This window comes from Actinoplanes sp. M2I2, assembly GCF_023544445.1.
Classification (GTDB): domain Bacteria; phylum Actinomycetota; class Actinomycetes; order Mycobacteriales; family Micromonosporaceae; genus Actinoplanes.
This window is the reverse complement of sequence record NZ_JALPVJ010000035.1, coordinates 1-57,671: the sequence shown is the minus strand read 5'-3', so window position 1 is coordinate 57,671 and position 57,671 is coordinate 1. Positions and strand designations below refer to the sequence as shown.

Here is a 57,671-nt window from a genome sequence, read left to right as displayed (position 1 = left end):
CATTCCCGCCTGGCCGCAGCTGCGCTCGAACGGGAATCTGCTGTCACTGCAGCCCGGCGGCGACAGCGAAGCTGTCTCGACCTCCGCACTGACCGCCATCCACAACTGCGCGTTCTGGAACGGAATCTGAACGCGCTGACCCGGCATTCCCCCCAGGCATACCTAGGAGCAGTCATGCGAATCTTCATCACCGGCGGAACCGGCTTCATCGGCACCGCCGTCGTGCACGACCTCATCGCAGCGGGCCATGACGTCGCCGGCCTTGCGCGCTCGGATCGATCCGCCGGTGCACTCACCGAGGCGGGTGCGAAGGTGATCCGCGGATCGCTGGACGACCTCGAAGTGCTTCAGGACGCTGCGCGTGCGTCCGACGGGGTCATTCATGTGGCATTCCCGCCGGACTGGGATGACTTCAACGCTACTGTGGCAGCCGACCGGCGCGTCATCGCCGCACTCGGCGAGGCCGTCGCCGGATCCGATCGCTCTCTCGTCATCGCCTCCGGCACGGCACTCATGCGTCCCGGCCAGGTGCTTGACGAGAACGACCTGGGCGATCCCGCTTCCGCCGGGCCCCGCCGCGAAACGGAGCAGGACCTGCTCAAGATGTCCGGCGAGGGCGTGCGCGGCGTCGTGGTCCGACTCGGCACCTCAGTGCACGGACAGGCCGATCGGTCCGGATTCATCCCCGGATTCATCGCTGCGGCCCGTGAGCATCACGCATCCGCCTACATCGGCACCGGCGACAACCGCTGGCCTGCCGTACATCAACTGGACGCGGCCCGCGTCTTCCGGCTCGCCGCTGAATCCGCCCCCGCGGGGTCGATCCTGCACGCGGTCGGCGACGAGGGCATTCCCTTCCGTGACATCGCCGAGCGTATCGGGAAGCATTTGAATCTCCCGACGATCAGCCTCGAGGAGGCTGACGCGCCCCGTCATTTCAGCGAGTTCGGTGAGCTCGCCTTCATCACCGGACAGGACATTCCCGCCTCCAGCGCACTCACCCAATCCGTCATCGACTGGCAACCGCAGCACCCCGGGCTGCTGGAGGACCTCGACCAGGGCTTCTATTTCACCCGATGAACCACCCGTTGATCTCCCACCGTCATCCGGGTTGACGCTGAGGATGCGGCAGTACCCGACACGACCCGTGCTGGGTGCTACCGCCGGCGGCAGCTGGGCAAGTCATACCCGCCCTCGACTTCGCCATCGTCTACGTCGGGCTCTCCACGACCCCGCGCGGCTCAGACGATCGGTGGGGCGCCGGCAGTCCTACAGGGACAGGTCGCGGTCGCCATAGGTGCCGGTGGTCGGTGCTCGGCGGTGGCGAGCTCGAAAGCGATGACGGCGCCGGTGCCGTCGAGTGACCGCAGCCGCTACCGAGGTCGGTGATCTGAGGGTGGAAAGGTCTTTCGCATACATGGGTCATGCGCACGCAGCCGACCACATCGATGGCCAGGACGTCGGTGGCATTGTCTGCTGGGCAGAGCGTCCTTGTGTTCGTCGTGGGCGCCGACGTGTATGCGGTGGATTGCTTGTCCGAGCTGCCGTACCATTTCCAGGCCGATGCCTTCATCGGCACGGGTTACCAGGGCACGGCAATGACCGGTCTGTTCGTCATGGTTTCAGGTTCCGTGGTGAGTGGTTTCGGAATGGGTGGTCATTGTCTGCAGGCCGATGACGTTCAGAACGGCGAGTTTGTCGGCGTCGGGTGAGCTGGGTGCGGCGGTGAACATGACGACTCGTAGTTCGGCGTCGTGGACGGTGAGGACGTCGCAGTCGAGGGTGAGTTCACCGACCACGGTGTTCGGGATCATCTTCCGGATCCCGCCGTGGCGCGCCACCGTCGGCTGTTCCCACAGGTCGGCGAACCGGGAGCTGTACTCGCGTAGGGCGGTGACCATGGAGGCGAGTTCCGGGTCGTGCGGGTACCGGTGGGCGGCGTCGCGCAGATCCGCGGTGAGCGACCGTTCGTGGCGGTCGAGGTCGTCGTGTCGCACGGGGGTGTCGGCGCCGGTGAAGTGCTGCCACACCAGGTTCCGGCGGCGTCCGCTGTCCTTGGCCGGATCGCCGAACAGCGCCGCCCAGGACGGGTTCGCGGTCAGCAGGGTCCAGGTCACGTCGTAGATGGCCAGCGGCACGTCGGCGAGGCGGTCGGCCATGCGCTGCACCCCGGGGGTGACGTGTTGCGGCACGCTTGCGCCCGGGGGCGAGGCGTGTCCGGCCAGGCCGGCCAGCATCTGGTGTTCCTCGCGGGTGACGCGCAGGGCCCGGGCCAGTGCCCGCACCACCTCGCCGCTGGGTTGGGCGCGGTCCTGTTCGATGCGTTTGATGTAGTCCGCTGACACCCCGGCCAGCCAGGCCACCTCTTCGCGGCGCAGGCCGGGGGTGCGCCGGTCACCGCGCCTGGCCGGCAGGCCTACGTCGACGGGGTTCACCCGTTCCCGCCATGCTCTCAGCACCGAGCCCAGCGTCATGTGTGTCATACCACCGACTATGCCGAATCCTGGCGTCACTGTCTGGCCCTGTCCGTCCCACCCGGTAATCGATTTCCGGGTGGGACAAACGGGGCCACGCTGTCGGGTCCCGCGGGGGTCAATCTGGTGTCCGGAACACGGTGAAGCCATTCGTGACGCAAGGAGAATGTTCGATGTTTCTGATCACCGGAGCAACCGGCAATGTTGGTGGGAAGCTGGTGGCCCTGCTCACCGAACAGGGTCACGACGTCCGGGCGTTGGTGCGCAGCCCGGCCACCGCGAACCTGCCGTCCGGCGTCGAGGTCGTCACTGGCGACCTTGACGACCTCGACAGCATGACCCGGGCCGCCAGGGGCACGTCCGCGATCTTCCACATGCAGGCCAGCCCTCAGCCGGCGCAGACCGAGACACTGATCGCCGCCGCCCGTGGTGCGGGCGTCGACCGGATCGTCGCGATGACCTCCATCGGCGCAGTACTCGAGCCCCTGCCGATCATGGGCACCTTCTTCCGGGCCCGGGAGGACCTGCTGCGCGCCTCGGGCCTGCAGGTCACCATGCTGCGGCCCAACACACTGATGACCAACGCGCTGTGGTGGTGTGACTCGATCAAGCAGGCCGGCACAGTCAGTGACCCGTGCGGTGAGGGCCGGCTGCCCGCCGTCGACAGCGACGACATCGCCGCGGTGGCCGCGGTAACGCTGACCCGGCCCGGCCACGAGGGCAGGGCCTACATCCTCAGCGGGCCCGAAGCGCTGACCAGCCGCGAACAGGTCGGCATCCTCGCCGACGTCCTCGGTCGCCCGATCACGTTCATCGAGAACACCCCGGCCGAGCACGCAGCGGCCCATTCCCACGGTTCGCCGCAGCTGGTTCCGGTGATCGAAAACCTCTACACCATGTTCCGTACAGGACGCGCGGGCGTGCTCACCGACGACATCGCGAATGTCACCGGCCGGCGACCCGGCACCTTCCGCGCGTGGTGCGAACGCAACACCGGCGCTTTCCGATGACACCAGCGAGCACCGATGCAATGCCGGAGGCAAGGTGACCGCCACCATCTCGCCGGGCGGTATCGCACCGGGCCGCCTGGCGAAAAGAAGCCTTTGATGATTCGAGGAAACCCATGACACGATGAGCACTGCCGCCGGTACTGCCGCTGATCTTGCGTCCCACCGACCGGGATCACAGAATTGCGCCGGCCGCCCGTTAACCCGGCCGCTCCACGGGTTATCCCGAGCCGGTTCAGCACGGTAGAGAACTGCCTGGTGAAGATCTCCTCTTACCGGGTGGGATCCTGTCGGCCTCATCGCCGAGGACTGGTCTCGACTCGATCGGGAAGTGAGGATGGGCGCCGGGCCCGGTCGATGTGACCCTCCCTGGCCGTCCCGGCGGGGCTTGGCCCGTATTATTGCTCTGCCATGCCCGATGCCAGCTCGTCGTCAGGAACCGCCTCGACAGGGGAGCGGATCGTCGCTGCCGCGATGGGCCTGCTCGCGGAGGGCGGAAACGAGCGAGTGTCGACTCGTGCGGTTTGCGATGCGGCGGGCGTCCAGCCACCTACGATCTACCGATTGTTCGGCAGCATGAACGGGTTGCTCGACGCGGTCGCGCGTGAGGGTTTCCTGATTCATCAGCGTAGCTATCGCGGTCTCGAGCAGTCGGACGATCCGGTCGAGATCCTCCGTAAGGGCTGGGATCAGCACGTCGCCTTCGGGCTGGCGAATCCCTACCTGTACTCGGTCATGTACGGCCGCGCCGATCCGGCCACGCCGTCGTTCGCCGCCGTGGCCGCCAACGAGGGTCTGCGCTACTCCATCCGCCGCCTCGCCGAAGCCGGACTGCTCCGCGTCGACGAGGACTTCGCCGCGTTCTCCGTCACCGCGGCCGGCATCGGCGCGACGTTCACCTTGCTGTCGGTTCCCGAGCAGGACCGTTCGCTCGACGAATCTGTGCGGATGCGGGAAATGCTCATCCGCTCGATCGTGTCGGACCAGCCCGAGGCGCCCGAGGCCGGCATCGTGGGGACAGCAGCCGCGCTGAACGTTCTGCTCGACACGAGCAGCGAGCTGCATCCGGCCGAACGGGTCCTGATGCAGCACTGGCTTGATCGTCTGGCTCGCTCGCAGGACGCGGATCGGAACCGTCCGCAGGCGTAACACCGTTCCGGTGTGTCACTCACGTCCGGCCGTCAGCCGCACGTCAATCAGGTTGAGTCGATGCTGAGTCTTGGGCCACATTTGTCGGTGCAGCCCTTGCCACCAGGCCATGTTCAACCGCTAACGTCTACCCGTTAGCGAATTATGATCATTGTCTGGAGGACTTTCCATGTCTGTTCCCAAGCCGACCACGGCCGACATCTCCGCTCTCGCGAAGGAGCTCGGCTACACGGCCGTCGCCGACGCGGCCGAGGAGTACACCGCGATGATCACCGGCATGCTCGGGGTCTACGACGCCCTCGAGGCCGTTCCCGAGATCGCGGTCCTGCCTGGGCGCGACGCCGTCACGTTCCGGGTGCCCTCGGCCGAGGAGGACCCGCACCACGCCTGGGAGGTCCGCGCCTCGATCCCGGGTGCCGCGACCGGCCCGCTGGCTGGGGTCCGGCTGGGGGTCAAGGACAGCATCATGGTGTCCGGTCTGCCCATGGGCAACGGTTCCGACGTGCTGGCCGACTACGTGCCGGCCGGGGACGCCACGGTGGTCACCCGCGCTCTCGAAGCGGGCGCGGAGATCGTCGGCAAGACCACCAACGAGTACTTCTGCATGTCGGGCGGCAGCCACACCGCGCACAGCGGGCCCACCCACAACCCTCACCGGATCGGCACCTCCTCCGGCGGGTCGTCCAGCGGCAGCGCCGTGGCCCTGGTGACCGGCGACGCCGACATGACGCTCGGGGCCGACCAGGCGGGGTCGATCCGGATGCCCGCCTCCTGGTCCGGAGTCGTCGGGCTCAAGCCGACGTACGGTCTGGTGCCCTACACCGGAATCGCGCCGCTGGAGGGGTTCTTCGACCACGTCGGACCGATGACGCGGACGGTCGCCGATAATGCCCGCTTCCTCAGCGTCCTGGCCGGGCCGGACGGCATCGACCCCCGGCAGCGTGACGTCCGCGTCGGCGACTACCTCGGCGCGCTGGCCCAGGACGTACGCGGACTGCGGGTCGGAATTCTGCGGGAAGGCTTCGGGATCGCCAACGGTGAGGCCGAGGTCGACCGGGCCGTGCGGGCGGCGGCCGAGTCGCTGCGTGAGCTCGGAGCCGTGGTCGAGGACGTCTCGGTGCCCCTGCACGCGCTCGGTCCGGTGCTCTGGACGGCCATCGCGATCGAAGGTATGGCCGAGACGGTGCTGCGCAACCAGGGATTCGCGTTCGGCCGGGCCGACCACTACCCGGTAGACCTCATGCAGCACCTGTTCGACAAGCGTGACACCGTCGCCGACCGGCCGGCCAACGTCATGCTGTTCACCCTGGTCGGCCGCTATGTCGACGCCAAGCAGGGGCGGCTGAACTACGCCAAGGCGGTCAACCGGACCCGGACCCTGCGCGCGGCCTACGACGAGGCTCTGCAGCGCTACGACGTCCTGGTGACCCCGACGACTCCGCAGACCGCTCGCCTCCTGCCCGACCCCGCCGCCGGACCGGGAGCATCGGTGCAGGCCGCGATCGAGATGTCGGCCAACACCACTCCGTTCAACATCACCCACCACCCTGCCCTCAGCGTCCCCTGCGGAACCGTCGACGGTCTGCCGGTCGGGCTGCAGATCATCGGTCGCCACTTCGACGAGGCGACGTTGTACCGGGTCGGCCAGGCCATCGAACAAGCCTGAGCCCATACCCGCACCAACCTCTCCCAAGGAAGTCCCATGACAACAGTCATCACCAATGCCCGGATCTTCGACGGGACGCGGGTGCTGAGCGAACGGACCGTCGTCATCGACGATGCCGTGATCCGCTCAGTCGGCGCACCGGTGGACCAGCCGGGCGCCGAAGTCGTCGATGCCGCCGGCATGACTCTTCTCCCCGGCCTCATCGACGCCCATGTGCACACCTCGCCGGAGGCCCTGCGCCTGGCCCTCACCTTCGGAGTGACAACCGAACTGGAGATGGGGGGTGTTCTCACCGCTGGTCGCCGAAACCACATCACCGGAAACGATCAGCTTGCTGACGTCCGTTCATCGGGTTTCGGTATCACCCCACCGGGCGGGCACCCCAGTGAGATCGTGCCGGAAGGAGCAATGCCCGGGCAGGACGAAGAGGGCTGGCAAGACGTCGTCATGCCCTTCTCCCGTACACCTGACGAAGCTGTCGCCTTCATCCCGCAACTGACCGGGTCCGGGTCCGACTACATCAAGTTCCTGATCGACGACGGCACGACCGCACATGCTCCCGGCCTGCCGATGCTCGACCAGGCCACCCTGAACGCCGGTGTCGCCGAAGCCCGCCGGTGCGGGATGCTGACAGTCGCGCACGCGCTGACCGTCGAGGCCACCCGTATGGCCTTGGAAGCCGGCGTCGATGGTCTGGTCCACCTGTTCCTGGACCAGCCGCCGACGCCGCAGATCATCGACCTCATCGCCGCCTCCGGTGTCTTCGTCGTTCCCTGCGTGGTCCTCAACGCCTCGATCATGGGTATTACCGGTGAGCGTTTCGCGTTCGACCCGCGGGTGCACACACGGCTCAGCCCACACTGGCTGGCAACCCTGCAGAGCTCCTTCAACCATTACCCGCAAGGCCGGCTCGCGGACGTGCTCGCCTCGGTCCGAGCGCTGCACGAGGCCGGGGTGACCCTGCTCGCCGGCACCGACGCCTCGGTTCCGGTGCCGGCCCTGGGCGGGCTCGCGCACGGCGCGAGCGTTCACCACGAACTGCAGATGCTGGTCGCGGCCGGACTGACCCCGGCGGAGGCTCTGTCCTCGGCCACCATGCAGCCGGCGCAGCGATTCGGTCTGTCCGACCGAGGACGCATCGCCGAAGGACTGCGCGCCGATCTGCTTCTGGTCAAGGGTGATCCGCCCACGGACATCGCCGACACCCTCAACATCGAAGCGGTGTGGCGCCGTGGAACCAAAGCCGATCTTTCGATGACAGGGCACTGAGACAGGGCGTCGTATTGGCGCGTCTGCCAAACGACGGCGCCCGCTCTCTGGTACGCCCGGGCTCGTGAGCCCTGCTGTCAGCAGGAAAGACTTGTCGGGCTGCGCCGACGGTGGGATACGCCGTTACGCGAAGCCCCGCGCAGTACAGCCACATTGTCAGCATCGCGGGAGCGGAGCCGGTAACGCCGGCCCCGCTCCCGCGATGCTGTGCGCGGCGATCGAGGTCGTCATGGTCCTGGCTGACGGTGAACAGAGCACGGGCTTTCGCCCGGGCATCTCGATGGCGCGGGTGCGACGACAAGGAAACACATCGAGCCTGTGGCACAGAATCCCGTGTTCTCTGTCAGGCAGCCGATGATCCACCCATCACCACCTGCAGGACGCCGTCACAGCGGCGGACGGACTCGGCCACATTCTGTGTCACATCACCGGAAGGGCCGCCGACGTATCGGTGATGCCGCTGCCGAACGCCCGGCGCCCGGTGGCGCTCGTGGTCGACGTCGACGCGTTCCTCGACCGGTTCCGCGACGACCCGGCCACCCGCGCCACCTGCACCGAGACGCTGCGCCGACTACGCGAGACCGCCGGGGATCAGGTACCGGTCGCCGCGCTTACCCCGGAAATCTACGAGCAGACGATGGCCCGCTGGGACGAGCGGGCCGCGAACACCTGGAACAAGCACCTGTCCGCGCCGACCTCGTTCACCGCCTACTGCGGGCGCCAGGACTGGCTGACCACCGACCCCGGCCGGCGCCTGGAACGCCGCAAGGTCACCCGGACCAGGGACAAAGCCATCCCCCGCGCCCAGCTCGACCGGCTGTTCACCGACGACCGGCGGGCGGTGGCTCAGCACGAACGAAGTCATAAATGCGGACTTGCCCGTCCATGCCTCGGCGCGCCACCGCACATAAGGGTTGGGCACGTCAGTAGCGGTGCAGAACGCAGCGAGCGCCGCCAGTTCCTCCTACCGGACGATTTGCTCCGGCGGGGCGATCCGGCGTACTTGCTCTTCATAGCGCGACCGGACCGGCTGTGCCGGCAGCAATGGTGCCAGCACAAGCCGGTCCTTTGGTCATCAAGGGCCTTACGCTCCCGGGGCTTTGCGGTTGATGATCCGGTCCAGCCACTCCGCCAACAGTGCTTTTTCTCCGGAGCTGAACTCGGGCATTTCTTGCAGGTCCGCGCGCAAGGCAACGGCGGCACCGACCAGATTGCCGGTGGGCACCGCCGGAGCCGGCACGGTGAGCGCGGCGATGCACGCTTCGCGGACCGTGTGTGACAGGGACAGGTCACGCTGTTCCATCGGGGTGCCGATGAGGGTGAGCGCGGTCCCGCTGCCGGCGGCCAGGAGCAGTTGCGTCGCCCGTTCCTCGCTCATGCTCAGCAGGCCCCGCTCGGCCAGGCGGTGCACCTTGGCGGCGACGACCCGGGCGGCTGCGGCGGTGGTGGGTGAGTTCTCGTGGCGGCTGGGTTCGCCGTAGACCAGGGCGTAGAGGTAGGGGTTGGCCAGGGCGAATCCGATGTGTTGGTCCCACCCGGCGCGCAGGTCCTCCAGGGGGTCCTCGGTCGGCTCGGGAGCCTGCGGACCGGTCAGGTACCGCTGGAAGCCCGCTGAGGCGACCGCGTCGAGCAGGCCCTGCTTGTCGCCGAAGATCCGGTAGATCGTCGGTGCCTGGACGCCGGCGGCGCCGCTGACCGCTCGGGTACCCACCGCTTCCGGGCCGCCTTGGGCCAGCAGTTCCTCGGCGGCCCGCAGGATCCGATCACGGTTGACGCCTGTGGGCGAGGTCTCGTCTGGACTCATGTTGCCATGTTAACAGACAGAAGTTAACGTGATAGCACGCGGCGCCCGCCGTCATCACCTGGCATTTCTTGAGGAGACCCCATGAGCACCGACGATTTTCCCCAGCCGCAACCGCGTGGCATCGGCACCGTGGCCATCATCGGCGCTGGTCCCGGTGGCCTCGCGCTGGCTCGGCTGCTGCAGGTTCGAGGTGTCTCCGCCACCGTCTACGAGCGCGATGGCTCACCGACCGCGCGCCGCCAGGGCGGCAGCCTGGACCTGCGCCCGGACTCCGGCCAGCGCGCGATCCGGGCCGCCGGCCTGGAAGAGGTCTTCGCGCGGTCCTCCCGCGAGGAGGCCAAGGCCTTCCAGCTGATCAGCTCCCAGGGCGAGGTCATCCCGGCCGGCGCCGAGGAGACCCACGAGGACGCCGGCCCGGAGATCGACCGCGGCGACCTCCGGCAGCTGCTGCTCGACTCGCTGCGCCCCGACGCGGTGGCCTGGGGTCACACTGTCCAGGACGTCGAGCCGGCCGGCGACGGCCGCTGGCGGGTGCGGTTCGACGAGCACCCACCGGTCACCGCCGACCTCGTCGTCGGCGCCGACGGCATCGGCTCCCGCGTCCGGCGCCGCCTCACCGATCTCCAGCCGTTCTACACCGGACACACGATGCTGGCCGCGACGATGCCGGAGAAGCTGTGGCGCGATTCGGAGATCTCCGACGTGGTCGGGGACGGGTCGGTGATGTTCGCCGGCGGCGGCCGGACCGTCTTCGCCCAGCGCTGCGCGGGGGACCTGATCCTGCTGTACTTCTCCATGAAAGTTCCCCGGGACTGGCCCGGCACCAGCGGCTTCGAGCCGGCCGATACGGACTCGATGCTGATGGCGGTCGCGGACGCCTACCAGGACTGGTCACCCGAGCTACTCGCGATGCTCCTGCAGGTCGAAGGGCCGATCCAACTCTGGCCGCTGTCGGTGATGCCGCCCGAGCACCGCTGGCACCCGCAGCCCGGCCTGACCATGCTCGGCGACGCCGCCCACGTGATGCCCCCGTTCACCGGCAAAGGCGTCAACCTGGCCCTGCTGGACGCCCTGGAACTCGCCGACGCCCTCACCGGGCCCGATCCGGACCCAGCCGCTTCCGTGGCGGACTTCGAGCAGCGCATGCAGGCCCGCACGGTGGTGGAGATCTCGGCGTGCCTGGGCGTGGGCCGCGACTTCTACGGCATCGACATGGACTTCAGTGACCAGGCCGAACAGCAGCGGGCGAGCGGTCGATGACGGCCACCTTCCAGCTCCGCGCGCGGGGACCGTACTCCCTGGCCGAGTCGGCCGGCTTCTCCTTCATCGACCGCGAGACCGGACCCCGCGCACCCGAGCTGCGCATCGCCTTCTGCAGCGACACCACCTTCGAGCCCACCGCGCTGCACCTGACCCAGCAGACCCCGAACGGCGGTGTCGAGGTGCACGGGGACCCGGCGGCGCGGGGGCAGCTGGAGCGCATCCTGGGACTAGATGTGGACGCCACCGGCTTCACCGAGGTGGGCGACCGGGACCCGGTCGTCGCCGCCCTGCAGGCGGCGGCGCCAGGGCTGCGCCCCCCGGTGCTGCCCTCGGCTTACGAGGCGGCGGCTTGGTGCATCCTCGCGGCCCGGCGTACCGGCACCCAGGCTCGTACCATGCGCCGGCGCCTCGCCGAGCAGGCCGGCACCGTCCTCAACGTGGCCGGTGAGCCGGTGGTCTGCCTACCGCCACCGGCGGACCTGCTGACTGCCGCACCTGTTCCCGGCCTGGACGACGTCCGTCTTCAGCGACTCCGGGGCGTGGCCCGTGCCGCACTCGACGGACGCCTGGACACCGCCGAACTGCGAGCGATGGATCCCGCCCAGGCGCGCGCCCACGTGGAAGAACTCGCCGGTATCGGCCCGTTCTCCTCAGCGATCATCGTCGGCCGCGGCCTCGGCCACACCGATGTCCTGTTCGGCCCGATCACCGAACTCAACCAGCGCGCCGGTGCCCTGTACCAACTGGGCCACGACGCAAGCCCGCAGGAATTGGCGAACATTGCCAAGGCCTGGTCACCGTGGCGGAGCTGGGTCCAGGTCTACTTCCGAGCGGTAACCGATCGGCTTCCACCACGCCATCGCCTCCTCGGAGAACACACATCGCAAGACGAGAGAAAACCCCCCACCCAGCCATCGGCCCTCGCCGGCCGGGTGACACGTCAGACGGTGGTCAGGCCGGACTGATGGTCGGATCCGTTTAAGGCCAGTCGTACCGGGACGGCGTGGCCCAGGGCGCCGAGGCCGCCGCCGAGGACGGGCCAGATGAACCAGGGGTACCAGGCCCCGGCGGTCAGGGCGATCGTGAGCCAGATGCCGGTCACCAGCACCGCCATGGCGAGGTAGGCAGCGAGGTGCACGCGGACGCCGAGGCGGGCGTGCCGGGCGCGGCGGGCCCGGACGACCGGGTCGTGGCGGCGGAGTGCGTCAACCGGCAGGTCCGCAGTGAGCCGGGCCAGGTCGGCCGTGCTGCGGGCGGTCATGGCCGCGGTCAGGCGGTCCTCGTACTCGGCGAGGTCGAGGTAGCCGAGGCTGAGCGCCGCACCGAGCCGCCGGCCGGTCCTCTCGCGGTCGTCGGTGCTGGTCCGCAGGATCGGGCGGTCTCGGCCTGTGACGTACCGGTCAGAACGGCGGCGATGACGAGTCGACGTGTGGACACGCCGCACCCTGCTGCCGCACGCCGGTACTGCTACGGCGCCATGCCGATGTCTTGAGACATACCTATTCCGATGACGCGAGACACCCTATTCCGATGTGCTGAGCCAGGACACTGTCAGCCCGACCGGGTGTGAACAGGGGATATGCCGCAACAGGCATATCCCCTGCGATCGTCGAGGGGCGGTGTTGTCGCCTCGCTGTCGCAGACCTGCCCGCAGCCTACACCCGCTCAGGCGGCTTCGGCGTCAGCGGCGTCCAGGGCCGTGCAGGTGGCACTGACCCCGTCGTCGGCGGCATCCCGCGTGAGGTGGCCGTAGAGGTCGACGGTGGTGGCCACGTTCTTGTGCCGCAACGTCTTGGACACCACGGCCAGCGGCACCCCCTCGTTGATCATGATGGTGGCGGCGATGTGCCGCAGGTCGTGCACCCGGACGGCCGGCAGTCCAGCCTCTGCGGTGAGCCGGCGCAGATGATCGAGCACGTACTGCGAACGCAATGGTTGCCCATCAGGGCGGGCGAACACCAGGTCGAGGTCCTCGTAGCGGCGGGCGGCCAGCTGCTGCCGGCGCTGGCGGCAGCGTTGCCGCTGCAGCGCCTCGACGGCCCGGGCAGACATGGCGACCCAGGCCCGGCTGCCATGGGTTTTGGGGGCGTTGAACATGCTGCGACTGTTGTCGACGCTGACCAGCGTCCACCGCACGAACAACGTCCGCGCCTCAAGGTCCACATCGGCCCAGTGCAAGCCCAGGACCTCGCCCTTACGCATCCCGGTGCAGATCATCACCTCGAACAGATCCGCCAGAGGATCTTCGACGGTGCGGCAGTGCCGCAGGAACGCGCTCGCCTGGGTAGTGCTCCAGCAGGTGAACTCGGGGCGTGCCGGCCGAGGGATCTTCGTGAAGCGGGCGGCGTTGTTCGGGAGCCGGTGGTTGCGCCGGGCGTCGTTGAGCGCACTCGACAAGGTGGTGATGCACCAGCGCAGGGTGACCAGGCCCCGGCCGGCGGCAAGTTCACGCTGGACGAACTGGTTGACGTGCTCGTGGGTGAGCCGCTCCAGCGGCAGGGCCCCGAACGCGGGGATCAGGTCATTGCGCAGGTAGTCGCGGTAGCGGTGCACCGTGTTCGTCTTCAAGGTCGGTGATTTCGTCTCCAGCCACTGGGTGAGATAGCTCGCGACGGTTTCGCTGTCGTCGAGGCTGACGCCGGCGCGTTCGCACTCCAGCACGTGGGCCAGGGCCGCCGAGGCCTCGGTTTTGGTGGTGAAGCCGGTGCGGCGCATGGTTCTGCGCTTGTTCAGTGTCGGGAGGTCGACGGCGAAGGCCCAGGTGCCGTGTCGTGGGTTGCGCAGTTTCGGGCAGCGGGCGCCGAGTTGCCGTCCGTCGCTGTCACGGCAGGCGCAGCAGCGGTAGACCCGGCCCCGGTGCGGATTCTGTCGCATGATCTCCTCCTCGGTAGAGGTGAGCTTCTGTCACTTCTACCTGTGCCCCGTTCGGCTGCGACAACATCGCGACAACCCCGCATGTCACCCCTGCGTGTGACCGCCGTACTTGTGACCCGGTCAAGGGACGCTCAGCGACGGTGTCGCCTCTCGAACGGCTCGGTGGTCAGCGAGGTCCCGTGATTGCCAGGGTTCGTCAGGACGGCTTGAACGACCTTCCTGACGGTGGTTCTGAGCGTGAGTATCGGTCTCTTTCGGGCTCGAGTTTGGGTCCCCGTGTCTGCTTACGGATTTCATTGGGCGTGAGTTTCGGACCCGCCCTGACCGTGGATGGTGGTGTTCCCGCCCGGGGTGGAGACCTTGGATGAGGCAGGCTTCGAAGCTGGTGGCGACGCCGCCGAGACGGCTGTTCTGTCCTGCCAGTCGTCGGACCGTCGTTGATCGAGTGGTACCGCGAATCCATGGGATGGCCGGCTGTGTTGCCGTGACGGCCGCCCGGCACCCGTGAGTTCGGGGGCGCCGGGTGGCCTGTTCTACCCAAGTTCGTCGGGTCGGACCAGGATTTCGCTCATGACCACCCGGGCGGGTCGAGTGACGACGGAGGTGATGGAATCGGCGATGTCCTCGGCGTGCAGCAGGGTGGCGTTGGCGAAGGTTGCCTGGCTGGCTTGGAGGAGATCGGGGCGGATGTGGGTGAACAGTTCGGTGGCGACCGGGCGGGGTTCGATCAGCGACACCCGCATGTGCCGGCCGGTGACCTCTTGGCGCAGGGCTTCGGTGAAGGCGTTGATGCCGCGATCAGGCTCATTGCGGGCTCGCGAACTGAGCCGTGGCCGAGGCGAACAGCGTGTATGGGTTTCCGAGTTTGCCGTAGGTCGCTGTCATCGTCGCGATGAGCTGGGCGGCGTCCGCCGCGGCGGCGAGCGCGATGTCGAAGTCGACGAGGTAGCGGCGAGAGAACGCCAGGATCTCGGCAACGTCGTCGACGGGCGCCTCTGGTGCCTGGTGACCCACGACCAGCAGGTTCGGGCGCAGCGCCTCGACGATGTCGAGCGCGGCCAGCCACTGCTGCCGGGCTTCCGCGTCCGTGCCGGCCAACCACATGTGGATGCCGTTATAACCGACGTCGCCGCCCACGACGGCGCCGGCGCTCGGCACGTGAACCACGCTGGAGGGGTGAGTGTCGCTCTGCCCGACCGCCACCGGTCGGATCTGCTCGCCCTCGAGCCAGATCACCTCGCCGTGCAGGGCTTCGGGAGCGACCGGCTTGCCCGCCGGGAGCTGTCCGGGGAACAACGACTCCCAATAGGCGAGATAGCCCTGACTGAGCTGCTCCTGTGCGTAGGGGACGACCTCCGGCAGGGCGACGGCTATTGCTGACGGAAAGGCCGCCAAGACGACGGACAGGCCGAGGAAGTGGTCGGCGTGGCCATGGGTCACGTACACCGCGGTGAGCTCCTTGCCCTTGGCCTGGATCCAGTCGACCAGGCGGTCGGCCTCGGCGGCGGTGATCAGCGCGTCGACCAGCACTGCCTCGCGTTCTCCGCTGATCAGGGTGGACGTGGTGGCCGGCCAGGTTGCCTGGGCGCTTGGGTCCCACCCTTGCGCGGGGGCGGCGATCGGCTTGTAACCGCTGGTAAATACGTCGATGGATAACATCGCGAGCCTTTCTCTGTCATCGGGTTTGGGCAGGAGGTCAGGGAACGAGCGGGGGCCGACGATCTGGATAGGTGGCGGGCGGCTACGCGGGTCAGCTCGGCTGGCGAAGCGGTCGAGGCCGGCCGGTGTGTGCAGGGGTCAGGATTCGTGCCTGGGGTGACGTGACGACAAGGCTGTGTGCCTGCTCTCGCGGCAGAAGGGCAAGCCCACCTGGGCCCACCGTGAGCCGTTGAGGGCCGACTTCGACGCTTAGCTCGCCTTCGAGGATGAGGACGGTCTCCTCATCAGCTTTGTTCAGAAGAAGCGGCGACATGTGGCCGCGTTCGCCGTCGTACTCGAGGACGTCGAAGCCGCCGTCGGCGTCGGCTGACGCTGCCCGCGTGCGAACCCGGCCGCCGAGGACGGACACCGCGCTCTGGGTGTCGGGATCGGTGACCACAGGTGTGGTCATGAAACTGGAGACGTACGTCATGGCGGTATAGAAGCCTGGCGGGGCCCAAGCGACCAACAGTGTTGCCTGCGGGGGTAAATCGTCATGACCGCAGGGGCAGCGCCACGTCGAGCGGGCAACACGTCTTGCTTCGTTGGACAGCGCCGTTTCCCGGCAGGGTCGAAGGCCGGCTACATCGACTCGGGCCGGTGGGTGATCGGCGCAACTGTGCGGCGTGTCGCCGCGTTGCAGCCGCAGCTCGGCGCGCTATCCGCCTGGCCGGTTCAGCAGAGTGCTGTCGGTATACTCACTCCTGAGAGGTGAATCCCGGTGTGCGGGCCGCCACCGGTCACTGAATCAGGCAACCGCTGACGTCGTGGGTCCCAGCTCGTAGAACGGTGTCATCACGGCCCGGGCCAAGGTGTGAACGCCGAGCGCGAAGCCGAGAAAGGCCGGTGTGCAGTCGTGGTCCGCGCCGAGGGAGGCCACATCCACGGCGTGCACCCCGATGAAATAGTCGTGACGTCCGCTGCCGGGTTCGGGCGCCGCACCGACATAGCGGCGTAGCCGGGCGTCGTTGGCGAGTTGCCATCCTCTGCCAGGCATCCGAGCGCCTTCAACGCCTGCGTTCGTCGGTAGGTCGTTGACAAGGGCCGGGATGTCGGCGACCGCCCAATGCCAGAAGCCGCTGCCGGTCGGCGCGGTCGGGTCGTAGACCGTGACCACGAAGCTCTTAGTTTCGGCCGGATAGTCCCGCCAGCTCAGCTGCGGCGAGATGTCCTGCCCGCCGGATCCGTAGATGCCGCTCGCCTGAGCTGGTTCCATTTTCACCCCGTCGCCGACGTCGGTGCTGGTGATGACGAAGCCAGGTACTCGAGCGATGCGATCGTAGGGCGTCCCCATCGTTGGCCTCCAATTCTTGTCGCAGTGCTTCAAGCTAAAGCGCAGGATGTGTCGCTCTATACGCATCTCGACTGGTGCATTCGTTTCGGTCGCGAACGCTGCCACCGGATCGTCGGCATCTTCGTGGTATCGCCGTGGCGCTCTACACCTTGGGGCCTGGCGATCAGCTCTGGCGAGGTCGGAGTCGGGGGCGTGGCCACCACTGGCCGTATCGCGCCTGAGTGGGCCGGACTCGCCATCGACCATCTCGGTCATGCTGCTCGTGCGCGGTCCGGGGCCTCGGGGCGTCGGTGTCGGCGTACCTCGTCGAGCGGATCCCGGCTGACCCTACGCACGTGGACCAGGTGAGCGCCCGGCACGGAGCCTAACGGCTGGCCGCGATCGCGATGCGTATGCGCGGATCCGCCTTCGACTTGGCGACATCGCGACCGGTCCGCTGCCGTTCGAGACCAGCGTCCGGGCATCTTCGCTGTCGGTGACGTGGGCTCGGGCTCGATGAAACGGGTCACCGGGGCGGTGGGGCGAGGGGCTCCAGCACCGCGTCCTCTCGGTCCGCCAGGCCCAGAACAGAGCGATCAGCGGGGCGAGTGCGGTTGCACCTTAGGCCACCCCTGCCGGGTGATCCTCCCGTCGCGGCGAGAAGCGCGGATCTACTTGGGGAAATCACATAGACAGCAGGAGGCGACCATGTCGACCGTCACTCACCAGAACGCACCGACCCAGTCCGTCGAGGCGGGCGGGATTTCGTACGCCTACCGGCGCTTCGGCGTCTCCGGGGGAGTGCCGCTGCTGATGCTGCAGCACTTCCGCGGCAACCTCGACAACTGGGACCCCGCCCTGACCGACGGGCTTGCTGCATCCCGCGAGGTGATCCTCGTCGACTACGCGGGCGTCGGATCGTCGACCGGGACCCCCGCAGGCACCATCGCCGAGATGGCCCGGCAGATCATCGCGTTCACCGAGGCGCTCGACCTGCCGCAGATCGACCTGCTGGGCTTCTCGATCGGCGGCTTCGTCGCCCAGGACATCGCCCTGGTCCGGCCCCGCCTGGTGCGCCGGCTGGTGCTGGCAGGCACCGGTCCAATGGGTGCGCCCGGCATGCACGCCTGGCGCTCCGACATCGAGTCGCATGCCCGCGCCACGGTCAACGACGGTGACGACCTGCTCTACATCTTCTTCGCGCACTCCGAGACGAGCCAGGCCAAGGGCCGGGAATTCCTCGGCCGTTTCCTGGCCCGCACCAAGGACCGGGACGAGGCCACTGGCATCGCGGTCCGCGACGCCCAGTACGACGCGATCATCAGCTGGGGCATCCCGGACTACTCCGCGCTGCAGCGGCTGACCGGCATCGGGATGCCGACGCTGGTCATCCAGGGTGACAACGACCTGATGATCCCCACCAAGGGCAGTTACACGCTGGCCGGGCTGATCCCCGACGCGCAGATCCACATCTACCCGGACGCCGCGCACGCCTTCCTCTTCCAGTACCCCGACGACGTCGCCAAGGACGTTAACGAATTCCTGGGCTGAGCCCACCGGTCACCAATCGAGGAGAACACCATGTCAGATCTACTGGATGAGGTCCTTGCCGCCTACGGCGGCCGCGACACCTGGGAGAAGGCAACGCAGATCAGCGCCCGCCAGTTCTTCGGCGGTGCGCTGTGGCAGCTCAAGGGCCACCCCGGGGCTCTCAACGACGTCCAGGTCACCGTCGACCTCGACCGCGAACACACCCGCCAGGAGCCCTTCTTCGCCGAGAACCACCACACCAACTTCACACCCGAGCGTGTCGCGGTCGAGGATGGGGACGGCAAGACCGTCGACGAGCTGCTCAATCCGCGAGCTTCGTTCGCCGGCCACGAGTTCGCCACCCCGTGGACCCGGCTGCAGCTGGCCTACTTCTCCGGGTACGCCATGTGGACCTATGTCAGCGAGCCCATCTCGCTGACCTTCCCAGGCGTGCTGACTGAGGAGCTGGGCGGCTGGACCGAGGACGGCCGCAACTTCCGGCGACTGCTGATCACCTATCCCGACAGCATTGCCACCCACAGCACCGAGCAGACGCTGTACATCGGCGACGACGGGCTGATCTACCGGCGCGACTACACCGTCGACATCGCCGGCAAGACGCCGGCGGCCGAGTACACGACCGGTCACACCGAGGTGTCCGGTCTGATCATCCCGACCACCCGCATGATCTATCCCCACGATGAGAATAACCACAAGATCGCCGAGCCGCTGGTCGTGTCGATCACGCTGGCGGACATCGTCGTCTCCTGAGAGACCACGGTGGTGTCCGGCCTGGCCCGGCGACGCGGTTGGCTTAGGGACATACGTCGCTCGACTGGCCCTACCTGCCACGCAAAGCCGTGCCTATCTGCCGACTGCGGAACTCTAGCGCGGCTACCCGGCTCTGGACTGGGCTCTGCTCGGCGCAGGTATCTTCTTTTCGGTCCCTCTCCCGGCAAGCGCGGACCCTGCTTGCCTCGAGGCGCATAGTCGACCTACTCATGGCTACCTCCGTCGGACGACCCACCATTTGATCTGCGGCCGCGTTGGAATGCGGCCGCAGATCAGGTAGGGCCGACGAGCCATAGGGGGAAGTCCATGGGAACCATCACGGTCGCATTGCGGGCCACCGATCCGCTGAGCCTGGCCGGGCTGTCGATGATGCTGGCGTCGAGCCCGGACGTAAAGGTGCTGCCGGGCGACGGGGCGAGCGCTGACGTTCTCGTCTACGCGACCGACACTGTCGACGGCCAGGTAGTGCCGGCCCTAAGGCGATCGTCGATCGAAACGCGACGCCCGGTCGTTCTAGTCGTGGATGACATCAACCAGGAGCAGTTGCTACTGGCCGTAGAGTGCAGGGTTGTCGGAGTGCTGCCGTCGTCGGCCGTGACTAGCGAGCGCCTGGCAGGTAGCGTCCGGACCGCAGTTGGAGGTGGCGGCTTCCTGCCGCCGGGCCTCGTCGGCGATCTGCTGAGCCATCTGCGGCATCTTCAAAGCGAGGTGCTCGAGCGCTCCGGGCTGAGCGCCTCGGGCCTGACTCCGCGCGAGGTCGACGTGATCCGGTTGATGGCCGAAGGGCTGGAGACCACGGAGATCGGTGTCCGAATGCACTGCTCGGAGCGCACAGTGAAGAGTGTGATCAGCAAGATCATTCACCGTTTGCGGCTACGGAACCGATCGCACGTCGTCGCGTACGCGATGCGCTTCGGGGTCATCTGACGCACGCTCCTGCTTTTGGGACTTGTCCCGGCTACACGGGTAAGTGCGATTGGACCTTCGACCACGCTGTCGGTACCTTGCTCGCCACGCGCCGATGCGGCGGCTGCGATCGACTTTGTCAAGCACCCGCACATGGCTGTCGAGCGCCATGAATGTCTCGTTGGACACCATCGTGCGTTCAGGCGTAGCGAGCAATAGATATACGACCGATACCACCCGGCTTCGACGTAACGAGCTCGCCGCTGCGCGGCCATTCGAGTATTGGCTGGGCGTCGCGAGTCGTAGTGCAGAGAAGGCCGCCGTAGTTCGCAGTCTGGACTCAGCGAAGGACAAGGGCGGTGTCCGGCCCAGTCATACGACTGACGAACGCAGCAGGTCATCGCCACAGGATGGATGGCGTCAAGGTCCGTTCCTGCTTCAAGGAGACGCAATGTTGCGAAGCAAAATCTTCCGCACCGTGGGCATCGCAGCGGCCATGCTGCTCGCCGCGACGACGGTTGCCGCTGCTGCGCCCGGCTCGGCCGCGGCAACCGCCGGGAATTACAAGAAGCCGATGATCGTGCTCGTGCACGGCGCTTTCGCCGACTCTGGCGGCTGGAACGGCGTTGCCGCCAAGCTGATCGACGACGGCTATCCGGTCGTTGCGGCGGCCAACCCCCTGCGCGGCGTCGCGTCGGACGCCGCCCAGGTCAAGGCCCTGCTCGCGAGTATCAACGGTCCGGTCGTGCTGGTCGGACATTCATACGGCGGCATGGTGATCAGCAAGGCGGCGGTGGGCGCCGGCAACGTCAAGGCGCTGGTCTACGTGGCCGGCTTCGCGCCGGTGGCGGGGGAGAGCGGGGCCACGTTGTCGGCCAAGTACCCGGGCAGCACGCTGGGCGAGACGCTCCGGGGAGTCCCGCTGCCGGGCGGCAACGAGGACGAGTACGTGGACCCGACGCTCTTCCGTCAGCAGTTCGCGGCCGATGTGCCGGCCCGCGACGCCCAGTTGATGGCGGTGACCCAGCGCCCGATCACCGCGGCGGCCCTCAACGAGGTGGCCCAGGGGCCGCAGGCGTGGCAGAGCCTGCCCAGCTACTTCCTCGTCCCGACCGGGGACAAGAACATTCCGGCGGCCGCGCACTACTTCATGGCGGAGCGTGCCCACGGTCAGGTCCTGACCATCAAGGGCGCTTCGCATGCCGTGTTCGTGTCGCACCCCAGGGCGACGGCGGAGTTCATCGAACGCGCGGCCCGTTGAGCGACCAGTCATTTTGCTGAAGGTGTGATCCGTCGTGCCGGTCAGTCTGGTTCAGGCAGCGACAGGGAGCCGGACGACCGGCACGACTAGCGAAGCGGCAGAGACGATGACAAAGCACGATCCCGTACGTCTTGAGCGCATGTCCCCGAGGACCGCCCGAGTGATCTTCAGCAACCCGCCGGTGAACCTGATCAACGGGGCGATCGTCACCCGGCTCGCGGCGATCGTGGCGGAGCTGGACAGCGATCCCGAAGTGCAGGTCGTCGTCTTCGAGAGCGATGTCCCCGACTTCTTCCTCAACCACTTCGACTTGGCCGCCGTCGCCGACTTCCCGGCCCCCGGGCCGGGCGACGTCCCGGTCTGGACCGACGTGGTGCTCCGGCTCACGAAGGCGCCGTACATCACCGTCGGCGTGATCCGGGGCCGTACTCGCGGCGGCGGCAACGAGCTCGCGCTCGCTTTCGACCTGCGCTATGCCGGCCTGGAGACGGCGTTCTTCGGCCAGCCGGAGGTCGGCACCGCCATCGTTCCCGGCGGTGGCGGCACTGAGCGGCTGCCCCGAGCCATCGGCCGGGACCGTGCGCTCGAGGTGATCCTGAGCAGCGCCGACTACGACGCGGCCACCGCCGAGCGGTGGGGATGGGTCACCCGGGCACTGCCGGACGCCGAGCTCGACAAGTACGTGGCCGGGGTCGTCGACCGGCTCGCCTCGTTCGACCGCGCCGCCCTGGCCACCGCCAAGTCGATGGTCAACCGGGCGGTCCTGCCGCCGGACACGGATCTGATCGCCGCCTACGCGGACTACCGCCGTTCGCTCACCCTGCCCGGCTTCCAGAGCCGGGCCGGCACTCTGCAGCAGACCGACCCGCAGACCGCGCTCGACGTCGAGTACCGGCTCGGGGAGTTCCTCGGCCTGGCCAACCAGCGCCGCACGTCCTGACCAGAGTGGAGAGGAAAATTCATGGAGACTTACGCGACAGTGTCCAACGCGGTGGTGCGAGGCGCCGACGCCATCGACTACGCATACCGGGAGACAGGCACGGGCGACCCGTTGATCCTGCTGCAGCACTTCCGGGGAAACCTTGACAGCTGGGACCCGGCACTGGTGGACGCGCTCGCCGCGGGACGGCGGGTCATCGCGTTCGACAATGCCGGGGTGGGCGGCTCGTCGGGCAGCACCCCGTCGACCGTTGCCGAGATGGCGCGCGACGCGCTCGCCTTCCTCGACGCGCTCGGCATCGGCCGGGCCGACGTACTCGGCTTCTCGCTGGGCAGCTTTGTGGCGCAGGAGATCGCATTGAGCCGGCCCGACGCCGTACGCCGGCTGGTGCTGGCGTCGGCGGCCCCGCAGGGCGCGGCCGGTATGCACGGCTGGGCGCCGGAGGTTATCGGTGCGGTCGGCAAGCCCGAGACCGGCCCGGCCGACTATTTGGGAGTGTTCTTCACGTCGTCGGACGGCAGCCGGCAAGCCGGCCAGGCCGCGCTGGGCCGCATGTACGCCCGCACCGAGGGCCGCGACCAGGCCACCACCTGGCAGACCCGGCAGGCCCAGTACGACGCGATCTGCGCCTGGGGGATCCCCGACCACAGCAGGCTCGGGCGGATCGGCGGCATCACCGTGCCGGTTTTGGTGACCAACGGCGACAGCGACCCGATGATCCGGCCCCGCTACACCCACCTGCTCGGCGGTCTCCTGCCGGACGCCCGGGTGGTCATCTACCCGGACGCCGCCCACGGCTTCCTCTTTCAGCACCACGAGGCGTTCGCCGCTGACGTGCTCGACTTCCTGCTCCAGGGATCATGACCGACGTCCGATCGCCGTCGTCGTTCCCCGAGATCGGGGAGCGGCAGCGGGACATTCTGGCCGCAGCCGGCTACCGGCTCACCGACGAGCAGTCCCGGCGGACCGCCTCGTACGGCGTGGCCGAACAGGTCGCCGCCGGGCAGGTGTTGTCCGAGTTGGGGGATGCCAACAGTGACCTGCTCCTGTGCGGCACGGCGACGCTGGAGTCGCTGCGCACCGCCGCCGCCGAGCCCGGCGGGGACGTGTTCCTGCAGTACGGCCCGGGCCAATTCGCCGGGGAGCTCAACCTGTTCACCGGCCAGACCCGGGTCGTGTCGGTGCGCGCTGCCACCGCGGGCACTGTCTGGCGGATCGACCCGAAGGCTTTCCGCCGGCTGATGGGCCGGGAGGCGGACCTGGCCGACATTTTCCTGCGCGCAGCCCTGGCCAAGCGCCGGCTGCTGCGCCAGGGGGCGGCGCACGACCTGCGGGTGATCGGCGACCCCGGGTCCCGCGCCGGTCTTGCTCTGCGCACCTTCCTGAACCGGCAGGGCGTCGCCCACGCCTGGCTCGACCCGGCGGCGCTGGAGGACGCGACCGTGATGGCCGCCGCCGGGCTGGCCGCGGTCGATCTGCCGGCCGTGATCACCGGCCGCCGGACGCTACGCAACGTCACCACCGGTGCGCTCAGCGAGTTTCTCGGTCTGAGCTACCGGCGCACCGGCCGGTCCGTCAACGACCTGGTCGTCGTCGGGGCCGGTCCGGCCGGGCTGGCCGCGGCCGTCTACGGGTCCTCGGAGGGGCTGGCCACTGTGCTGCTGGACGCCGTGGCCACCGGTGGTCAGGCCGCGACCAGCGCCCGCATCGAGAACTATCTGGGTTTCCCGTTCGGGCTGCGCGGGGCCGACCTCGCGGCCCGGGCGGCGGTGCAGGCGCTGAAGTTCGGCACGCAGATCGCCAGCCCCTGTGCCGTGGCCGAACTGCAGCCCGGCTCGGATCTGCACACGATCGTGCTGGCCGACGGCACCGCGATCCGGTCCCGGGCCGTGGTCGTGGCCACCGGGGCCGAGTACCGGTCCCTGCCGCTGGCGCGGTGGGACGAGTTCACCGGCAACGGCATCTACTACGCGGCGACCGACCTGGAGGCGCAGTCGGTCGCCGGGATGCCGGTCGCGGTGGTCGGCGGGGCGAACTCGGCTGGTCAGGCCGCTCTGCAGCTGAGCCGTTACGCGGCCGGTGTCACTCTGCTGGTGCGGGGACCGGAGCTGGGCGCCGCGATGTCGGCGTACCTGGTCGATCGGATCCGGGCCGAGCCGCGCATCACGGTGCGAACGGGTAGTGAGGTGGCTCGGCTGCACGGCGTGGACCGCCTGGCGGCGATCTCCGTCCGCACTTCGGGCACAGAACAGACGATCGACTGCGGTGGTCTGTTCTGTTTCATCGGCGCCGTCCCGGCCACGTCGTGGCTCACCGGCGTGGCGCTCGACCATGACGGTTTCGTTCGGACCGATCAGCAGCTGGACCGGACGGCCCTGGGCGGTCGCTGGTCCACGTTCCCGGGCGGGCCGCTCCCGCTGGAGACAAGCGTGCCCGGCGTCTTTGCCGCCGGTGACGTCAGATCCGGCTCGATGAAGCGGGTCGCAGCGGCGGTGGGTGAAGGCTCGAGCGCCGTCCGGTCCGTCCACCAGGCCCGGGAGCGTGCAACGGCGGGCTGACCTAGACTCCGACAGGTGTCCGCTCCCACCCCCACCCTGATCGGGCGCGAGCAGGAACTTTCCCGCCTCCGCGAGCTGCTCGAGGCGGTCGGGCCCGGCGGGCAGGCCGTGGTCGTCGAGGGCGAGGCCGGCATCGGTAAGAGCACCCTCGTCGACGCGGTGGTCCGGGTGGCCACCGAGCGGGGTTTCCGCGAGCTGCGCTGCACCGGGGTGCACAGCGAGACGACCTCGGGCTTCGCCGGCCTGCACGAACTCCTGCACCCGGTCATCGATCGGCTGGACACTCTTCCGCAGCGGCAACGGCAGGCGCTGGAGGTGGCACTCGGCCAGGCCGACGGGCCGGCGCCGAGCCGGCTGATGACGGGACTCGCCGTACTCGGCCTGCTCGAGGAGCTGTCGGCCGGCCGGCCGCTGGTGGTGGTCGTCGAGGACGCCCAGTGGCTGGACGCCTCCACCGCCCAGGCGATTTCCTTTGTTGCCCGCCGGCTGTCGCAGGCGCGAGTGCTACTGATCATGACGGTCCGGCCCGATTCGGAAGTCTTCGCGTCGGTCCCGGTGCTCCCGCTCGGCCCGCTCGACCGGGCCGAGTCCGAGTTGCTGCTGCGCGAACAGGAGCCGGCGCTCGACGCGCCTACCCGTTCGCTCGTGCTGGCGGAGGCCGTGGGCAACCCATTGGCGTTGACCGAGCTGCCCCGGGCGCTGACGGTCGGTCATCACCCCGGCGGCGATGAGCGGTGGCTGCCGATGACCAGACGGCTGGAGCAGGCATTCCTGGCCGATGCGGTCGGCCTCGGTGAGAACAGCCGCCGCATGCTGCTGCTGATCGCCGCGGCCCCCGAGTCGTCGCTGCGGCATCTGATGGCCGCCGCGGCCGGCGCCGGTCTCGGGGTCGAGGATCTCGCTCCGATCGAACAATGCCGCCTGGCGACCGTCGCGGGTGATCGCATCCTGCTTCGGCATCCACTGGTGCGATCCGCCGTCTACGGCGCCGCCTCGTTCGCCGACCGGACGGCCGCCCACCGCGTCCTGGCCGCCGCCGCAACCGACCCGGACCGGGCCGCGTGGCACGCGGCCGCGGCGGCCCCGGACTTCGACGACGAGGTGGCCGCCGCGCTGGAGGACAGCGCGACCCGGGCCCGCAAGCGCAGCGCTCTGGTCGAGGCGACCGCCGCCCTGCGCCGGGCGGCCGCGCTGTCGTCCTCGGTGACCGAGCGGGCCCGCCGGCTCGCGGCCGCCGCCGAGATCGCCCGGCAGGCCGGTGAGGTCGCCGACAGTGCGCTGCTGGTCCGCGAGGCGTGGTCGCTGGGTGAGAACCCGGAGGTGCTCACCCAGCTGATCCTCACCGAGGTGGCGCTGGGTGCCAGCGCCGCGATTCCCGGCCGCAACACCGGCGAACTGCTCGATCTGGTGGCCCGCCTGGCCGGCCCGGACGGGCACGCCAACCGGCTCCAGCGTCTGCGGGTGCTGGCCACGGCGGCCACCGCCCAGGCGATCCACGTGCTGCCGGGCGACCTGCGCGAACGGCTCATCGGGGCGATCGACGCGGCGGACGGCGGTGAGGGCAGCCTGCACGCGCTGGTCGGGCACGTGCTGGTCGACCCGGCCCGCTACGCCCTACAGGCCCGGGCCGAGATACCGGGCCTGGTGCGCCGGGTTCGGGACTACCTCTCGACGGAGGCCGGGCGATCGCCCAGCCGGTCTCAGATGATCATCGGGGTCGGGCTGGTGCTGGAGGCCGTGCACGACCTCTCGGCCGCGCTCGAGTGCTGGAACCTGGGCGTCGATCACTTCCACCGCGGCGGCGCGCCCGGCGACGAGGCCTGGATGCTTCGCCAGCGGGCGCTGGTGCTCATCGGCACGGGACAGCTGCGGGACGGCCTGTCCGACGCCGAGATGGCGTTGCGGCTCGGTGCCGACCTGGGGCTGCGCATCACCACCGCAGACGCGGCGACGATCGCGGCCCGGGCCTACGCCTGGCAGGGCGACAACGCTCGCGCGCGGACGGCCCTGGAAAGTGCGGACGGGCCCGCCGTTACCTTCATCCGGGCCCGGGCGAGCTGGTCGGCCGGTCTCATCGCCCTCAACGAGCACCGGCACGAGGACGCCTGGATCTCCCTGAGCGCCGCCCAGGCCAGCACCACCACCGGCCTGTGGTCGCTCGCCGACCTGACCGAGGCCGCCGTACGGACCGACCGCGGGCCCCGGGTGCTGCCGTTGCTGGAGCAGGCCGCCCGGCACGCCGAGGCGTTCGCCAGCCCGTACCTCGACAACCTGGTCCATCGCGGGCTGGCGCAGGCCGAACCGGGCGCGGACGCCGAGGAGCATTTCGCGGCCGCGCTGGCGGGCAGCGCCGCCAACCCGGGCACGCTGGAGGTGGCGCGCACCCGGCTGGCTTACGGCGAATGGCTGCGCCGCCGCAAGCGCATCGTTGATGCCCGTGAGCAGCTCAGTGCTGCCTTGCGGGCGTTCGAGGCAGTAGGTGCGCATCCCTGGGTGGAGCGCACCACGACCGAGCTACGGGCCGCCGGGGTCGCGCCCGCCGCGCCCCGCTCGGCGGCCGGGCTCACCCAGCTCACCCCGCAGGAGCTGCGCATCGTCGAGCTCGCCGCGGACGGTCTGTCCAACAAGGAGATCGCCGACCAGCTCTATCTCTCCCACCGGACGATCGGGACCCACCTGTACAAGGTCTTCCCGAAGCTGGGCATCAGCAACCGGACCCAGCTGCGGAGCGCGCTGGCCCGCCTCGGCTAGGTCTACGTCATCGACGTAGACGTCGGCTCCGACATGAGTAGAACGACTCGGCCGGGGCCCGTGAACGGACCCGTTTCGGCTGGTGCCGCCGGTCATCGCACCAGCGCGGGCGGTGCCGTCCGCCGACGTATGTGGTGCAGGTCGCTAGTGCATAGGTCACGGGACGTATACCAGCGGCTCCACCCCCGCGCTGAAGATGGCGGAGGAACGGAGGTGGTTGGTGTGACGGAGCCGGTGGACGGAGCCGCGTTGCCTGGACGGGCCGCCGAGGAGCGCTCTCTCCTCGCAGCCCTGCACGACAGTGTCGGCGGCCCACGGATGGTGGCGCTGGTCGGCGACGCAGGGATCGGCAAGACCGTGCTGCTGCGTCGTGGAATCACCATGGCGCGGTCGGCGGGTTTCCTGGTGGTCGGCGGTCAGGCGGCCGCGACGTCGGCCGAAGAGGTGCTGCTGACCTCGTTGCTCGCGGCGACCGACCGGCTGCCCGAGGGGCTGCGCCGGCCGCTGGCCCAGCGGCTTGCCGGTGGTCCGCAGGCGCCCGGCCCGGTGCCCCTGCGAATGGCGGTGCTGGCCGTCGTGAAGTTCCTGTGTCGCGGGGGCCCGGTGCTGGTCGTGCTCGACGACGTGGCGGCCGAGGACGACGAGACGATGTCGCTGCTGAGGTTCGTCGCGCGCCGTATGTCCGGCGAGCGCCTGGTCGTCCTGCTGGCCTCGCGCACCGTCGCGGGCTTCGGCCGGCCGCACGAGGGTATCCGGTTGCTCCCGGTGCCGGCGCTGAGCGCGACCGCGGCGGCCGGCCTGCTGGACGGTCTGCCGCAGGCGCCGACCGGTCGGATGCGCGCTGACATTCTCCGGCTCGCCCGCGGCAACCCGGAGGTGATCACCCGGCTCGTCAGGGTGGCCGACCCGGCGGCCGACCCGTTCGGCGGCGAGGTCGCGGGCGATCTCGGCGCGCTGCCGACCGTCACGCGCCGGCTCCTGCTGGTGGCGGCGACCACCGAGGAGGAGGACCTCGGCATCCTGTTGAGCGCGGCCGGAGCGGGTCTTCCGGACTGCCGGCCCGCGGAGGAAGCCGGGCTGATCTCGGTGGTGGCGGGCCGTCTGAGGTTCGTGCACCCGATGGACCGGATCCGGTGTCTGTTCACCGCCGCGCCCAGCGCGCGGCACGATGCGCATGCCGCCCTGGTCGGCGTGCTGCCGGCGGACGCACCGCTGCGTGACTGGCACGCCGCCCACCTGGTGGAGCCGACCGACGACGACGGGGCCGCGGTATTCGAACGCGCCGCCGAGTCTGCCGCGCGGCACGGCCGGGGCCTGGACGCCGCGGCGATGCTGGAACGGGCCGCGCAGTGGAGCACCGACGAACAGGACGCAGCCCGGTTGTACGGCCGGGCGGCGGCTGAGGCCGACCGCAGCGGCGACATCGCCTGGGCGTTAGACCTGTGGGACCGGATGCGGGCGCACGACGACGACCCGGCCCGGCACGCCGCCACCGCGATGGCCCTCGGCAACACCGCGATGTTCCGGCCCGGCCGGACCGTCCTCGGCCGGCTGAACCGGTTGCTGGCCGCGCCACTGGCGGATCCGGAGCACGTGTCGGGCCTGCTCTCGCTCGCGGCCCGGTCCGTGCTCAGCGACGGCCATCCCGCCGACGTGAGCGCGCTGGGCCGGCTGATCAACCGATTCGGCCCGGACCGCCGCGGCACGCAACCGCCGTCGTTCCCCATCGCGCTGGCCGACGCGGTGGCGGATCCCGCGGGCTGGACGGGACGCCACGGCGCCCTGCAGAACTCGCCGCTGATGGAACCGGTCGAACACGGAGCCGAGCGTGCGCGGCTCATGTCGGTGGCCGGAATCGCGTGGGTCACCGACGACACCGAGATCGCCGTCGACCACTACCGCCGGGCGTTGGAGTGGGCGCGGACCGACCAGTCGTACGGCGTCTCGGCGCTGGCCACCGTGCTGTTCACCGAGGTGCTCCTGGAATGCGGCTTCCTCGACGAGGCGGCGACGGCGTTGCGGGACGCGACCGACTTCGTCGGCGGCAACCGGTTCGCGGTGGTGCGGCGGGCTCTGGCCGCGCAGCAGGCCACCGTGCTGATTCGCCGGGGCGAGCTCGACGAGGCTCGCACGCTGCTCGACCGGGACGCGGCCGCCGGTCCGGCCGGCAGCCGACTGGTGCGCTACCTGCGGTTGAGAGCCGCCGGGCAGCTCGCCGCCGCGGCCGGCGACATCGACCAGGCGTGTACGACGTACCTGCAGATGTTCGCGCCGGACGGATCACCGCTGCACTACCTGATGGCGCAGCGCTCGGTCGTCGAGCTCGCCGCGGCCGCCGTGGTCGCCGGCCGCCGGCCCGAGGTCGCCGGGGTGCTCCGCCTGGCCCGGGCCCGCGCGGCGCGCCCGACGGATCGCCGGGAGTGGTCGTGGCAGGTCGCGTCGGCGCTGCTGCACCCGCACGACGAAGCGGCGGGCCGGCGGATGACGGCGCTGCTGGCGAGACTGGACGCGGCAGACCGGTGGCCGCACGAGTACGCGACCGCCCAAACCGCGTACGCCCATCGGTTGTCGGCCCAGCGGCGGTATTCCCAGGCTCGGCCCCTGCTGGTCGCCGCGCTGGACATCCTGGTCCGGGCCGGCGCCTCGCACGAGGCCGCCGTCGTGCGGGAGAAGTCGCGCGCCGTCGGCGTCCGGGCGCCGGTCACCGGTGAGGCGCCTTTCACCGCGCTGACGCCGCAACAGCAACGGATCGCGCGGCTGGCCGCGGACGGACTGTCGAATCGCGACATCGCGACCCAGGTCAAGATCGCCCCGCGAACAGTCAGTTTCCACCTCTATCAGATCTTCCCGAAGCTGGGCATCACCCGCCGCGCCCAGTTGCGCGGCGCGGTGGTGGCCGCCTGACCGGTTGGAGACCGGCTATCAACACGACAGAGACCGCGCCGCCGGACCTGCTCGGCCGCGCTGACGAATGGTCCACCATCGATGCGATTCTCGATCCCGTCCGGCGCGGTGGCGCCCGGCTGGCGATCGTCGGCGACGCGGGCGCTGGTACCTCGGCCCTGCTGACCGTCGCGGCCCGCGTGGCGCGGCAGAGGACCTTCCGGGTGCTGTGCACCGCCGGGCATCAGGACGAGAAGGACCTCGGGGGCCTGACGGCCCAGCGGCTGCTGATCGCCCTGCGGCGATCGGTCCCCGAGCTGCCGTCGGCGGCCCGCTCATTGGCGGTGGACGCCCTGAACCTGCAGCCGCAAGGCCACGACGAGCTGGCCCGCGCTCTCGCGCTCAGTCTGCGCGCCCTGATCAGGCTGCAGCCGGGGCCGACCCTGATGACCGTCGACGACCTGCACCTGGCCGACCCGGTGTCGGCTCAGGTGCTGTCGGATCTGATCGTCGCACCGCCGCCGGGTCCGCTGGTCATGCTGCTCGGCGTCCGCCGGTCCGCCGCGGCGTCGGTGGTGCCCGCCGGGGTGGATGTCCTGCGGCTCGACCCGTTGCCGGAGGTGGCCGCGGCCCGGCTGCTCGCGACCCGGCTGTCCGAGGTCACCGGGCGCGCCCGGCGCCGGCTGCTGCAGCTGACCGCGGGAAAGCCGCAGGCCATCGCCGACCTCGCCACCCTGTTCCCGAACGCCACCACCGCCGAGGTGCTGCGGCCGCCGTCGACCTGGGCGGAGCAGCTGCGGCAACGGTATGCGGCCCTGCTCGACGATCTGGACGAGTCGACCCGCCGCCTGGCCGGTTACGTCAGCGCGACGCTCGGCGACGAGTCTGTGCCGGTGGTGCTGATCGCCGCGTCGGCCGGCCGGGCCGCCCTCGACGAGGTGGTCGCCACCGGGCTGCTGGAACCGGACGGCGGGGCGGTGCGCTTCGCCGACCCGCTGGCCGGGATGGCGGCCTACCTGTCCCGGCCGGCCGTGGAACGCGCCGAGCTGCACCGGCAGTTCGCGGCGGTGCTCCCGGCCGGTTCGCTGCTGCGGGCCCGGCACCTGGCCGCGGCCACCAGCGGGCTCGCCGAGCCGGTCGCCGCCGCTCTGGAGCTGGGCGGCGAGCAGGCCCGGCGAAGCGGTGCGCACGCCGAGCATGCCGAGGCCCTGCACCTGGCGGCCGGTTTGTCCCCGGATCCCGCAGTGGCGGCCGGCCGGTACGCGACGGCGCTGCTCAGCGCCGGCGTGACCGGCCATTCCGGCTGGGTGCGGGAGCTGTACGCCGAGGCCCGGCGCCGGGACCCCGCAGCGGTCACCCCGGTTGCCACCGCGGAGGTGACGCTGGCGCTGTGCCGCAGCGCCCGGCAGCGGGAGGCGATGGACCTTCTGCTCGCCCGGACCCACGAGCGGCCTCCGGGTGACGCCGTGGAGCGGTTGCGGCTGGCTTCCGCCGCGGCTCTGGTCTCCCGTCTGTCCGGTATCGACGAGCACCGGTCGATCGCCCGCCGGCTTCTGCGGGAGACGGATCCGGCCGCCGCCGATCCCGGAATACGGGTGATGCGTGCTGCCGTCAGCGCGGCCATCGACCCGTACGCCCAGTCGGCCGCGCTGCCGCCCGCCGGGCCGATCGCCGACCGCCTCACTGCTCTGCACGCGACCTGGGTCGCGGACGCCGCCGACATCGCCGGGGAGACCACCACCGCGACCGCGCTGCGTCAGGCGGCCCTGGCCCGGACCTGGTCCGACGGGGTGGCCGAACTCCCGGAGCTCTTCCTGCCGCTGGCCAGCAGCCTGATCGATGCGGGGCGGTGGCCGGAGGCGGACGCGCTCATCGCCCGGGCGCAGGCCGCCTGCGACGCTGCGGACCTGCGCCTGCTCGAGGTGGAGGTGGTGGCCATGCGGGCCACCCTGGCCGCCCTGCGCGGCGACGGCCCGGGTGCGCGCAGCCTGGCGGAGTCGGTGTGGACCCGCGTCGACCTCCACCAGAATCGCCGGGTGGCCGCGCGCCTGCGTCAGGCCCTGGGCATCGCCGCCTTCGCTGAGGGTGACCACGAGGCGGCCTACCGGCACCACCGCGCGCTGTTCGGACCAAACGGCGGCGCGCTGTACCCGGACTTCACCGGCCACATGCTCCTGGGCCTGGCGGTGACCGCGGTGCGTACCGGCCGGGCCGCGGAGGCGCTGCGGGTGCTCGACGCCTGCGCCGGGCCGGACAACGCGCGCCGGCGGATGCGCCATGCGCAGATCCGCGCCATGCTGACCGACGACGAGAACAGCGAGGCGGGTTTCCGGGGCGCGGTCGACGACCCGGCCGGCGAAGCCTGGCCGTTCGAGCGGGCCCTGGCCCGGATGCACTACGGCGCCTGGCTGCGCCGCCAACGCCGGGTCGTCGCGGCTCGGGAGCACCTGTCTGAGGCGGTGGTGCTGCTCGATCGGCTGGGCGCCGAGGGACTGGCCGAACTCGCTCGCATCGAGCTGTCCGCGGCCGGGGAGTCGTCGGATGTCACCGGTCCGCTCGGCTCGCTCAGCCCTCAGCAGCAGCGGATCGTCCGGCTGGCGGCCGAGGGCCTGAGCAACATCGAGATCGCGACCCACCTGCGCATGTCACCGCGCACCGTCGGTACCCACCTCTACAACGCCTACCCCAAGCTGGGCGTCAGCAGCCGTCAGGAGCTGAACACGCTGTTGCGCTGACGGGGAAGTTCTGGTTGAAGACGTCATCCGGGTCCACCTCGGCCTTGACGGCCCGTAGCCGCCGCAGGGTCGCGGGTGGGAACGCCTCGACGAGGCGCTGCGGTGTGAAGGCCGACTCGAAGCTGAGGTAGAGCCCGTCCCACGCCGAACCCGTCTTGTCCCAGGCCGTGTCGAACTCCGTCTCGCGTCCCGCAGCAACGGCGGTGATGGAGAAGTTCTGGTGACGATGGGCGTACGCGGTCGACTCGGCCGGCACGTCGTTGATCGCGCCACCGACCGAGCGGATCTGCAGCAGCTGACCGAAGCCCTGCTCGACCAGATAGGCGACGTGGCCGGCCACCGTGTCGTCGAGGTGGACGGCCAGACCGCTGTGGGTACGGGCCTGCTGCTGGCCACGCTGCGGGGCATGGGTGGCAGCGACGACCGAGGCGTAGGGCGCCAGCCGGGCTTGCCGGCCGAGCAGCGGTGCGACGCGCAGGAAAGGGGTCAGGGCGGCCTCGGCGTTCTCGTCGGCGACGACCACGGTGGCCAGCGCGACGCCGTCCCCCACCAGGTAGAGGAAGGCGGAGACCGTACGCGGGGCGGCCTCGACCGTCTCGCCCCAGCGCCGCAGGAATGAGACCACGTCCGGTACGCGGTACTGGAACGTGGCGTGCGCGACGACCGGGATCCGGGCGGCCCGGAACGTGAACGAGGTGACCACTCCGACGTTGGCGCCGGCCCCGCGCACCGCCCAGAACAGCTCCGGGTCGTGCTCGGCGTCGACGGTGCGGATCGTGCCGTCGGCGGTGACCAGTTCCGCGGCCGTGAGCCGGTCGATGGTCAGGCCGTGGGCCCGGCCCATCAGCCCGATGCCGCCGGTAGTGGCCAGCCCGCCCACGCCGACGTCGCCGGAGTCGCCGGAACTGATGGCCAGCCCCAGCGGGCTCAGCTCGGCGGCGACGTCACCCCAGCGGGCGCCGGGGCCGATGCGGACGAGATCGTCCCCCAGGGCTTTGACGGCGTCGAGCCGGGAGAGGTCGATGACGGTTCCACCGTCGTTGGTGGAGACGCTGCTGATGCCGTGGCCTCCACTGCGGATCGAGAGCGGGCCACCGGCGTCCCGGGCGAACCCGAGCGCCGCGCCGACCTCGGTGGCCGAGCGCGGCCGCACCACCGCGGCCGGCGATCCGGTCGCGGTGTAGACGTGCTGTACGGACCGGTAGGCCGGATCGCCGGGCCGGATGACGTCGAGCATCGCCGTGCCCCTCAGCCCTGGTCCGCGGCGGCCTGTGGCCCGGCCGCCTGATCGACGAAGTAGTGCAGGGTGTCTCCGGCGATGGGGCTGGTCGCGGCGGCCACCTCGGCGATGTGCACACCGACGTCGGTGGCCGGGATCCAGCCCGGGTCGTCGATGCCGGCCAGCCGGCGCGGGCGGGTGCGGATGAACCCGAGCACCAGCTCGTAGACGCGTGGACCGCGCCCGCCGAGTTCGGCCGCGAGTGTGCGGGTCAACGACTTGGTGGCCGCGCTGCCGGCGGCGACCGCGGCTGCCATCGGGAAGGGCAGGTCCGCGGACAGTCCGTTGAGCTGCAGGATCATGCCGTCGCCGGCCAGCTGCGGGATGAAGGCGCGGTAGGCACGGAACACCGTGGTCTGGTTCTGCCGGAGCTGATCCTCCCACTCCGGATCGGTGAGATCGAGCAGCGGTTTGCGACCCTGTCGGCCCCAGTCGGCGACGCTGAGCACCACGCCGTACAGGCCGTCGAACTCGGCCGCCAGCTCGGCCGCCGCCTCGTCGAGGCCGGGATCGAGCAGGTCGAGTTCGCGGACGTGCAGGTGCGGGTCGTCGATGCGGCGGGCGAACTCGTCGAGCCGACCGGCCGAGCGGGAGGTGGCCACGACCGTGGCGCCCGCGGCGAGCAGGGCCTGCACGACGCCCTCGCCGACGCCGCCGGCCCCGCCGACCACGACGACAGTGGACCCGGCGAGGTTCGTGTCCGGTTGAGCCCATTTCGGTACGGTGATAGGGGTAGTCATCGAATGATCTCCATGTCTTCGAACACCGGCCCGACCGATCGCGATGGTCGGCCGGGCCTCGGGAGTGGGCGAACGGTCAGCTCTGGATGAAGTCGAGCAGGTCCCGGTCGAACAGCTGCTGGTAGTCGCCCGCGATGCCGTGCGGCGCGCCCTCGTAGATCTTCAGCGTGGCGTTCTTGACCAACTTCACCGACTTCAGCGCGGCGTCGGCGAACGGCACGATCTGGTCGTCGTCGCCGTGCGCGATGAACATCGGCATGTCGAGCGCCTGCAGGTCCTCGGTGAAGTCGGTCTCCGAGAAGACCGCGACGCAGTCGTACGCCGCCTTCAGGCCCACCTGCATGCTCAGTCGCCAGAACTGGTCGCGCTGGCCCTGCGAAATCGTGGAGCCCTCGCGGTTGGCACCGAAGAACTGCCAGGCCAGGTCCTGGTAGAACTGCGACCGGTCACCGAGCACGCCGGCGCGGATGCCGTCGAACGCCTCGATCGGCGTGCCGCCCGGGTTGCTGTCCGACTTGATCATGACCGGTGGGATGGCACCCGCGGTGATCACCTTGGCGACGTTGCCACGGCCGTGGCGGGCCGCGAACCGGACCGCCTCGCCGCCGCCGGTGGAGTGGCCGACGACGATGACGTCCCTGAGGTCCAGCTGGTCCACGAGCGAAGCCAGATCCGCCGCGTACGTGTCCATGTCGTTGCCGTTCCAGGTCTGCGAGGACCGGCCGTGCCCCCGCCGATCGTGCGCGATGCCCCGGAAACCGTTGTCGGCCACCAGTTTCATCTCGACGTCCCAGGCGTCACTGCTGAGCGGCCACCCGTGACTGAAGATCACCGGCTGGCCGCTGCCCCAGTCCTTGTAGAAGATCTCGGCGCCGTCGGTGGTGGTGATGTAAGGCATGTCGTTGTCCTCTCCGTTGCTGTTTCCGTCCTGCCCCAACCTTCGCCAGGCCGGGACGGACGGGCATACGTGCATCGACTGGGCTCCTGCGATTGCGCTGGTCGGACTGCCGGTTAGGCTCCGTGACATGGATCAAGCTCCGCCGGGTCTGGTGGGCCGCGGGCCCGAGTTCGCCCGTCTGCTCCGGTTCCTTGACGACGCGACGTCGGCCGGCACCGCAGTGTTGATCGAGGGCACGGCCGGGATCGGCAAGACCGCACTGCTCACCGCCGTGCGCGAAGCCACCCGGACGCGAGGTTTCCGCGAGCTGCACGCCCGCGGCGTCCAGGCCGGGGGCGGCGCCGGCTTCGTGGGCCTGCACGAGATGCTCCATCCGGTGCTGGACCGGCTGACCGCCCTTCCCGCCCGGCAGCGGTCGGCGCTCACCGTGGCCTTCGGCCAGGAGGAGGGACCGCCGGCGGACCGGCTGCTGGTCGGGCTGGCCACCCTGGGCCTGCTGGAGGAAACCGCGGCGGTCGTGCCGCTGCTGGTGGTGATCGAGGACCTGCACTGGCTGGACCGGTCGAGCGCCGACGTGGTGTCGTTCCTGGCCCGCCGGCTCGGCCACGCGCGGGTGCTGTTACTGGCCAGCACCAGGACGGGCGGGTCGTACGAGGACCGCGGCGGCTCCTTCCCCGTGGTGCTGCCGGTCGAGCCGCTGGTCGACCGCCTGGCCGCACAGCTTCTCCGCGACGTCGCCCCCGACCTGGCCCCCGGACTGCGCGCGCGGGTGCTGACCGCCGCGGCGGGCAACCCGCTGGCCCTGCACGAGCTGTCGGCCGAGCTGCGCCGCCGGCCCGCCGCCGGTGCCGGCGCAACCGATCAGCTGCCGATGACCGAACGGCTGGAGCAGGCGTTCCTGGCCGAGATGGCCGATCTCACCGGCCCGGCCCGGGCGGCCCTGCTGCTGGCCGCGGCCGGGGAGGACGCCGCACCGACCGAACTGGCCGCCGCCGGCCAGCAGCTCGGGCTGGACGGCGACGCCCTGGGCGAGGTCGAGCGGGCCGGTTTTCTGCGGGTGGGGCGGGTCCGGGTGACGTTCCGGCACCCATTGGTCGCCTCGGCGATCTACGGCGCCTCCTCGTCGCTGCAACGGGCCGAGACGCACCGGGCGCTGGCGGCGGCCTCACCCGACCGGGCCCGGGCCGTGCGGCACCGGGCCGCGGCCACCCTCGGCTGGGACGCGGGCCTCGCCGACGACCTCGAGGGACTGGCCACTGCCGCCGTCCAGCAGGGCGCCAACCCGGAGGCGATGACCGCCTACCGCCGCGCGGCCGCGTTGTCGCCCGTGCTGGTCGACCGGGTGCGCCGGCTGACCGAGGCCGCGGAGGCCGCCCGGCGCGGCGGGCTGACCGCCGAGTCGGAGGAGACGTTGCGCGAGGCGCTGCCGCTGGCCCCGGCCGGCGAGCTGGTGCTCGGACTGGCCCGAACCGAATGGTTGCTGAGCATGACCGCGGTCGTGCCCAGCCGCAGCGCGGCGCAACTGGTCGAGCTGGCCGGCGAGTACACCGGCCCGTCGCGGGTGGAGATCCTGCTCTGGGCGGCGACCAAGGCCTGGGTGCTGCAGGAGCCGCCCGAGGTCCGGCGGCTGGTCCGGGCCGGGCTCGACGCCGTCGACGCCCACGAGCGCGACGGCCTCCACGACATCGCGGTGACCCTGCTCGACCCGACCCGCGGGCCTGCCTCGCTGCGGGCCGACCTGCCCGCACTCGCCCCGCGGGTGCTGGCGCTCAACGCCGTGATCATGAACGTGCTGGCGTTCGTGGCCGAGGAGACCCAGGACGAGGCGACCGCATACGAGTGCTGGACGCTGGCCATGGACCACCACCACGCGTACGGGCGGATCAGCGACGAGGCCGTGGCCCAGTGCGGCCGCGGAACCCTGCGGGTGATGGCCGGTCTGCTCGCCGACGGCTTGGCCGACGCCGAACAGGCGCTGCGGCTGTCACTCGACTTCGGCCTGCCGGTGGCCGGGTCGCTCGCGGCGGCCACCATCGCCCAGGCCCGGGCGATGCGCGGCGAGGTGACCGAGGCCCGGTCCGCGCTGGCCCAGTACCGAGAGCTGGCCGGGGCGCAGCCGTTCGCCCGGGTCGAGGCGATGGCCGCGTGGGCGGCGGGCCTGATCGCCACCGTCGAGGGCCGGTCGGTCGAGGCCTGGGAGGCGATGGCGGCCGTCTCGGTGAACGAGGCGATCGCTCTGTGGGCGAGCGCGGACCTGATCGAGGCCGCGGTGCGCGCCCAGCGACCGGAGGCGGCCGAGCAGCCGCTGGCCGCTCTGGCCGTCGCGGCCGCGGCCTTCCCGGCCTCTCCCCGGCTGCACATGCTGTGGCAGCGGTCGGTCGCGCTGACCGCCGCCAAGGCGGAGGCGGGCGTCGCGTTCGCCGCTGCCGTGCGGCACGGCGAACAGGCCGGCGTTCCGCTGGAGCTGGGGCGCACACACCTGATGTACGGCGAGTGGCTGCGCCGCGAACGCCGGATCCTCGAGGCCCGGGAGCATCTGACGACGGCCGTCGAACTGCTGACCGAGGCCGAGGCCCGGCCGTGGGCCGTGCGGGCCGCCACCGAGCTGGACGCGGCCGGGGCCGGAACGGTCGTCCGGGCGGACCGGGCCGACCCGCGACGCACCCTCACCCCCCAGGAGCTGCAGGTGGCCCGGCTGGCGTCGACCGGCCTGAGCAACAAGGAGATCGCCGACCAGATCTACCTCTCGCACCGCACGGTGGCGACCCACCTGCACAACCTGTTCCCGAAGCTCGGCATCACGCAGCGTTCCCAGCTGGCCGGCGCCATGCGCGCGCTCACCAACGTCTAATCATCCCGCTCGGGGGACGTCCGCCCCGGCCAGATCGGTGCGGGCGAGCACCTCGACCAGCTGGGCCCGGCTGGCCACCCCGAGCTTCGGAAACGCCCGGTACAGGTGGGCGGCCACCGTGCGGTGCGAGAGGTAGATCTGGTCGGCGATCTCCCGGTTGCTCAGCCCCGCCGCGGCCAGGCGGACGATCTGCAGCTCCCGGGCCGAGAGATCACCCAGGTTCACCCCGGCGGCCGCGTCAGCGATCACCCCGGCGGCCCGCAGCTCCATCACCGCCCGTTCGGCCGCGCTACCGGCACCGCACCGGTGGAGAGCTTTCAGGGCCGCGCCCAGCGGCTCCCGGGCCTCGACGATCCGCCGCTCGCGGCGCAGCCATTCGCCGAAGGCCAGCCGGCTGAACGCGATCTCCAGGACGCCCCCGTCCTCGACGGCGGCGGCGATCGCGCGCCGGTGGTGCCTTTCAGCGTCCTCGTCGCTGGCCAGCACGGCGCGTGCCCGATGCACGATCGCCCAGAGGTGGGCCGAATCGAACACCTCGGCCTGCACCGCCGCCGCCTCGACCTGGTCGCGGGCGGCCGCGGCGTGTCCACTGCGGGCACCGGCCTCGGCCAGGTCGGCCAGGGCCCACAGCGCGGTGGTGGGGTGGTCGGCCACCTCGGTCAGCTCCAGCCACGCGTCGGCGTACCGGCCCTCGGCCAGGGCGAGCAGCCCGGCGGCCCAGCGCATCCGCGCGGTGATCAGCGCGTACGGCTCGTGCCCCCGCAGCCGCCCGGCGTCGGCGATCCGCGCGGCCGCCTCCGCCCGCTCGCCCCGCCGGGCATGGGCCAGGGCCGAGATCGCCGCGGCCTGACCGGCGATCCGGGGCAGCCGGCCCGCCTCGGCCAGATGCAGCGCCTGCTCACTGTCGGCCAGACCGGCGGTCAGCTCGCCCGCAAGCAGGCGCATCATGGCGCGCCCCGGCAACGCGTACGCCTCGTCGGCCGCCGACCCGGCCTCGTGGTGGAATCGCCGGCCGAGCTCCCAGCCGTCCCGGGCAGCGGCCAGATGCTGCAGTGACTCAGCCGCCCAGGCGTAGGCGAGCAGCCACTGGCTCGAGCCGGGCGACCGCTCCCGATCGCCGTCGAACGCGGCGGCCCGGACGTCGTGCAGGATCGCCGGCAGCCTCCGCCGCACCGCCGGGGCAGAACCGATCGGATCGGTCAGGGCCAGCCTGAGGTCGCGAGTCCAGGGCGGTTCGTCGGAGAGCGCCGCCGCGGCCGTCTCCGGTACGGCGCCAGTCACCCACGCCCGCCCGATCGCCGCGCTGAGCAGGCGCAGGCGCTGCGCCGACGGTTCCAGCCGGACCGCGAGCCCGATGACTTCCGCCGTACCGCGCCCGGGCGTGCCGGCCATGAGACCGAGCAGCACCTCGGTGGACACCAGCAGGGCGACGTCGTCCGGCTCCTCGGCCAGGGCTACGGCCTCCCGCAGCAGCGCCGCAGACTCGTCCGGCAGCGCCGCCTGCCGGGCCGTCTCGGCCGCGAGTGCGAACCGGTGGGTCCGCGCGGACAGCGTGGGGGACAGCTCGGCGGCCCGGCGCAACGCGGACACGGCCTCCCGCGGTCCGGCCAGCCCGGCCACCGTCTCCAGGCCCCGGGCCGCGTCCTCGTCCAGCCGCTGCGCCGCCGCCGCCCGGTGCCAGGCGACGCGGACCGGGTCGGTGGCGACCGTGACCAGATGGCGATGGGCGCCGGCCCGTTCGGAGGCGGAGGCCGCCCCGTACGCCGCCGAGCGCACGAGCGGGTGGGTGAACCGCAGCCGGCCGCCCTCGACGGCGATCAGCCCGGCGTGCTCCAGCGAAGCCAGGTCGGCAGGCTCGGTCCTGGCCACGAGCACGTCGGCCACCGATGTCGTCTCATCGGCGGCCGCGGCGATCAGCAGCAGCGTCCAGCTGGCCGAGGGCAGCGTGGCCCGGTCGCCCAGGAACGCCTGCTCCAGCCGGCGGCTGGTGGGCAGCCGCCGGTCGGCCGGGTCGAGCGGCCCGGCGCCGCGCAGCCGTTCGGCCGTCGCGCCGAACTCCTCGAGCGCCAGCGGGTTCCCGGCCGCCTCGCTCAGCACCCGCCGCCGCAGTGGCCCGGTCAGGTGCGGCGCGGTCGCGGCTAGCACCTCGGCCGCTTCGTCCACCGTCAGCGGCCCCAGCTCGATTCGGCGCGCCCCGGCGCCGTTGAAGTGGTTCGCCGACCGGCCGGTGCGCTCGGTGGCGAGCAGCGTCACCGTGGAGCCGGCCAACCGGCGGGCCACGAAGTCCAGGACGGACCGGCTGGTCGGATCCACCCACTGCAGATCCTCGACGACGGCCAGCATCGGCCCGGTCCCTGCGGCCTCGTCGAGAAGCCGGAACGCGGCCCGGCCGAGGACCAGCGGATCCGGGCCGGGCCCCTGGACCTGACCGAACGCGATGAGCAGGGCCTCGCGCCACCGGTCCGGCAGGACTCCGGACAGCGGCAGCAGCGGGTGCAGCAACTCGTGCAGCCCGGCGTAGCCGACGGTGGACTGAGCCGCCAAACCGGTGCTTTGCAGCACCGGCCGGCCGGTCTGCGCGGCCACCGCCAGCGCCTCGCCGACCAGGGTGGTCTTGCCGATACCGGGCGCCCCGGCCAGCACCACCACCCGGCCGCCGCCGTCGAGAGCCTCGAGCAGCGCTGCGCGCTCGGTCCTGCGCCCGATCACCCGCTGTTCCTCCGGTCGGGAGTCGTTCGACTTATCGGGCCCGATGATCAGGTCCCTACCGTGAGCATGTGTCAGCTGAGCGGTTTCGCCAAGTCGAGGGTGACCAGGACGACGACCCGGCTCCGGACGCGCGGGCGCTCCGGCTGCTGGGCGCCGACCCGTGGGATCTGAAGATCGTCCGGGAGCTGCTGTTCGGTCCGCGGACCGAGCGCGAGGTGCGCCGGGCGCTGCCGGATCCGGCAGCGGGCGTTCTGCCCGATCGGCTCGAACAGCTGGTCACCCGGGGCATCGCAGGGCCGTCGGCCGGCAGCGAGGTCCGGTACGGGTTGACTACCCGCGGCGCCGGGCTGCGGGCCACCCTGGTCGAACTCGTGCGCTGGGGCCATCACCTCCCGGTGACCGTGCCCGGCGCCACCGGGGCGGCCGCCACCCTGCTCGAACTGCTGGCCTGGTACCGCCCGTTACCTGGCCACGCCGCCCCCGGCCGGGTGACGCTGCGGCTGGCTGCCGACAGCTTCGAGGTCGAGGCGAGCGCGGACGGGGTCGAGATCCGCCGCGGACCGGGTACCGCCCTGGCCGGGTCCCGGCTGACCACCGACGTGGCAACCCTGCGGGCCGTGCTGTTCGGACCGCTCAGCCTGGCGGCCGCCCTCGAGCATCGGATGGCTCGGCTGGACGGGTCGGCGGCGCCGCTGTACGCCCTGGCCGCGGTGCTGCCCCGGCCCGTTCGGGTACCCGCTCAGCCCGCGGCGAGGTGAAGCAGATCCACCAGCTGGGCCCGGTTGGACACGCCCAGCTTGGGATAGGCCTTGTACAGGTGTACGCCGACCGTGCGGTGGGACAGGAACAGCTGGTCGGCGATCTCCCGATTGCTCAGCCCGGTTGCGGCCAATTGGACGATCTGCCGCTCCTGCGGGGTCAGACTGGCCTCCGCATCGGGGACCGGCATACGCTGGGTTACCGACGCCCCACCCGCAGCGCGGAGTTCGCCGGCGGCCCGCTGGACGAGAGCCTCGGCCGACAGTCGCTGGAACCCGCGCAGGGCCGACCCGAGGTATTCCCGGGCCTCCGCGATCCGTCGCTGCCGGCGCAGCCACTCGCCGTACGCGAGCTCGGACCGGGCTCGCTCCAGGCCGGCGCCGGCCGCCTCGGCCTGCTCGATGGATCGCCGATGGTGGTCCTCGGCGCCGGGCCCGTCGCCGAGCATCGCCTGAGCCCGGTGGACGACGGCCCAGACGATCGGCGCGTCGAACGCCTCGGCCCGGCGGGCCGCCTCGGCCACCAGCTCACGCGCCGCAGTCAGGTGCCCGCTCCGGGTGCCCGCCTCGGCCAGGTCGGCCACCGCCCACATCGCAGTAGTCGGATGCGCGGCCACCTCCAGCAGCTCGAACCAGGCGTCCGAGTGCCGGCCCTCGGCCATCGCGACGAGCCCGGCGGCCCAGCGGGCCCGGGAGGTGATCAGCGCGTGCGGCTGGTGGTCACTGGTCTCGTCGGCGTACCGGATCAGCTCGGTCGCGCGCCCGGTGTCGCCGAGGAAGGCGCAGGCCAGCGCGGCGACGGCTGCCGCGGCGGCGGCGCTGCGCGGCGACCGGCTGACCGTGCCGAGCTCGATGCCCTGCTCGCCGTCGGCGCGCGCACCTATCAGGTCGCCGGTCATCAGGCGGGCCGTGGCGCGTCCCTGCAGCGCGGTGGCCACCTCGGCGGCGCCACCCTGCTGCTGGTGGAACAAGTAGTACTGCTCCCACGACCGGCGGGCGGCGGTCAGGTCGTGCAGGGCCTCCGCGACCCGGCCGAAGACGTGCAGGTACTGGTTGCCGCCGGGGATGCGCTCCTGTCCGCCGGCCATCGCGAAGCCGCTGAGCAGTTCGAACAGGGCAGGCAGCTGCGGGCGGATCCGCGGGGCGGCGGCCACCGGGTCGGCCCAGGCCATCACCACCTGCTGAGGCCAGGAGTCGTCGACCGCGAGGAGGTCGGCCACGGCGTCGCGCACCCGGGCCCGAACGTCCGGATCCGCTCCGAGCGCGTCGACGCGTCCCGCCACGGCGGCCAGCAGGGTGTTGCGCTGGAACAACACCTCCTGGACGGTCGGCGCCGCCAGGCTGCCGGACAGCGCCAGCACGTCGTCCACGCTACGGATCGGCAGGCCGGTGGTCAGGCCGAGCAGGTTCTCCGTGACGGCCAGCATCACCGCGTCCTCGGCCCGGCGGGCCTGGGGGATCGCCTCGGCGAGCATGGCCGCGCACTCCTCGGCCTGCCCGGCCTGCCGGGTCATCTCCGCGGCCAGCGCCATCCGGTGCACCCGGTCGTCGGGGTCGGGCGACAGGTCGGCGGCCCGCCGCAGCGCACTCGCCGCCTCCGGCAGGGCCGCCCGGCGCCGGGCCAGCTCGGCTGCGGCGACCAGCTCGGCGGCTACCGCCTCGTCCCGTTCCATCAGCGCCGACGCCCGATGCCAGGCCGCCCGCACCGGGTCGAGGGTCACGCCGGCCAGCTCGCGGTGCGCCGCCGCACGTTCGCTGCTCGAAGCGGCCCCGTAGACGGCCGACCGGACCAACGAATGGGAGAACGTGAGCCGGTCGCGCTGCACCGAGATCAACCGGTTGCGCTCCAGCGGCTCGGCATCGGCCGGGGTCACGCCCAGCGCCGCCGCGGCGGCCAGGAGCTCCGGTAACGAGGTCGTCTCGTCGCCCGCGGCCGCAACCAGCAGTAGCCGCCGGCTGGCGGCCGGAAGCCCGGCCAGGTCGCCGGTGAACGCGTTCTCCAACCGGCGGCTGGTCGCCAGGCGGGCGGGCAGCGAGTCTCCCTGGCGGGTGTCGGCCAAGGTGTCGGCCAGCACGAGGCTGAACTCGTTAAGGGCCAACGGGTTGCCGCCCGCCTCGTCCACGACCCGTCGACGGGCCCGCTCGGTGAGGTCCGGGGCCAGCTGCCGGACCAGCTCGGCCGACTCGGGCTCGGAGAGCGGGGCCAACGACACCCGGGTCACCTCGGGCGCGGTCAGCGCCGGTCCCGGTCGCGACTGCGGCCGCAGCGTGGCCACCAGCAGCACCGGGGCCTGGGTGAGCCGCCGGGACACGAAGTCGACGACCGCGCTGCTCGACGGGTCCAGCCAGTGCAGATCCTCGACGACCACCAGCAGCGGACGGCCCGTGGCGGTCAGCTCCTCGAACACTCCGAGCGCGGCCAGGCCGACCAGCAGCGGGTCCGAGACCGTGCCGTCGCCCGAGCCGAGGGCGGTCAGCAGGGCTGCACGCTGCCGGGCCGGCAGGGCCTCGGCCGCAGTCAGCACCGGGTGCAGCAGCTCGTGCAGGGCCCCGAAGCCACCCGACATCTGCCGCTCCACCCCGATGCAGCGCAGCACCCGTACGGAGCGCGCCCTGGCGTGTTCCTCCAGCTCCGTCATCAGGGTGGTCTTGCCGAGGCCGGCCGCGCCTTCCACCACCACCACGCGACCGCCGGGACCGAGCCCGTCGAGGGCCTCGGTCAGGGTCAACAACTCCGCCGCACGTCCGATCACGGCGGGAACGTTACGAGGCGGGCCGGGGTCGCGGCGAGAGCCCGAGGCCGGGTTCAGTCGTTTCGTGGTCAGGGCGTCCGATGGTCCGGGAAGGCCCGCCGCAGGGCCCGCTCGGCCTCGTCGTCGTCGTCGGCACCGGCCAGCACGAACTGGGCCACTTCCAGGTAGCGGAGCATGCCGTCGATCAGGTCGGGGCCGCCGGGACGGCCGTGGCCAGGCAGGACGACGGCCGGGGACCGTCCGCGCAGCCACCGCAGCGCCGCCGTCCAGCCGGCCGGCCTGAGCCGGTCGAGCCGCAGATGCACGCCGTTGCCGACCAGATCACCGGTCGCCACGATCCCGTCGTCGGGCAGTTCCAGCACCAGGTGCTCCGGCGCCGAGGCCGGACCGAACCGGTGCAGCACCACCGCCACGTCCCCGATCACCGCGGGGCCCGGCCGCGCGGTCCGGTCGACGTGCGGGCCACGGCCGGTGATCGGCTGCCCGACCCGGGCGTCGGAGTAGACGGCCTGAACGACGTCGCGGCCGTGCCGGGCGACCTGCTGCCGGACGCCGGCCGTGGCGGTCACCGGCAGATCGAGCAGGGCCGTGCCGGCCACGTGATCCGCGCCGTCGTCGGTGACGAACACCTCGGCCAGCGGCTTGGCCAGGTCAGCCACCCGGGCCAGCACCTCAGCGGTGTGCGCGGCCAGCAGCGGCAGATCGACCAGAACCAGGCGATCGGGCAACTCGAGCAGGTGGCTCGCCGCATAGCGACCGGCCCACGGCGCCAGGTAGCTGTGCACCACGACCCGAGGCCCGGCCGTCACCACGAACTCGCCTTCCACACCGACCACGGTCGGGCCGCGGGACGCGAGACGGATAAGTCGAACGACTGCCTAAGTCAAGCGACGTATACCCATGGAGCCCCGGCATCGAGCAGGCTCGACCGGTGACGCTGACGAGGGTTCTGCCGGGGCGCGAGACACAGATGGCCCGGCTCGGGGACCTGGTGGATCAGGTGGCCGGCACCGGGCGCGCCGCCGGTGGCGGTGGCGCCGCCGTCGCCGTGGTCGGTGAGGCGGGCGCAGGCAAGACCGCCGTCCTCGACGCCGTCGCGGACCGGGCCCGAGACGGTGGCTTCCTGACCCTGCGCTGCACCGGCCTGAGCTGCGAGACGGGGACGACCGGGGCCGGCCTGCACGAGTTGCTGCACGGCGTCCTGGACCGCGCGACCGGGCTGCCGCCGGATCGGCAGGCCGCGCTCGACGCGTACTTCGGCCGCCACGACGGCCCGCCGCCGAGCCGGCTGACCCTCTGCCTGGCGACGCTGGAGCTGCTGGAGGAGGTCGCCCGGCACGCACCGGTGCTGATCCTGGTCGATGATCTGCAGTGGCTGGACCAGTTGACCACCGACGTGCTGACCTTCGTGGCCCGCCGGCTACGTACCGCACCGATCCTGGTGATCGCGGGCGTGCGCAGCGGCGGCCCGGCCACCGACCGCAACCTGCCCTGGCCGGTGACGGCGGTCGATCTACCACCCTTGCCGGAGCCGGTGGCCCTGGACGTGATCCGGGCGGCCGTGCCGGACCTCGACGTCGCAGCCACGCGCCGGATCCTCGCGGTGGCCGAGGGGAACCCGCTCGCGTTGCGGGAATTCGCCGTCGCCTTCGCCGGCGGGGACCTCGACCCGGACGGACCGTTGCCGGCCACCCGGCGGCTCACCGGCAGCCTGCTCGCCGAGCTGGACCTGCTGCCCCGCCCCACCCACCGGTTCCTGGTCCTGGTGGCCGCGTCCGACCGCAACCTGCTGCCCGAGCTGATGCCGGCAGCGGCCCGGATCGGACTGCGGCCGGAGGACCTCGACCCGGCCGAACGCAGCGGCGTGCTGCGGGTGACCGGCGACCGCCTGTATTTCCGCCGGCCGCTATTGCGCCACGCCGTGTACGCCGCAGCCACCTGGTCCCAGCGGACCGAAGCGCACACGGCCCTCGCCGACACCACCCTCGACGCCGGCCGGGCCGCCTGGCACCGGTCCGCGCTGGCCGGCGGCGACGACGAGGACGTGGCCGGCGATCTGGAGAAGGCGGCCGGCCGGGCAGCGTCGCTGACCGAGGCCGTCCGGCTGTTGCGCCGGGCTGCCGCGCTCACCCCCGCCCCCCGGACCCGGGCCGCTCGCCTGGCCGCGGCGGCCGAGCTGGCCCGGCGGGGCGGATACCCGGCCGAGACGCGGGAGCTGATCGACGCGGCGACCGCACTGGCCCCGGCTCCGCCGGTGGCCGGCCGCCTGATCCTCACCCGGGCCGTGCTGGCCCTGGCCGAGGGGCTCGACCCGGCCGTCGCCGTGGACACGATCGAAACAGCGGTACGCAGCGTCGGATCGGAAACGGCGGGACCGGCCCTGGCCGCCGCCGGTGCTCTGGCCTGGCACCTCGACCTGCCGGGCCGGTTACGCGACGACCTGGTCCGCGGGCTGGACGAGACGCTGGCCGCCGCGGACCCGCCGGACGACATGCTGATCATGGCTCGTACGTGGGTGGATCCGTCGGCCGGCGCAGCGGACGCCCGACGCCGGCTCCCGTCGGTGCTGACCGGTCTGAAGGACCAGGTGTTGTCGGACGGCACCTGGCGGCGGCACGAGACCACCCATCTGCTGGTCGCCGCCGCCCGGACGGCGGAGTCCCTGCACGACCTCCCGACGGCCGTGCGTTGCTGGGAACTGCTGGCCGACGCGCTGACCGTCACCCGCGGCGCCACCGGCGACGAGGCGCACCGGCTGGCCGACCAGGCCCCGACCAGGGTCGCGGCCGGGCGAATCAACGACGCCCTGGCCGAGACCGTGCGGGCCCGCACCCTGGGCGAGGAACTCGGCCTGCCCCGGCTGACCGCGCTGGCCATCGCAGGACATGCGCTGGCCTCGGCCTGGGCCGGGGCAGGCCTGGCCACGGCCGTCGCCGCCGGCCCGGCCGCGGCCTCGGCCTATGTGGACGCGCTGACCGGCTGGGCGGCCGGGCTGGTAGCCCTGCGCCACGAGGACTACGCGGGCGCGTACTCCCGCCTGATCGCTCTCGACCACCGCACGACGGCCTGGAACGCGGTCGGCGATCTCGCTGAGGCCGCCGCTGGGACCCAGGAACCGGCGCTGGCGGCGACCGCCCGGGATCGCCTGACCCGGGCCGGGCGTGCGGCCGAGGCATTCGACTCGGACCACCTGCGTGCGGTGGTGCTGCGCGGACGGGCCGTCCTGGACTCCGCGGACGACTGCTTCACTGAGTCGGCTGCCGCCGCCCGGCGAGCCGGAGCCGCCCTGGAGCTGGCCCGCACCCTGCTGGCGCACGGCACCCGGCTGCGGCGTACCGGCTCGGTGGTGGCCGCGCGCGGGCACCTCGGCGAGGCCCATTTCCTGTTCACGAGCGCCGGCGCCGGCCCGTGGGCGCAGAAGGCCGCGGCCGAGCTGCGGGCGGCCGGGGTCACCCAGGGCCGGCCTGCCGCCGTCGACGCCGCAGAGGTGCTCTCGCCCCAGGAACTGCGGATCGCGATGATGGCGGCCCGGGGAATGACCAACCAGGAGATCGCGGCCGAGATGGTCTGCTCGCACCGCACGGTCGGCAGCTACCTCTACCGGATCTTCCCGAAGCTGGCGATCACCAACCGGGCTCAGCTCCGCGAGGCGCTCGCGTAGCGGCCGAGTCGGTTGACTGATGGCTCCCGCCCTCAGGGATCTCACGATGGTGCTCAAGCTGATGACCACGATCAGGAGCAGCCATGACCACGACGACGCTCACCGACCACACCCACTCCGCCGAACTGGCCCTCGGCAGCGCGGCCGAGACCCTGCGGCGAATGCTGCACACCGTTCTTCCCGCGGTGGACCCGTACCAGGTCGCCGCCCATTACCTGCCCGCCGACATCGTGAACAAGGTGGGCGGCGACTGGTACGACGCGGTGCCCGGCATTCGCGGTCGGCTGACCGCGGTGATCGGCGACGTCGCCGGTCACGACATGGCGGCGGCTGCCCGGATGGGGCACCTGCGGAGCATGTTCCGGGCGAACGCGGTGGACCGCGACGAGTCCCCCTCGGCCCTGCTGCGGCGGCTCGACACGGCCAACCACCGACTCGGTGATCCGTCCATCGCCACCGCGATCGTCGCCGTGCTCGACGCCCGCGACGGCCGGCACCGGCTGCGCTGGTCCAACGCGGGCCACCCGCCGCCGGTGCTGATCGAGCGGGACGGCCAGGTGCGGATGCTGGGCGGCCATGACCTCCTGATCGGCGTGCGCCAGTACGCCCGCCGGCACACCTGGACGTGTACCCTGCCGGCGGGTGCCACGATCCTGCTCTACACCGACGGCCTGGTCGAACGACGCGGCCACAGCCTCGACGACGGGCTCGCGCGGCTGCGCGGCCGCCTAGCCGGGAACGGCCGCGGCAGCCTGGCCGAGGTGCTGACCGCCGCCGCCGGGCCGGAGACGGAGCAGACCGACGACATCGCGATGCTCGCGATCCGGGTCCCGGCGGCGGGTCGTTAGCGCTATGCCGGGTCGAGCCTCATGGTCGTCGGGCGAGCGGTCCGGCTGACCAGGTTCCGGACGAACTGAGGCTGGTCCACGTACTTGATGCGATAGGCGAGATCCACCTCGTCTTGCACGTGCTCATCAGTCACCGGGGTCAACGTCACCGGTACCGCCTCACCGTCGATGATCACCGCCAGGCCACCAGACCCGGTGGCCCTGCCGTACCAGGCCGAGCCCGGCCCGTGCGAGGAGCGGATGTAGCTGGCGCCGTCGGCGTCCACCGCCCAGATGGGCGTGCGCCGCGGCGAACCACCGGCCGTGACGGTCTGGACGATCACGGTGTCGGTGTCGCGGAGATGCGCCCGCAGGCGCGACCGGAGAGACATGGGCGTTCCTATCAGCAGAAGGGCTGGATGAATCAATCCCCAGCCTCGCGCCGGCCACCATGGCGGCCATGAGTAGAACGACCGACTCCACCAGCTCAGTCGTCCTACTGATAGTGGGTCTTCGTCTCCCGGTCAGGCTGACATCAAGTCTTCACCCGTCACCACTGATTGAAGGAGAAGCCATGTCCGACCTGCTGGACGAGGTCCTCGCCGCCTACGGCGGTCGCACCACCTGGGAGAACGCGAACCGGATCACCGCCCGCCAGTTCTTCGGCGGCGCCCTGTGGGTGCTGAAGGGCCACCCCGGCGCGCTCGACGACGTCCAGGTCACCGTCGATCTGCACCGGGAGCACACCCGCCAGGAGCCCTTCTTCGACGAGGGCCGCCACACCGACTTCACCCCCGGGCGCGTCGCCGTCGTGGACGCCGACGGCACCGTGGTCGAGGAACTGCTCGATCCGCGGTCCTCGTTCGCCGGTCACGAGTTCACGACGCCGTGGACCCGGCTGCAACTCGCCTACTTCTCCGGCTACGCCATGTGGACCTACGTCACCGAGCCGATCTCTCTCACCTTCCCCGGTGTGCAGGCCGACGAGATCGACGGTTGGACCGAGGACGGCCGCGACTTCCGGCGACTGCTGATCACTTACCCGGACAGCATCGCGACGCACAGCACGCAGCAGACCCTCTACATCGGCGACGACGGCCTGATCCACCGCCGCGACTACACCGTCGACATCGCCGGGAACACCCCCGCCGCCGAATACACGACGAACTTCGTCGAAGTCTCCGGCCTGACCATCCCGACCACTCGCATGATCTACCCCCACGACGAGAACGGCATACGCCTGCCCGAACCACTCGTCGTCTCCATCCGCCTCGCCGGCATCGAGGTGTCCTGATGCGGTCCAGCGCGCTGAGCGCCGGCAGCTTCGCCATCGGCGGCGATCTGCCGGTCGCCCGGCTCGGTTTCGGCACTATGCAGTTGACCGGGCCTGGCGTGTGGGGCTTCCCCGCCGACCGGGCCGGGGCGGTTCGGCTGCTGCGGCGGGCGGTCGAGCTCGGCGTCACCTTCTTCGACACCGCCGACTCGTACGGACCAGGTGTGGCCGAGCAATTACTGCGGGAAGCGCTGCACCCGTATCCGAACGACGTCGTGATCGCCACCAAGGTCGGGTTGACCCGGTCCGGGCCGGACCGCTGGGGTGGCGACGCCCGCCCCGCCTACATCCGCCGGCAGATCGAGTCCAGCCTGCGTAACCTGGGCCTCGAACAGATTCCGCTGTACCAACTGCACCGCATCGACCCGCGTGTGCCGCTGGCCGACCAGATCGGCACGCTGGCCGAACTGCGGGCCGAAGGCAAGATCAGGCACATCGGCCTGTCGCAGGTCGGCGTGGACGAGATCCGGGCCGCCCAGCGGTTCGCGCCGGTCGTCAGCGTCCAGAACCTCTACAACCTGGCCGATCGTGACTCCGAGGACGTCCTCGAGCACGCCGAGGCGACCGGCCTGGCCTTCATCCCCTGGTTCCCACTGGCGACCGGGCGACTGGCCGGTGCCGGCGGCCCGCTGGACCAGGCGGCCCGCCGGGTCGGCGTGACCCCGTCACAGCTTGCCCTGGCCTGGCTACTGCGCCGTTCACCGGCGATGCTGCCGATCCCGGGAACGTCCTCCCCGCAACATCTGGAAGACAACGTCGCCGCGGCCACGATCGAACTGTCCGATGCCGACTACGCCGCCCTCTCCACGCAATGACGAGGAGTGCAGATCATCCCATGACAACGACTCATCCCTCGGAAAGCACGATGACGGTCAGGCTCGAACGCGTCACATTGCAGTCGTCCCGGCCGTTCGACGAGGTCCTGGACCGCATCTACGACGGCATCTCCCGGCCCGATCTGGCCGCGGCGCAGACTTGGGCGGCGGCGTCCACCTACGAGGAGTTCGAGAGACTGGTGGCGCTGGCAGCCGGACCGGCCGGGCTGATGCAGTTCCTCCGGCTCGACCTCGACACGGCACTGCAAAAGATCCCGGACATCACCCCGCACCGCATCGTACGCATCATCGCAGGCAACCCGGTCACCATGAGCCGGATGACCCGATCGCTGCCCCACGCCGGCTCCTACGCCCCGGTGACACTGCTGATCTGGCAGGACGGTGACGTGGTCCGGTTGGCCTACGACACGATGCAGAGCCTGCTGAGCTCGTACGGCGACCAGGAAGCCCTCGCCGTGGCCCGGGAACTGGACGACGAGGTCCTCGGCCTGCTGCGGGCAGCCGCATGATGACACAACGGATACCACTCAACACTCTTGCGATCGGGTTCGGCCTGGCCGGTCTCGCCGAAGCGTGGAGCGCCGCGGCGCCCGCACTCGGCCTGCCGGACCTGCTGCCGCAGGTTTTCTGGTCGATCGCCGCCGTCGCCTGGGTGTGGCTGCTCACCGTGCACCTGGTCCGCGGGGTCCGTGCCACCCAGCGTCTGCGCGATCAGCTGCGCCATCCCGCCCAGGGCCCGCTCGCCGCGCTGGTCCCGGTGATCGCGATGCTGCTCGGTGCGGACCTGAGCCGGTACGCGTTCGCCGCCGGCCGCCTCGTCGTGGTCGTGGCGCTGGCGGCCGCCGCGGTGTTCGCCGGCTGGCTGATCAGCACCTGGCTCCAGGGCGATCTGGAGCTGGAGGCGGTCCACGGCGGCTACCTGTTGCCGACAGTCGCCGCGGGGCTGGTCGGCGCCGACACCGCGGCCGCGGTGGGCCTGCGGCAGGTGGCCTGGGGCGCTTTCGGGGTCGGCGTGTTCTTCTGGACCGTCCTGACCACCCTGATTCTGTTGCGCATCATCATCCGGCCGGCCCTGCCCGACGCCCTGACACCCACCCTGGCCATCTTGCTCGCGCCGCCCGCCGTAGCCGGCCTGGCCTGGTTCCAGCTGACCGGGCCGACCGCCGGCCCGGCCCCGGCCGCGCTGGCGGGGTTGACCGTGGTGCTCGCCCTGACCCAGGTGGCGTCTCTGCCGCGGTACCGCCGGCTCGCCTTCTCCCTGGGCTTCTGGTCATTCACGTTCCCTTCGGCGGCGGTGGTGGCCTTCACCTTCGAGTGGCTGGAGGTGGCCGCGGCGCCGGGCCGTCGGCCGATCATCGCTGTCCTGCTCGGGGCGCTCACGGTGGCTGTGACCATCCTGGCCGCCCGTTCGCTTCCGAGACCGGACCTGGGCGCGCTGAGCACGGCCGACGACAACGACGCCGCTCCGGCAATCGCACGCTGACACCACCACCCTAGAAAGGAAACGTCGTGCCGGTTCTCGCCGAGGTCGTGGACCTCACCAAGACCTTCACGCTCGGCCGTGGCGGTTCCGTTGTCCCGGTCCTGCGCGGGATCACCGCGCAGGTGGCGCCGGGGGAGTTCCTGGCCGTCGTCGGCCCCAGCGGCTCGGGAAAGTCGACGTTGCTCTACTGCATGTCCGGGCTCGAGCCGGCGACTGCCGGCGTGGTTCGCATCCTCGGCCGTACGGTCGGGGCGCTGAGCCGTTCCGCCCTGGCGGCCCTGCGTCGTGACCACGTCGGGTTCGTCTTCCAGTCCTACAACTTGATCCCGTCGCTGAGCGCCCGGGAGAACGTGGCCCTGCCGGCCCGCCTGGCCCGGCGCCGGATCAGCGCAGCCGAGGTGGACCGGGCACTCGCTGATGTCGGCCTCGCCGAGCAGGCGGCACACCGGCCGGGCACCCTGTCCGGTGGCCAGCAACAGCGGGTCGCCGTCGCCCGGGTCCTCGCCCTCCGGCCGGATATCGTCTTCGCCGACGAACCGACCGGGGCCCTCGACACCGAATCCGGGGCCCAGGTCCTCGACCTGCTGGCCGGTGTGCCGGGCGACGGCCGCTCGCTGGTCATGGTGACCCATGATTTGCAGGCGGCGGCCCGCGCCGACCGGGTGCTGGTGCTGCGCGACGGAGCCGTCCACAGTGAACTCCGCAACCCGAGCGCCGACGACGTGTTCAAGGCCATCACATGCTGAGGCTCATCGTCAGCGACCTGCTCGCGAACGCCCGGATCTGGCTCGGCACGCTGCTGATCGCCACCGCCACGGCGGCCGTCGGTGCCGTGGCGGCGAGCGACATCCAGACCGCGATCGAGGCCGGTGGCACTGTCGCGCTCGCCCTCTACGCGATCAGCGGCGTAATGATCGCCTTCACCACGATCACCGCGCTGATCGTCGCGGGTTCGGTGGCCGGCCTCACCGTTTCGCTTCAGCTGCGGGCGTACGCCCTGTGGCAGCTGGTGGGCGTCCGTCCGGCGTACGTCCGGATCGTGGTGACCACCCAGCTGGCGCTGGTCGCGCTGATCGGCGGGACGCTCGGCTGCCTTGCGGCCCTTCCCGCCCTCGGCCCGCTGTATCGGTACGCGCTGGCCGAATCGCCGGATCTGGGCGAGCTGCATCCGGCTTTCGGCGCCGGGGCGGCCGTTCCCGTCGTCCTGTTCGTGATCGCCGTCGTGACCCTCGCGGGGACCCGCAGCGCCGGCCGCGCCGCCCACACGCCGCCGATCCGGTCCCTGCACGAGATCGACCGGCCCGACCAGCGGATGAACTTCGCCCGGGCGATGGCCGGCCTGGCCACCCTGGTGATCATCGCGGGCATTCTCGTGAGCCTGCCCGCCACCGCGCTGGAACAGCTGTCCGTCCCGCTGATGCTGATCGCACCCTTGGTGGCGGGCGTGCTGGCTGCCTTCGCGCCGCTCTACCTGGCCCGGTTGCTGAGAGACTGGACTGCCCTGGTGCCGGAGCGCGCGTCGAGTTCTTGGTACTTGGCCCGCAGCACCACGGCGTTCGGCGTCGCCCGCAGTACCGCTACGATCAACCCGATCACGGTCGCCGTCGCGTTGGCCGGCGGTCTCTACTCGGCGAACGGCACGGCATCCGGCGGCGGGTCGGTGAGGACCGGCTCCGTCGTCCTGCTGCTCGGCGGTCCACTGTTGCTGGCTCTGCTCGGCGCCACCGCGACCATCTTCATGTCGAGCCGCCGCCGCGACCGCGAGTTCGCCCTGGTCGTCGCGGCCGGAGCCACCCGAACCGTGGTGCTGGCCGCCGCCGCCTGGGAGGCGGTCATCTACACCGTCACGGCGACGATCCTCGGAGCGGCTGCGGTGTGCGTCACCGCGGTTGCTGGGGGGTGGGCGGCGGGCACGTGGACGCCGTCCCTCGGTCTGGGAGCGGTCGCGACGATCGCGGGCCTCGGCCTGGTGCTCACTCTGGCCGCAACCGTGCTGCCCACCGCCGCCGCCCTCCGTCACGAGGTGCCGCAGACCCTCGCCGCGGAGTGACCAAAGACAGTCGACTGACTTACGGCCGGGCGGCCAATCCGCCCGACGATGGTCTCAGTTGCTCGAACGATCCGAAGGGGTTCAGATGACCATCACCGCGACAACTCCCGGCAAACCGACCATCGTCCTCGTCCACGGCGCCTTCGCCGAATCGGCCAGCTGGGACGGTGTCATCGCCCGGCTGCTCGACGACGGCTATCCCGCGATGGCCGTCGCCAATCCACTGAGAGGAGTACGAGCCGACGCGGATTACCTGAGCACTGTGATCGGCGCGATCGAAGGCGAGATCGTCCTGGTCGGACACTCGTACGGCGGCATGGTGATCTCAAACGTGGCCGGGGCGGGCACGAACGTCACCGGCCTGGTCTTCGTGGGAGCGTTCGCTCCCGTGGCGGGGGAGAGCGCCGCCGACCTGTCCGGGCGTTTCCCCGGCAGTTCGCTGGGGGAGGCGCTGGCGCCGGTCAAGCTGCCCGACGGTGGCACTGACCTTTACATCCAGCAGAGTCGCTATCACCACCAGTTCGCCGCCGACTCGGCGCCGGAGCGGGCGGCCGTGATGGCGGTGACCCAACGGCCGATCACCGACGCCGCCCTGAACGAGCCGTCGGGCGAGCCCTCGTGGCGGTCGCTGCCGTCCTGGTTCCTGTTCGGCAGTGAAGATCTCAACATCCCGGTCGCCTCGCACCGGTTCATGGCCGAACGGGCCGGCTCGCGCCGGACGGTGGAACTGGCCGGCGGCTCTCACACCGTCGCCATCCCGGAGGCGGCCACGCTCGTCGACCTCATCCGCGAAGCCGCCGGATTCCGCTGAGCACCGGCATTTCATCGCCTCGGCCTACGGATCCGGGTCATCCCGAGAGCCGTAGGCCGGGTTCCGCCACACCGCAAGCCGGTTCTCACCCGTGCCATGTCGCCACCATGACGGATCACGGTGCAATGTGACCGGGTCGGACACGGAGAGCCGGACTGGAACACTGACACCGAATTCGATGTCCGGCTCTGGGATGCGCCGTTGAACGACCGTCGCGTGACCGAACGGTGCACCGGCGCGGAGACCGTCGATTTCACTGCGGCGCAACCCGGGAATTTGGTTGTCGTGGTCGAGACGGTATCTCCCGGGTCGGAGACGACTGACAGGGTCGTGGGGCGGGAAGCCGAGGGGATCGAGCAGGCCGCCGCTGCTCCGTGCCGCCGCGACAGCCAGAAAGAAAATCGTCTCGGTACGGGCTTACGTGGCAGCCTCTGACGGTTCCGAGCAAGGTGTACGCGGCGATCGCCGCGTACCGGCCGTGGCGTCGACGTGCTCACCTCTCAACGCCGGCCGGGGTATCGGCCGCGACTTCACCCGCTAGACCGACCTGGCCCACGAACTGAACCTGATCGACGTGAACATTACCTCGATCGTGCACCTGACCAAGCCGGTCCTGCCGGATATGGTCGCCCGCGACTCGGGTTGGGGTGCTGTTCAACCTCGTCCGTCGCGTCGCTGATGCCGGGCACCCATCACGGCGGTCTACGACGCGCCTGAGTCGTTCGGGCAGTCCGTCGCGAAACGCTGCGCGACGGGCTCAAGGACACCGCGGTGTCAACCACCGCGCTCATGCCGGCCCGGCCGCTACCAATTTCTTCCACCCGCGCCGGATGGACGACACCAGGTCCGCCAGGCCCCCTCGTACAGCCGCGCTGGCGCGGGATCTGACGTACTCCGCTGGGTGACGCCCGAGGCTTGGCCGGGTGCCTTTTACTGGGCGCCATTGTTAGCGATATGATATTCATAACGCGGGCTCGATTTGAATAGCCTTGCCTACGGCGGTGGGGAATAGACGCGTTTCTCATTGGCTGTCAAGTGGTTGACCGTGCGGCTGAACCTTGCGAACGACGCCATGCAGAATCGCCTTCCCGGGCTGGCGTTAGAACAATGCGTGTACTCTGCGGTACAAAATCTACTCATGCCCTTCGGAAACGGGTTTGGACCGAGTGGCAGGCGGCGCACTTGATTGGGCGTGGTCACACGCCTGGTCACGGCTTTGATCAACCTCGCTGGAATCGGTTGAAATTGAATGACATGACGGTGTCGATATGTCCGATTCTGCGTACATAAAGACATGTACTAGCATTGCTTGATAGAAACGTAACAATGCTGGGGGTCAAGGGGTCGCAGGTTCAAATCCTGTCAGCCCGACCAGTGTGATGTCTCAGGACATCGGAATAGCCTGAACCTACGTTTCGTAGGTTCGGGCTGTTTTGTTTTTGGGGGTGGGTCCGGGTGGCCGGCCGGTGGGCTGGTAGTCGCGTCGGGGGTCGATGGTGAGTTCGCGGAGGGTTTCTCCGGTGGCGGCGTTGATGATCCGGACGTTGAGGTCTTGGACTAGTAGCAGGACGTAGGTTCCGGCGTAGGTCCGGCCGATGCCGATGTGGTGCAGGCGGCTGTGGACGCGCAGGGTGATGGTGCCGGCTTTGCTGATGGTGTCGTGGCGGAGTCGGTTGTGTGTGTCCTTGGCTCGGTCCGTGCCGGGGGTGGCTTTGGGCCGGGCTTGGTAGGCGGTTGCCGGGGTTGCCCGGTGCGGTAGCGATCGATGTGGGCGACGATGGTTGTACTCGTCGGCGAAGGCGTCTAGCAGCGTTTGTAGTTGGGTGAGGGTCGAGGGCTGTCGGGCTTG

At 70.9% G+C, this 57,671-nt stretch carries 44 protein-coding genes and 1 pseudogene (1 of these 45 running past the window's edge); 29 read left to right on the top strand and 16 right to left on the bottom strand.

Annotated features, from left to right (window positions below):
- Together HJC40_RS42035 and HJC40_RS42030 are read left to right on the top strand one after the other, a co-directional pair.
- On the top strand, window positions 1-130 hold the end of the coding sequence (locus HJC40_RS42035; protein WP_250009302.1) for a carboxylesterase/lipase family protein. It extends 1,466 nt beyond the left edge of the window; only the last 130 of its 1,596 coding nucleotides appear in the window; its start codon lies off the left edge, out of view; its stop codon occupies window positions 128-130.
- Window positions 131-174: 44 nt separating this feature from the next.
- Window positions 175-1,080 (top strand): SDR family oxidoreductase, encoded by a 906-nt coding sequence (locus HJC40_RS42030; protein WP_250009301.1) that lies wholly within the window; start codon window positions 175-177, stop codon window positions 1,078-1,080.
- A 542-nt stretch (window positions 1,081-1,622) separates the two neighbouring features.
- On the opposite strand, the gene HJC40_RS42025 is transcribed toward HJC40_RS42030, so the two are convergent.
- On the bottom strand, window positions 1,623-2,483 hold the full coding sequence (locus HJC40_RS42025) for a helix-turn-helix domain-containing protein (RefSeq protein WP_250009300.1): 861 nt from the start codon (window positions 2,481-2,483) through the stop codon (window positions 1,623-1,625).
- Between the two features lie 131 nt (window positions 2,484-2,614).
- Here HJC40_RS42025 and HJC40_RS42020 point away from each other — a divergent pair, with 131 nt between their 5' ends.
- The 4 genes from HJC40_RS42020 (at window position 2,615) to HJC40_RS42005 (ending at window position 7,565) form a co-directional block, all read left to right on the top strand.
- Window positions 2,615-3,484 carry an NAD(P)H-binding protein gene (locus HJC40_RS42020; RefSeq protein ID WP_250009299.1) on the top strand — a complete coding sequence of 290 codons (870 nt, stop codon included), beginning with the start codon at window positions 2,615-2,617 and terminating at the stop codon, window positions 3,482-3,484.
- Between the two features lie 408 nt (window positions 3,485-3,892).
- Complete coding sequence (locus HJC40_RS42015) at window positions 3,893-4,630, top strand: TetR/AcrR family transcriptional regulator (protein ID WP_250009298.1); 738 nt, start codon at window positions 3,893-3,895, stop codon at window positions 4,628-4,630.
- Window positions 4,631-4,799: 169 nt separating this feature from the next.
- Window positions 4,800-6,296 carry an amidase gene (locus HJC40_RS42010; protein WP_250009297.1) on the top strand — a complete coding sequence of 499 codons (1,497 nt, stop codon included), beginning with the start codon at window positions 4,800-4,802 and terminating at the stop codon, window positions 6,294-6,296.
- 36 nt (window positions 6,297-6,332) lie between these two features.
- Window positions 6,333-7,565 (top strand): amidohydrolase family protein, encoded by a 1,233-nt coding sequence (locus tag HJC40_RS42005; protein ID WP_250009296.1) that lies wholly within the window; start codon window positions 6,333-6,335, stop codon window positions 7,563-7,565.
- A 1,084-nt stretch (window positions 7,566-8,649) separates the two neighbouring features.
- On the opposite strand, the gene HJC40_RS42000 is transcribed toward HJC40_RS42005, so the two are convergent.
- Window positions 8,650-9,369 carry a TetR/AcrR family transcriptional regulator gene (locus HJC40_RS42000; protein ID WP_250009295.1) on the bottom strand — a complete coding sequence of 240 codons (720 nt, stop codon included), beginning with the start codon at window positions 9,367-9,369 and terminating at the stop codon, window positions 8,650-8,652.
- Between the two features lie 81 nt (window positions 9,370-9,450).
- Here HJC40_RS42000 and HJC40_RS41995 point away from each other — a divergent pair, with 81 nt between their 5' ends.
- Window positions 9,451-10,629: an NAD(P)/FAD-dependent oxidoreductase gene (locus tag HJC40_RS41995; protein ID WP_250009294.1), complete on the top strand. Its 1,179-nt coding sequence runs from the start codon at window positions 9,451-9,453 to the stop codon at window positions 10,627-10,629.
- Window positions 10,626-11,597 carry a DNA-3-methyladenine glycosylase gene (locus HJC40_RS41990; RefSeq protein ID WP_250009293.1) on the top strand — a complete coding sequence of 324 codons (972 nt, stop codon included), beginning with the start codon at window positions 10,626-10,628 and terminating at the stop codon, window positions 11,595-11,597. Before HJC40_RS41995 ends, HJC40_RS41990 begins: the two co-directional genes overlap by 4 nt.
- Here HJC40_RS41990 and HJC40_RS41985 read toward each other — a convergent pair.
- From HJC40_RS41985 to HJC40_RS41960, 6 genes are all read right to left on the bottom strand, one after another.
- Entirely contained in the window at window positions 11,573-12,076 is a 504-nt protein-coding gene (locus tag HJC40_RS41985) for a DUF1707 domain-containing protein (protein ID WP_250009292.1), read from the bottom strand. The two genes, HJC40_RS41990 and HJC40_RS41985, sit on opposite strands and share 25 nt — an antisense overlap.
- Window positions 12,077-12,297: 221 nt before the next feature.
- The gene (xerC, locus tag HJC40_RS41980; protein WP_250009290.1) at window positions 12,298-13,506 is read right to left on the bottom strand and encodes a tyrosine recombinase XerC; all 1,209 of its coding nucleotides are present in this window, start codon (window positions 13,504-13,506) and stop codon (window positions 12,298-12,300) included.
- Between the two features lie 533 nt (window positions 13,507-14,039).
- A complete protein-coding gene (locus tag HJC40_RS41975) occupies window positions 14,040-14,249 on the bottom strand; it encodes a hypothetical protein (RefSeq protein ID WP_250009289.1) in 210 nt (69 codons plus the stop codon).
- A gap of 61 nt (window positions 14,250-14,310) precedes the next feature.
- The gene (locus HJC40_RS41970; RefSeq protein ID WP_250009288.1) at window positions 14,311-15,165 is read right to left on the bottom strand and encodes an MBL fold metallo-hydrolase; all 855 of its coding nucleotides are present in this window, start codon (window positions 15,163-15,165) and stop codon (window positions 14,311-14,313) included.
- Between the two features lie 91 nt (window positions 15,166-15,256).
- Window positions 15,257-15,637: a hypothetical protein gene (locus tag HJC40_RS41965; RefSeq protein WP_250009287.1), complete on the bottom strand. Its 381-nt coding sequence runs from the start codon at window positions 15,635-15,637 to the stop codon at window positions 15,257-15,259.
- A 315-nt stretch (window positions 15,638-15,952) separates the two neighbouring features.
- Complete coding sequence (locus HJC40_RS41960; RefSeq protein ID WP_250009285.1) at window positions 15,953-16,498, bottom strand: YbhB/YbcL family Raf kinase inhibitor-like protein; 546 nt, start codon at window positions 16,496-16,498, stop codon at window positions 15,953-15,955.
- A gap of 687 nt (window positions 16,499-17,185) precedes the next feature.
- Between HJC40_RS41960 and HJC40_RS41955 the strand changes: the two genes are divergently transcribed.
- From HJC40_RS41955 to HJC40_RS41910, 10 genes are all read left to right on the top strand, one after another.
- Entirely contained in the window at window positions 17,186-18,028 is an 843-nt protein-coding gene (locus HJC40_RS41955) for an alpha/beta fold hydrolase (protein WP_250009284.1), read from the top strand.
- A gap of 30 nt (window positions 18,029-18,058) precedes the next feature.
- Complete coding sequence (locus HJC40_RS41950; RefSeq protein ID WP_250009283.1) at window positions 18,059-18,778, top strand: hypothetical protein; 720 nt, start codon at window positions 18,059-18,061, stop codon at window positions 18,776-18,778.
- Between the two features lie 327 nt (window positions 18,779-19,105).
- A complete protein-coding gene (locus HJC40_RS41945) occupies window positions 19,106-19,726 on the top strand; it encodes a LuxR C-terminal-related transcriptional regulator (protein WP_250009282.1) in 621 nt (206 codons plus the stop codon).
- A 430-nt stretch (window positions 19,727-20,156) separates the two neighbouring features.
- Entirely contained in the window at window positions 20,157-20,966 is an 810-nt protein-coding gene (locus HJC40_RS41940) for an alpha/beta hydrolase (RefSeq protein WP_308201001.1), read from the top strand.
- Window positions 20,967-21,126: 160 nt separating this feature from the next.
- On the top strand, window positions 21,127-21,906 hold the full coding sequence (locus tag HJC40_RS41935; RefSeq protein WP_250009281.1) for an enoyl-CoA hydratase/isomerase family protein: 780 nt from the start codon (window positions 21,127-21,129) through the stop codon (window positions 21,904-21,906).
- 21 nt (window positions 21,907-21,927) lie between these two features.
- Entirely contained in the window at window positions 21,928-22,770 is an 843-nt protein-coding gene (locus HJC40_RS41930; protein WP_250009280.1) for an alpha/beta fold hydrolase, read from the top strand.
- Window positions 22,767-24,464 carry a cyclic nucleotide-binding domain-containing thioredoxin-disulfide reductase gene (locus HJC40_RS41925; RefSeq protein WP_250009279.1) on the top strand — a complete coding sequence of 566 codons (1,698 nt, stop codon included), beginning with the start codon at window positions 22,767-22,769 and terminating at the stop codon, window positions 24,462-24,464. Before HJC40_RS41930 ends, HJC40_RS41925 begins: the two co-directional genes overlap by 4 nt.
- Window positions 24,465-24,479: 15 nt before the next feature.
- The gene (locus tag HJC40_RS41920) at window positions 24,480-27,215 is read left to right on the top strand and encodes an AAA family ATPase (protein ID WP_250009278.1); all 2,736 of its coding nucleotides are present in this window, start codon (window positions 24,480-24,482) and stop codon (window positions 27,213-27,215) included.
- Between the two features lie 222 nt (window positions 27,216-27,437).
- Window positions 27,438-30,119 (top strand): LuxR family transcriptional regulator, encoded by a 2,682-nt coding sequence (locus HJC40_RS41915; protein WP_250009277.1) that lies wholly within the window; start codon window positions 27,438-27,440, stop codon window positions 30,117-30,119.
- On the top strand, window positions 30,116-32,833 hold the full coding sequence (locus HJC40_RS41910; RefSeq protein WP_308201002.1) for an AAA family ATPase: 2,718 nt from the start codon (window positions 30,116-30,118) through the stop codon (window positions 32,831-32,833). The genes HJC40_RS41915 and HJC40_RS41910 overlap by 4 nt, the downstream gene beginning before the upstream one ends.
- Here HJC40_RS41910 and HJC40_RS41905 read toward each other — a convergent pair.
- From HJC40_RS41905 to HJC40_RS41895, 3 genes are all read right to left on the bottom strand, one after another.
- Complete coding sequence (locus HJC40_RS41905) at window positions 32,796-34,070, bottom strand: FAD-binding oxidoreductase (protein WP_250009276.1); 1,275 nt, start codon at window positions 34,068-34,070, stop codon at window positions 32,796-32,798. The genes HJC40_RS41910 and HJC40_RS41905 overlap by 38 nt on opposite strands.
- A gap of 11 nt (window positions 34,071-34,081) precedes the next feature.
- Window positions 34,082-34,852: an SDR family NAD(P)-dependent oxidoreductase gene (locus HJC40_RS41900; protein WP_250009275.1), complete on the bottom strand. Its 771-nt coding sequence runs from the start codon at window positions 34,850-34,852 to the stop codon at window positions 34,082-34,084.
- Window positions 34,853-34,928: 76 nt separating this feature from the next.
- Window positions 34,929-35,750, bottom strand: coding sequence for an alpha/beta fold hydrolase (locus HJC40_RS41895; protein ID WP_250009274.1), 822 nt, complete (start codon window positions 35,748-35,750; stop codon window positions 34,929-34,931).
- Between the two features lie 127 nt (window positions 35,751-35,877).
- On the opposite strand from HJC40_RS41895, the gene HJC40_RS41890 reads away from it, so the two are divergent.
- Window positions 35,878-38,601 carry a LuxR family transcriptional regulator gene (locus HJC40_RS41890; RefSeq protein ID WP_250009273.1) on the top strand — a complete coding sequence of 908 codons (2,724 nt, stop codon included), beginning with the start codon at window positions 35,878-35,880 and terminating at the stop codon, window positions 38,599-38,601.
- On the opposite strand, the gene HJC40_RS41885 is transcribed toward HJC40_RS41890, so the two are convergent.
- On the bottom strand, window positions 38,602-41,310 hold the full coding sequence (locus HJC40_RS41885; protein WP_250009272.1) for a LuxR family transcriptional regulator: 2,709 nt from the start codon (window positions 41,308-41,310) through the stop codon (window positions 38,602-38,604).
- Window positions 41,311-41,378: 68 nt separating this feature from the next.
- On the opposite strand from HJC40_RS41885, the gene HJC40_RS41880 reads away from it, so the two are divergent.
- On the top strand, window positions 41,379-42,068 hold the full coding sequence (locus HJC40_RS41880) for a winged helix-turn-helix transcriptional regulator (RefSeq protein WP_250009271.1): 690 nt from the start codon (window positions 41,379-41,381) through the stop codon (window positions 42,066-42,068).
- On the opposite strand, the gene HJC40_RS41875 is transcribed toward HJC40_RS41880, so the two are convergent.
- Together HJC40_RS41875 and HJC40_RS41870 are read right to left on the bottom strand one after the other, a co-directional pair.
- The gene (locus HJC40_RS41875) at window positions 42,050-44,821 is read right to left on the bottom strand and encodes a LuxR family transcriptional regulator (RefSeq protein ID WP_250009270.1); all 2,772 of its coding nucleotides are present in this window, start codon (window positions 44,819-44,821) and stop codon (window positions 42,050-42,052) included. The genes HJC40_RS41880 and HJC40_RS41875 overlap by 19 nt on opposite strands.
- 68 nt (window positions 44,822-44,889) lie before the next feature.
- Entirely contained in the window at window positions 44,890-45,648 is a 759-nt protein-coding gene (locus HJC40_RS41870) for an MBL fold metallo-hydrolase (RefSeq protein WP_250009269.1), read from the bottom strand.
- Window positions 45,649-45,752: 104 nt separating this feature from the next.
- Between HJC40_RS41870 and HJC40_RS41865 the strand changes: the two genes are divergently transcribed.
- Together HJC40_RS41865 and HJC40_RS41860 are read left to right on the top strand one after the other, a co-directional pair.
- Window positions 45,753-48,482, top strand: a complete 2,730-nt coding sequence (locus HJC40_RS41865; protein WP_250009267.1) for a LuxR family transcriptional regulator — start codon at window positions 45,753-45,755, stop codon at window positions 48,480-48,482.
- An 83-nt stretch (window positions 48,483-48,565) separates the two neighbouring features.
- Window positions 48,566-49,330, top strand: a complete 765-nt coding sequence (locus HJC40_RS41860; RefSeq protein WP_250009266.1) for a PP2C family protein-serine/threonine phosphatase — start codon at window positions 48,566-48,568, stop codon at window positions 49,328-49,330.
- Between the two features lie 2 nt (window positions 49,331-49,332).
- Here HJC40_RS41860 and HJC40_RS41855 read toward each other — a convergent pair whose 3' ends face one another.
- Entirely contained in the window at window positions 49,333-49,701 is a 369-nt protein-coding gene (locus tag HJC40_RS41855; RefSeq protein WP_250009265.1) for a DUF2255 family protein, read from the bottom strand.
- Window positions 49,702-49,883: 182 nt separating this feature from the next.
- Between HJC40_RS41855 and HJC40_RS41850 the strand changes: the two genes are divergently transcribed.
- The 7 genes from HJC40_RS41850 to HJC40_RS41820 all read left to right on the top strand — a co-directional run bounded on the left by HJC40_RS41850 (window position 49,884) and on the right by HJC40_RS41820 (window position 55,822).
- Window positions 49,884-50,603: a hypothetical protein gene (locus HJC40_RS41850; protein ID WP_250009264.1), complete on the top strand. Its 720-nt coding sequence runs from the start codon at window positions 49,884-49,886 to the stop codon at window positions 50,601-50,603.
- Window positions 50,603-51,457 (top strand): aldo/keto reductase, encoded by an 855-nt coding sequence (locus tag HJC40_RS41845; protein WP_250009263.1) that lies wholly within the window; start codon window positions 50,603-50,605, stop codon window positions 51,455-51,457. Before HJC40_RS41850 ends, HJC40_RS41845 begins: the two co-directional genes overlap by 1 nt.
- A 50-nt stretch (window positions 51,458-51,507) precedes the next feature.
- Complete coding sequence (locus tag HJC40_RS41840) at window positions 51,508-51,987, top strand: DUF302 domain-containing protein (RefSeq protein ID WP_250009262.1); 480 nt, start codon at window positions 51,508-51,510, stop codon at window positions 51,985-51,987.
- Window positions 51,987-52,961, top strand: a complete 975-nt coding sequence (locus HJC40_RS41835; RefSeq protein WP_250009261.1) for a transporter — start codon at window positions 51,987-51,989, stop codon at window positions 52,959-52,961. Before HJC40_RS41840 ends, HJC40_RS41835 begins: the two co-directional genes overlap by 1 nt.
- Window positions 52,962-52,987: 26 nt before the next feature.
- The gene (locus HJC40_RS41830) at window positions 52,988-53,707 is read left to right on the top strand and encodes an ABC transporter ATP-binding protein (RefSeq protein ID WP_250009259.1); all 720 of its coding nucleotides are present in this window, start codon (window positions 52,988-52,990) and stop codon (window positions 53,705-53,707) included.
- Window positions 53,701-55,011 (top strand): hypothetical protein, encoded by a 1,311-nt coding sequence (locus tag HJC40_RS41825; RefSeq protein WP_250009258.1) that lies wholly within the window; start codon window positions 53,701-53,703, stop codon window positions 55,009-55,011. The genes HJC40_RS41830 and HJC40_RS41825 overlap by 7 nt, the downstream gene beginning before the upstream one ends.
- A gap of 85 nt (window positions 55,012-55,096) precedes the next feature.
- Window positions 55,097-55,822 carry an alpha/beta fold hydrolase gene (locus HJC40_RS41820; protein WP_250009257.1) on the top strand — a complete coding sequence of 242 codons (726 nt, stop codon included), beginning with the start codon at window positions 55,097-55,099 and terminating at the stop codon, window positions 55,820-55,822.
- Window positions 55,823-57,230: 1,408 nt separating this feature from the next.
- Here the strand turns inward: HJC40_RS41820 and HJC40_RS41815 are convergent.
- Window positions 57,231-57,671: pseudogene (locus HJC40_RS41815) on the bottom strand (integrase core domain-containing protein); the annotation flags it as partial.

What these genes read in the sequence shown, in the direction of transcription:
- HJC40_RS41855 (WP_250009265.1), bottom strand. Translation starts at nt 49,701, where the DNA reads ATGTCTCTCCGGTCGCGCCTGCGGGCGCATCTCCGCGACACCGACACC.
- HJC40_RS41825 (WP_250009258.1), top strand. Translation starts at nt 53,701, where the DNA reads ATGCTGAGGCTCATCGTCAGCGACCTGCTCGCGAACGCCCGGATCTGG.
- HJC40_RS41845 (WP_250009263.1), top strand. Translation starts at nt 50,603, where the DNA reads ATGCGGTCCAGCGCGCTGAGCGCCGGCAGCTTCGCCATCGGCGGCGAT.
- HJC40_RS41900 (WP_250009275.1), bottom strand. Translation starts at nt 34,852, where the DNA reads ATGACTACCCCTATCACCGTACCGAAATGGGCTCAACCGGACACGAAC.
- HJC40_RS41940 (WP_308201001.1), top strand. Translation starts at nt 20,157, where the DNA reads ATGTTGCGAAGCAAAATCTTCCGCACCGTGGGCATCGCAGCGGCCATG.
- HJC40_RS41960 (WP_250009285.1), bottom strand. Translation starts at nt 16,498, where the DNA reads ATGGGGACGCCCTACGATCGCATCGCTCGAGTACCTGGCTTCGTCATC.
- HJC40_RS42005 (WP_250009296.1), top strand. Translation starts at nt 6,333, where the DNA reads ATGACAACAGTCATCACCAATGCCCGGATCTTCGACGGGACGCGGGTG.
- HJC40_RS41975 (WP_250009289.1), bottom strand. Translation starts at nt 14,249, where the DNA reads ATGCGGGTGTCGCTGATCGAACCCCGCCCGGTCGCCACCGAACTGTTC.
- HJC40_RS42025 (WP_250009300.1), bottom strand. Translation starts at nt 2,483, where the DNA reads ATGACACACATGACGCTGGGCTCGGTGCTGAGAGCATGGCGGGAACGG.
- HJC40_RS41965 (WP_250009287.1), bottom strand. Translation starts at nt 15,637, where the DNA reads ATGACGTACGTCTCCAGTTTCATGACCACACCTGTGGTCACCGATCCC.
- xerC (WP_250009290.1), bottom strand. Translation starts at nt 13,506, where the DNA reads ATGCGACAGAATCCGCACCGGGGCCGGGTCTACCGCTGCTGCGCCTGC.
- HJC40_RS41955 (WP_250009284.1), top strand. Translation starts at nt 17,186, where the DNA reads ATGTCGACCGTCACTCACCAGAACGCACCGACCCAGTCCGTCGAGGCG.
- HJC40_RS41820 (WP_250009257.1), top strand. Translation starts at nt 55,097, where the DNA reads ATGACCATCACCGCGACAACTCCCGGCAAACCGACCATCGTCCTCGTC.
- HJC40_RS41905 (WP_250009276.1), bottom strand. Translation starts at nt 34,070, where the DNA reads ATGCTCGACGTCATCCGGCCCGGCGATCCGGCCTACCGGTCCGTACAG.
- HJC40_RS41895 (WP_250009274.1), bottom strand. Translation starts at nt 35,750, where the DNA reads ATGCCTTACATCACCACCACCGACGGCGCCGAGATCTTCTACAAGGAC.
- HJC40_RS41860 (WP_250009266.1), top strand. Translation starts at nt 48,566, where the DNA reads ATGACCACGACGACGCTCACCGACCACACCCACTCCGCCGAACTGGCC.
- HJC40_RS41970 (WP_250009288.1), bottom strand. Translation starts at nt 15,165, where the DNA reads ATGTTATCCATCGACGTATTTACCAGCGGTTACAAGCCGATCGCCGCC.
- HJC40_RS41990 (WP_250009293.1), top strand. Translation starts at nt 10,626, where the DNA reads ATGACGGCCACCTTCCAGCTCCGCGCGCGGGGACCGTACTCCCTGGCC.
- HJC40_RS41840 (WP_250009262.1), top strand. Translation starts at nt 51,508, where the DNA reads ATGACGGTCAGGCTCGAACGCGTCACATTGCAGTCGTCCCGGCCGTTC.
- HJC40_RS41995 (WP_250009294.1), top strand. Translation starts at nt 9,451, where the DNA reads ATGAGCACCGACGATTTTCCCCAGCCGCAACCGCGTGGCATCGGCACC.
- HJC40_RS42015 (WP_250009298.1), top strand. Translation starts at nt 3,893, where the DNA reads ATGCCCGATGCCAGCTCGTCGTCAGGAACCGCCTCGACAGGGGAGCGG.
- HJC40_RS42010 (WP_250009297.1), top strand. Translation starts at nt 4,800, where the DNA reads ATGTCTGTTCCCAAGCCGACCACGGCCGACATCTCCGCTCTCGCGAAG.
- HJC40_RS41925 (WP_250009279.1), top strand. Translation starts at nt 22,767, where the DNA reads ATGACCGACGTCCGATCGCCGTCGTCGTTCCCCGAGATCGGGGAGCGG.
- HJC40_RS41850 (WP_250009264.1), top strand. Translation starts at nt 49,884, where the DNA reads ATGTCCGACCTGCTGGACGAGGTCCTCGCCGCCTACGGCGGTCGCACC.
- HJC40_RS41945 (WP_250009282.1), top strand. Translation starts at nt 19,106, where the DNA reads ATGGGAACCATCACGGTCGCATTGCGGGCCACCGATCCGCTGAGCCTG.
- HJC40_RS42030 (WP_250009301.1), top strand. Translation starts at nt 175, where the DNA reads ATGCGAATCTTCATCACCGGCGGAACCGGCTTCATCGGCACCGCCGTC.
- HJC40_RS41835 (WP_250009261.1), top strand. Translation starts at nt 51,987, where the DNA reads ATGACACAACGGATACCACTCAACACTCTTGCGATCGGGTTCGGCCTG.
- HJC40_RS41890 (WP_250009273.1), top strand. Translation starts at nt 35,878, where the DNA reads ATGGATCAAGCTCCGCCGGGTCTGGTGGGCCGCGGGCCCGAGTTCGCC.
- HJC40_RS41930 (WP_250009280.1), top strand. Translation starts at nt 21,928, where the DNA reads ATGGAGACTTACGCGACAGTGTCCAACGCGGTGGTGCGAGGCGCCGAC.
- HJC40_RS41950 (WP_250009283.1), top strand. Translation starts at nt 18,059, where the DNA reads ATGTCAGATCTACTGGATGAGGTCCTTGCCGCCTACGGCGGCCGCGAC.
- HJC40_RS42000 (WP_250009295.1), bottom strand. Translation starts at nt 9,369, where the DNA reads ATGAGTCCAGACGAGACCTCGCCCACAGGCGTCAACCGTGATCGGATC.